This window comes from Thermosynechococcus sp. (assembly GCF_025999095.1).
Taxonomy (GTDB): Bacteria; Cyanobacteriota; Cyanobacteriia; order Thermosynechococcales; family Thermosynechococcaceae; genus Thermosynechococcus.
The window spans coordinates 1,364,561-1,422,231 of sequence record NZ_AP024678.1; the positions used below are offsets into that span (position 1 = coordinate 1,364,561).

At 54.9% G+C, this 57,671-nt stretch carries 48 protein-coding genes, 1 tRNA gene, 1 other RNA gene and 3 pseudogenes (2 of these 53 running past the window's edge); 18 read left to right on the forward strand and 35 right to left on the reverse strand.

Features of this window, described 5'->3' with window-relative positions:
- Together Q0W94_RS06695 and secG are read right to left on the reverse strand one after the other, a co-directional pair.
- Positions 1–193: the start of a GNAT family N-acetyltransferase gene (locus Q0W94_RS06695; RefSeq protein WP_297756939.1), read on the reverse strand. Its footprint begins 299 nt before the window's first position; 193 of the gene's 492 nt are visible here — the first part of the coding sequence; it begins with the start codon at positions 191–193; its stop codon lies beyond the left edge, outside the window.
- A gap of 21 nt (positions 194–214) precedes the next feature.
- Positions 215–448, reverse strand: coding sequence for a preprotein translocase subunit SecG (gene secG, locus Q0W94_RS06700; protein ID WP_297756940.1), 234 nt, complete (start codon positions 446–448; stop codon positions 215–217).
- 124 nt (positions 449–572) lie between these two features.
- Here secG and Q0W94_RS06705 point away from each other — a divergent pair, with 124 nt between their 5' ends.
- The 3 genes from Q0W94_RS06705 to radA are packed head-to-tail and all read left to right on the forward strand — an operon-like array spanning position 573 to position 2,775.
- Positions 573–893 carry a phasin family protein gene (locus Q0W94_RS06705; protein ID WP_024124115.1) on the forward strand — a complete coding sequence of 107 codons (321 nt, stop codon included), beginning with the start codon at positions 573–575 and terminating at the stop codon, positions 891–893.
- Positions 887–1,375: an FKBP-type peptidyl-prolyl cis-trans isomerase gene (locus tag Q0W94_RS06710; RefSeq protein WP_297756941.1), complete on the forward strand. Its 489-nt coding sequence runs from the start codon at positions 887–889 to the stop codon at positions 1,373–1,375. Before Q0W94_RS06705 ends, Q0W94_RS06710 begins: the two co-directional genes overlap by 7 nt.
- An 8-nt stretch (positions 1,376–1,383) precedes the next feature.
- Positions 1,384–2,775, forward strand: a complete 1,392-nt coding sequence (gene radA, locus Q0W94_RS06715) for a DNA repair protein RadA (protein ID WP_297756942.1) — start codon at positions 1,384–1,386, stop codon at positions 2,773–2,775.
- 3 nt (positions 2,776–2,778) lie between these two features.
- On the opposite strand, the gene cobU is transcribed toward radA, so the two are convergent.
- From cobU to cutA, 11 genes are all read right to left on the reverse strand, one after another.
- Positions 2,779–3,345, reverse strand: coding sequence for a bifunctional adenosylcobinamide kinase/adenosylcobinamide-phosphate guanylyltransferase (cobU, locus tag Q0W94_RS06720; protein ID WP_297756944.1), 567 nt, complete (start codon positions 3,343–3,345; stop codon positions 2,779–2,781).
- A 16-nt stretch (positions 3,346–3,361) separates the two neighbouring features.
- Entirely contained in the window at positions 3,362–4,213 is an 852-nt protein-coding gene (locus Q0W94_RS06725; RefSeq protein WP_297756946.1) for an ABC transporter permease, read from the reverse strand.
- Between the two features lie 4 nt (positions 4,214–4,217).
- A complete protein-coding gene (gene argF / locus Q0W94_RS06730; RefSeq protein ID WP_297756948.1) occupies positions 4,218–5,132 on the reverse strand; it encodes an ornithine carbamoyltransferase in 915 nt (304 codons plus the stop codon).
- A 139-nt stretch (positions 5,133–5,271) separates the two neighbouring features.
- Positions 5,272–5,907 (reverse strand): glycerol-3-phosphate 1-O-acyltransferase PlsY, encoded by a 636-nt coding sequence (gene plsY, locus Q0W94_RS06735; RefSeq protein WP_297756950.1) that lies wholly within the window; start codon positions 5,905–5,907, stop codon positions 5,272–5,274.
- A 24-nt stretch (positions 5,908–5,931) separates the two neighbouring features.
- Positions 5,932–6,882 (reverse strand): DUF3086 domain-containing protein, encoded by a 951-nt coding sequence (locus Q0W94_RS06740; protein WP_297756951.1) that lies wholly within the window; start codon positions 6,880–6,882, stop codon positions 5,932–5,934.
- Positions 6,875–7,294, reverse strand: a complete 420-nt coding sequence (locus Q0W94_RS06745; RefSeq protein WP_297756953.1) for a DUF3119 family protein — start codon at positions 7,292–7,294, stop codon at positions 6,875–6,877. The genes Q0W94_RS06740 and Q0W94_RS06745 overlap by 8 nt, the downstream gene beginning before the upstream one ends.
- A gap of 4 nt (positions 7,295–7,298) precedes the next feature.
- The gene (locus Q0W94_RS06750; RefSeq protein WP_297756954.1) at positions 7,299–8,597 is read right to left on the reverse strand and encodes a hypothetical protein; all 1,299 of its coding nucleotides are present in this window, start codon (positions 8,595–8,597) and stop codon (positions 7,299–7,301) included.
- Positions 8,598–8,666: 69 nt separating this feature from the next.
- A complete protein-coding gene (locus Q0W94_RS06755) occupies positions 8,667–9,371 on the reverse strand; it encodes a biotin--[acetyl-CoA-carboxylase] ligase (protein WP_297756955.1) in 705 nt (234 codons plus the stop codon).
- Positions 9,372–9,377: 6 nt separating this feature from the next.
- Entirely contained in the window at positions 9,378–10,046 is a 669-nt protein-coding gene (locus tag Q0W94_RS06760; RefSeq protein ID WP_297756957.1) for a hypothetical protein, read from the reverse strand.
- A gap of 115 nt (positions 10,047–10,161) precedes the next feature.
- On the reverse strand, positions 10,162–11,343 hold the full coding sequence (locus tag Q0W94_RS06765; RefSeq protein WP_297756959.1) for an ABC transporter permease: 1,182 nt from the start codon (positions 11,341–11,343) through the stop codon (positions 10,162–10,164).
- A gap of 396 nt (positions 11,344–11,739) precedes the next feature.
- Complete coding sequence (cutA, locus tag Q0W94_RS06770) at positions 11,740–12,078, reverse strand: divalent-cation tolerance protein CutA (protein ID WP_297756960.1); 339 nt, start codon at positions 12,076–12,078, stop codon at positions 11,740–11,742.
- 60 nt (positions 12,079–12,138) lie between these two features.
- Here cutA and Q0W94_RS06775 point away from each other — a divergent pair, with 60 nt between their 5' ends.
- Positions 12,139–13,233, forward strand: coding sequence for a beta-ketoacyl-ACP synthase (locus tag Q0W94_RS06775; RefSeq protein ID WP_297756961.1), 1,095 nt, complete (start codon positions 12,139–12,141; stop codon positions 13,231–13,233).
- Here the strand turns inward: Q0W94_RS06775 and dxs are convergent.
- Complete coding sequence (gene dxs, locus Q0W94_RS06780) at positions 13,230–15,146, reverse strand: 1-deoxy-D-xylulose-5-phosphate synthase (protein WP_297756963.1); 1,917 nt, start codon at positions 15,144–15,146, stop codon at positions 13,230–13,232. The genes Q0W94_RS06775 and dxs overlap by 4 nt on opposite strands.
- A gap of 190 nt (positions 15,147–15,336) precedes the next feature.
- The gene (locus tag Q0W94_RS06785) at positions 15,337–15,885 is read right to left on the reverse strand and encodes a cofactor assembly of complex C subunit B (protein ID WP_297756964.1); all 549 of its coding nucleotides are present in this window, start codon (positions 15,883–15,885) and stop codon (positions 15,337–15,339) included.
- 159 nt (positions 15,886–16,044) lie between these two features.
- On the opposite strand from Q0W94_RS06785, the gene Q0W94_RS06790 reads away from it, so the two are divergent.
- Complete coding sequence (locus tag Q0W94_RS06790) at positions 16,045–17,463, forward strand: sugar transferase (RefSeq protein WP_297756966.1); 1,419 nt, start codon at positions 16,045–16,047, stop codon at positions 17,461–17,463.
- Here the strand turns inward: Q0W94_RS06790 and Q0W94_RS06795 are convergent.
- Entirely contained in the window at positions 17,407–19,938 is a 2,532-nt protein-coding gene (locus Q0W94_RS06795) for an EAL domain-containing protein (protein WP_297756968.1), read from the reverse strand. The genes Q0W94_RS06790 and Q0W94_RS06795 overlap by 57 nt on opposite strands.
- 255 nt (positions 19,939–20,193) lie before the next feature.
- Here Q0W94_RS06795 and Q0W94_RS06800 point away from each other — a divergent pair, with 255 nt between their 5' ends.
- Positions 20,194–21,639, forward strand: a complete 1,446-nt coding sequence (locus Q0W94_RS06800; protein WP_297756970.1) for a pitrilysin family protein — start codon at positions 20,194–20,196, stop codon at positions 21,637–21,639.
- Positions 21,640–21,712: 73 nt separating this feature from the next.
- Here Q0W94_RS06800 and Q0W94_RS06805 read toward each other — a convergent pair whose 3' ends face one another.
- Genes Q0W94_RS06805 through Q0W94_RS06815 form a run of 3 tightly spaced genes read right to left on the reverse strand, consistent with a single transcriptional unit; the run spans position 21,713 to position 25,494 of the window.
- The gene (locus Q0W94_RS06805; protein ID WP_297756971.1) at positions 21,713–22,654 is read right to left on the reverse strand and encodes a GDP-L-fucose synthase; all 942 of its coding nucleotides are present in this window, start codon (positions 22,652–22,654) and stop codon (positions 21,713–21,715) included.
- 2 nt (positions 22,655–22,656) lie between these two features.
- Positions 22,657–23,736 (reverse strand): GDP-mannose 4,6-dehydratase, encoded by a 1,080-nt coding sequence (gmd, locus tag Q0W94_RS06810; RefSeq protein ID WP_297756973.1) that lies wholly within the window; start codon positions 23,734–23,736, stop codon positions 22,657–22,659.
- A 3-nt stretch (positions 23,737–23,739) separates the two neighbouring features.
- On the reverse strand, positions 23,740–25,494 hold the full coding sequence (locus Q0W94_RS06815) for a TolC family protein (protein ID WP_297756976.1): 1,755 nt from the start codon (positions 25,492–25,494) through the stop codon (positions 23,740–23,742).
- 223 nt (positions 25,495–25,717) lie between these two features.
- Here Q0W94_RS06815 and Q0W94_RS06820 point away from each other — a divergent pair.
- The 3 genes from Q0W94_RS06820 to Q0W94_RS06830 all read left to right on the forward strand — a co-directional run bounded on the left by Q0W94_RS06820 (position 25,718) and on the right by Q0W94_RS06830 (position 26,775).
- A tRNA-Ser gene (locus tag Q0W94_RS06820) sits at positions 25,718–25,809 on the forward strand.
- Between the two features lie 141 nt (positions 25,810–25,950).
- Positions 25,951–26,169 (forward strand): NAD(P)H dehydrogenase subunit NdhS, encoded by a 219-nt coding sequence (locus Q0W94_RS06825; protein ID WP_297756979.1) that lies wholly within the window; start codon positions 25,951–25,953, stop codon positions 26,167–26,169.
- A gap of 3 nt (positions 26,170–26,172) precedes the next feature.
- A complete protein-coding gene (locus tag Q0W94_RS06830) occupies positions 26,173–26,775 on the forward strand; it encodes an HAS-barrel domain-containing protein (RefSeq protein ID WP_297756983.1) in 603 nt (200 codons plus the stop codon).
- On the opposite strand, the gene Q0W94_RS06835 is transcribed toward Q0W94_RS06830, so the two are convergent.
- From Q0W94_RS06835 to gyrB, 12 genes and pseudogenes are all read right to left on the reverse strand, one after another.
- Positions 26,759–27,424, reverse strand: coding sequence for a cytochrome b/b6 domain-containing protein (locus Q0W94_RS06835; RefSeq protein ID WP_297756985.1), 666 nt, complete (start codon positions 27,422–27,424; stop codon positions 26,759–26,761). The genes Q0W94_RS06830 and Q0W94_RS06835 overlap by 17 nt on opposite strands.
- 2 nt (positions 27,425–27,426) lie before the next feature.
- Positions 27,427–28,257: a M48 family metallopeptidase gene (locus Q0W94_RS06840; protein ID WP_297756990.1), complete on the reverse strand. Its 831-nt coding sequence runs from the start codon at positions 28,255–28,257 to the stop codon at positions 27,427–27,429.
- A gap of 199 nt (positions 28,258–28,456) precedes the next feature.
- Complete coding sequence (locus Q0W94_RS06845; protein ID WP_297756993.1) at positions 28,457–32,440, reverse strand: DNA-directed RNA polymerase subunit beta''; 3,984 nt, start codon at positions 32,438–32,440, stop codon at positions 28,457–28,459.
- Positions 32,441–32,459: 19 nt separating this feature from the next.
- A complete protein-coding gene (locus tag Q0W94_RS06850; RefSeq protein ID WP_297756997.1) occupies positions 32,460–34,328 on the reverse strand; it encodes a DNA-directed RNA polymerase subunit gamma in 1,869 nt (622 codons plus the stop codon).
- A 76-nt stretch (positions 34,329–34,404) separates the two neighbouring features.
- Complete coding sequence (rpoB, locus tag Q0W94_RS06855; protein WP_297756999.1) at positions 34,405–37,731, reverse strand: DNA-directed RNA polymerase subunit beta; 3,327 nt, start codon at positions 37,729–37,731, stop codon at positions 34,405–34,407.
- 406 nt (positions 37,732–38,137) lie between these two features.
- Positions 38,138–38,833 carry a DevA family ABC transporter ATP-binding protein gene (locus tag Q0W94_RS06860; RefSeq protein ID WP_297757001.1) on the reverse strand — a complete coding sequence of 232 codons (696 nt, stop codon included), beginning with the start codon at positions 38,831–38,833 and terminating at the stop codon, positions 38,138–38,140.
- Positions 38,834–38,842: 9 nt separating this feature from the next.
- Positions 38,843–40,002, reverse strand: a pseudogene (gene devC / locus Q0W94_RS12285) (ABC transporter permease DevC).
- A gap of 9 nt (positions 40,003–40,011) precedes the next feature.
- On the reverse strand, positions 40,012–40,842 hold the full coding sequence (locus tag Q0W94_RS06880; protein WP_297757011.1) for an HlyD family efflux transporter periplasmic adaptor subunit: 831 nt from the start codon (positions 40,840–40,842) through the stop codon (positions 40,012–40,014).
- Positions 40,802–41,179 (reverse strand): biotin/lipoyl-binding protein, encoded by a 378-nt coding sequence (locus tag Q0W94_RS06885; RefSeq protein WP_297757014.1) that lies wholly within the window; start codon positions 41,177–41,179, stop codon positions 40,802–40,804. Before Q0W94_RS06885 ends, Q0W94_RS06880 begins: the two co-directional genes overlap by 41 nt.
- 86 nt (positions 41,180–41,265) lie before the next feature.
- Positions 41,266–41,853, reverse strand: a complete 588-nt coding sequence (locus tag Q0W94_RS06890; protein ID WP_297757017.1) for a pseudouridine synthase — start codon at positions 41,851–41,853, stop codon at positions 41,266–41,268.
- Between the two features lie 10 nt (positions 41,854–41,863).
- A non-coding RNA gene (ssrS, locus tag Q0W94_RS06895) (6S RNA) lies at positions 41,864–42,050 on the reverse strand.
- A 37-nt stretch (positions 42,051–42,087) separates the two neighbouring features.
- A complete protein-coding gene (gyrB, locus tag Q0W94_RS06900; RefSeq protein WP_297757020.1) occupies positions 42,088–44,010 on the reverse strand; it encodes a DNA topoisomerase (ATP-hydrolyzing) subunit B in 1,923 nt (640 codons plus the stop codon).
- A gap of 126 nt (positions 44,011–44,136) precedes the next feature.
- Here gyrB and miaA point away from each other — a divergent pair, with 126 nt between their 5' ends.
- From miaA to Q0W94_RS06930, 6 genes are all read left to right on the forward strand, one after another.
- Complete coding sequence (gene miaA, locus Q0W94_RS06905; protein WP_297757022.1) at positions 44,137–45,054, forward strand: tRNA (adenosine(37)-N6)-dimethylallyltransferase MiaA; 918 nt, start codon at positions 44,137–44,139, stop codon at positions 45,052–45,054.
- 415 nt (positions 45,055–45,469) lie between these two features.
- Positions 45,470–45,901: a resolvase gene (locus tag Q0W94_RS06910; RefSeq protein WP_297757025.1), complete on the forward strand. Its 432-nt coding sequence runs from the start codon at positions 45,470–45,472 to the stop codon at positions 45,899–45,901.
- Positions 45,902–45,939: 38 nt separating this feature from the next.
- Positions 45,940–47,970 carry a ribonuclease catalytic domain-containing protein gene (locus Q0W94_RS06915; RefSeq protein ID WP_297757028.1) on the forward strand — a complete coding sequence of 677 codons (2,031 nt, stop codon included), beginning with the start codon at positions 45,940–45,942 and terminating at the stop codon, positions 47,968–47,970.
- Between the two features lie 17 nt (positions 47,971–47,987).
- Entirely contained in the window at positions 47,988–48,377 is a 390-nt protein-coding gene (locus tag Q0W94_RS06920; protein WP_297757031.1) for a YkgJ family cysteine cluster protein, read from the forward strand.
- 45 nt (positions 48,378–48,422) lie between these two features.
- Complete coding sequence (locus tag Q0W94_RS06925) at positions 48,423–48,776, forward strand: hypothetical protein (protein WP_297757034.1); 354 nt, start codon at positions 48,423–48,425, stop codon at positions 48,774–48,776.
- 27 nt (positions 48,777–48,803) lie between these two features.
- Complete coding sequence (locus Q0W94_RS06930; protein WP_297757037.1) at positions 48,804–50,573, forward strand: ABC transporter ATP-binding protein; 1,770 nt, start codon at positions 48,804–48,806, stop codon at positions 50,571–50,573.
- 108 nt (positions 50,574–50,681) lie between these two features.
- Here Q0W94_RS06930 and Q0W94_RS06935 read toward each other — a convergent pair whose 3' ends face one another.
- The gene (locus Q0W94_RS06935) at positions 50,682–50,807 is read right to left on the reverse strand and encodes a hypothetical protein (protein WP_297757040.1); all 126 of its coding nucleotides are present in this window, start codon (positions 50,805–50,807) and stop codon (positions 50,682–50,684) included.
- A gap of 153 nt (positions 50,808–50,960) precedes the next feature.
- Between Q0W94_RS06935 and Q0W94_RS12290 the strand changes: the two are divergent.
- Positions 50,961–51,768 (forward strand): annotated as a pseudogene (locus Q0W94_RS12290) (pseudouridine synthase).
- On the opposite strand, the gene Q0W94_RS06950 reads toward Q0W94_RS12290, so the two are convergent.
- Positions 51,698–54,022 (reverse strand): heavy metal translocating P-type ATPase, encoded by a 2,325-nt coding sequence (locus Q0W94_RS06950; protein ID WP_297757048.1) that lies wholly within the window; start codon positions 54,020–54,022, stop codon positions 51,698–51,700. The pseudogene Q0W94_RS12290 and the gene Q0W94_RS06950 overlap by 71 nt on opposite strands.
- 257 nt (positions 54,023–54,279) lie before the next feature.
- On the opposite strand from Q0W94_RS06950, the gene eno reads away from it, so the two are divergent.
- Both eno and rsmA read left to right on the forward strand, forming a co-directional pair.
- Positions 54,280–55,560: a phosphopyruvate hydratase gene (gene eno / locus Q0W94_RS06955; protein WP_297757051.1), complete on the forward strand. Its 1,281-nt coding sequence runs from the start codon at positions 54,280–54,282 to the stop codon at positions 55,558–55,560.
- Between the two features lie 3 nt (positions 55,561–55,563).
- Positions 55,564–56,364: a 16S rRNA (adenine(1518)-N(6)/adenine(1519)-N(6))-dimethyltransferase RsmA gene (gene rsmA / locus Q0W94_RS06960; RefSeq protein WP_315863110.1), complete on the forward strand. Its 801-nt coding sequence runs from the start codon at positions 55,564–55,566 to the stop codon at positions 56,362–56,364.
- Between the two features lie 18 nt (positions 56,365–56,382).
- Here the strand turns inward: rsmA and bioB are convergent, their stop codons facing one another.
- Together bioB and Q0W94_RS06970 are read right to left on the reverse strand one after the other, a co-directional pair.
- The gene (bioB, locus tag Q0W94_RS06965) at positions 56,383–57,393 is read right to left on the reverse strand and encodes a biotin synthase BioB (protein WP_297757055.1); all 1,011 of its coding nucleotides are present in this window, start codon (positions 57,391–57,393) and stop codon (positions 56,383–56,385) included.
- Between the two features lie 10 nt (positions 57,394–57,403).
- Positions 57,404–57,671: pseudogene (locus Q0W94_RS06970) on the reverse strand (phenylalanine--tRNA ligase subunit beta) (its annotated part continues 41 nt past the right edge of the window); the annotation flags it as partial.

Here is a 57,671-nt window from a genome sequence, read left to right on the forward strand (position 1 = left end):
TGACTTCTGTAGGGGTATGGGCAAGGAGTACCTCGGCATAGGGGCGATCGCCAAATAAATGCTCCCGCAGCGCCTCCTCTGTACCGTTTACCGCATGACTGAGCTTTTCATAGGCGGCCAGGGCTTGGATCAGTTGGAAGATGATGGGAACATCCTCCGGGGTCGCTGGACGAATCCCAAAGGAGAAAGACACGTCGCCTCAACTAAGCCTCAACTAAATCGAGCGCAGCCAACCGGCACTGAGGGCAACGGTGAGGGCCATAAACAACACGGTCAATGTCCACGTGGCACGGTTTAATGTGGTTTCTGCACTTTTGGTGCTGGTAAAGAGCTGAGCTTGACCGCCAATACCGCCGAGGCCATCCCCCTTCGGACTGTGGAGCAAGACCAATACAATCAGGCCGACGGCTGAAAAAGCCCACAGACCCATGGCAATTTTTTCAATCATCCTTCACCTCGCTGGCGATGCGAATCTATACAGGATCTATACAATTAATTTGACTGCTTTCCCATCTTACCGCAGCCCCAAGAACCAGTGGCACAATACAAGATAGGCGTTTTGAACGTGCCCCATGAACCAGCAAAATCTGCTTCAGCAATTGCTTTTAATTGGTGTCGGCACCACCTCCCTTGTGGCCGAAAAGTTACGTCAAGTGAGCAACCAATGGGTGAAAGAGGGACGCCTCAATGCCGATCAAGCCAAGGCAATGGTGGATGAAGTCCTGACCCACCTCAAAGAAGATGCCGCCTCCCTCGATGCAGCGGTGCAACGGCAGACGCGCCAGTTTTTAGAGGGCTTGGGGGTGCCACAGCAGTCAGAAATTGATGAACTGCGGGGACGCATTGATCGCCTAGAACGGGACCTTAGGGAGTTGAAAAATCGTTCATGGTAAAACAACGGGTGCATCGAGCCTGTGGCTGGCTCCTCTGTGGTACTGTCCTAGTAGTGGTATGGTTGGTGGCCGCTCCGATGGCGATCGCCAGTGTGCCGCGGGAGGCGTCAGCGGAGACTGCAGGACTAATGGAGAATTCAAAGGTGGTGACTACCCCTTCAGGGTTGCAATACGAAGATATTGTTGTTGGCTCAGGGGCACAGCCTCAAGTGGGCGATCGCGTCACGGTGCACTACACAGGAATGCTCACTGATGGCCGTATTTTTGATAGCTCCCGCGATCGCGGTCAGCCCTTCCAATTTCAAATTGGTGTCGGTCAAGTCATTCAAGGCTGGGATGAAGGGGTGGGCTCAATGCACGTGGGTGGTCAGCGGCGGCTGATTATTCCTCCGAATCTAGGCTATGGTGCCCGGGGTGTGGGTGGGGTCATTCCCCCCAATGCCACCCTGATTTTTGATGTGGAACTTTTGGGGGTGCAATAGGGCAAGGCATGCCCAAGCCTAAAGTCCTGTACATTTGCCGCGAGTGTGGTGCTCAGCACCTACAGTACTTTGGTTGCTGTCCCAGTTGTGGCCAGTGGAATACCCTTGATGAGCAGGTGGTTACCCCGGTAGAGACCGCTGCTCAATGGACCGCATCCCGAAAATCGACAACTCTCCAGCCCCTCAGTGCCAAAGCCTTAGGAGAGGTTAGCGAACAGCCCCAGAGCCGTTCTGCCTCTGGATTTACTGAGTTGGATCGGGTTTTGGGAGGAGGGATTGTTGCTGGCTCTCTGGTCTTGGTGGCGGGAGAACCGGGGATTGGCAAGTCTACCCTTTTGTTACAGATGGCAGCCACCTTGGGGCAACAGCAGCGGGTGCTCTATGTCTGTGCTGAGGAATCAGCGCAACAGGTGAAGTTGCGATCGCAACGACTGGGTATTGCTGCTCCTCCTGCCCTTTATCTCCTAGCAGAAACAGATTTAGACGTGATCCTGCAGGAACTCATCCATCTGCAACCCCAGCTGGCAATTATTGATAGCATCCAAGCAGTGTATTTGCCCCAACTGACCGCTGCCCCCGGATCGGTGTCTCAGGTACGGGAGGGAGCCGCCGCCTTGATGCGCTTAGCTAAGCGGCAGCAGATCAGTTTATTTATTGTTGGTCATGTAACAAAGGAGGGGGCGATCGCCGGTCCGAAGGTACTAGAACATCTCGTGGATACGGTGCTCTACTTTGAAGGCGATCGCTTTGCCAGTCATCGCCTCGTGCGTGCGGTCAAAAATCGCTTTGGTGCCAGTCAAGAAATTGGTGTCTTTGAAATGGGGGCGCAGGGTTTAGCCGAGGTCACAAATCCCTCGGCTCTGTTTTTGGGCGATCGCGAGCCAACCCCCGGCAGTGCCACCATTGTTGCCTGTGAAGGGACCCGTCCGCTGGTGGTTGAGTTGCAAAGTTTAGTTAGCCCCACCAGTTATTCCTCTCCTCGCCGCACAGCCACAGGCATTGAGTACAATCGCTTTCTGCAAATTTTAGCCGTAGTGGAAAAACGCCTAGGCGTGCCCCTCTCAAAGCTAGATGCCTATGTGGCCTCCTCAGGGGGGCTGAATGTGGCGGAACCCGCTGCTGATCTGGGGGTAGCGGTGGCGGTTGTGGCTAGTTTTCGCGATCGCTGGGTGCAACCCCAAACGGTAATCCTTGGCGAAGTGGGCCTAGGGGGACAGGTGCGAGCTATCTCTCAATTGGAATTACGGCTGCGGGAGGCGCTGAAGTTGGGATTTCGCCGGGCCATTATTCCCGAAAGCCAAGCCTGTGCGATCGCCGGCCTAGAGATTTATCCGGTGCGCCGCGTTAGCGATGCAATTGTGGCGGCCCTTGCCCCGATTGCCCCTGGAGAATCCCCCTGAGGCTTATCCTTGCCCGTCCAATTTATCCCTAGGAGGTTTGAGGCAGATACCCCATTGGTGGAGGGGCAGTGCAAAGCCAGCCGTTACAAGATACACTTCCGTCATCAGGGGACTGAGTTGCTGACACAGGGCACCGAGGCGATCGCGAAAACAGCGACCACTGGCAGAGGCAGGAACGACTCCCCAGCCCACCTCTTCGGCAACCAAAATGAGTTGAGCGGCACAGGCTTGCACACTCGCCAGGAATTCGGCAACGGTTGCTTGCCATTGATCTTGGGATTGATCTAAGCAATTGGCCACCCATGTTCCCAAGGAATCCACAAGAGCGCAATGATCAGACGGCAGATCACGCACTAGGGCAGCCAGTTCAAGGGGACATTCTCGCAACTCCCACGCAGCGGGGCGGCGGGCACGGTGCTGTTCAATCCGCTCTAACCATTCCATATCCTCTGGGGAGGCGATCGCCGTCGCAATATAAATCACAGGTTGTTTGCTTTGGGCAGCAAGGGCTTCTGCCCATTCACTCTTGCCGCTGCGAGTCGGACCGGTCACCAAGGCATGATCAGGCATGATGAGGCCCTGTTGGCTAACTCAACTGTCGCGGATCAAGACGCTCCCCTAGCCCCTCCCCAAGGAGCGAAAGACCCACTACAAGTAGTGTCATGGCCAGCCCCGGAAAGAGCGTTGTCCACCACACACCCACCGACAACCCATCCAAGGCCTGTCGTAGATCTTGCCCCCATTCTGGTACCTGGGGCGGCAACCCTAAGCCCAAGAACCCCAGCCCTGCCAAGGTCAGGATGGCATCAGCGGCATTGAGGGTAAAGAGCACCGGAATACTGGGAAGCACATTCACCAAAAGATACCGGTGCAGAATTCGGGGGGTAGAGGCACCAAGGGCGCGGGCGGCTTCGATAAAAACCTCATTTTTTAGGCTCACCGTGTGGTTGCGCACTACCCGATAGTACTGGGGAATGTAGGCAACACTGAGGGCGATCGCCGCATTGAGCACCCCCTTGCCAACCACAAAGGCCACCGTCACCGCCAGTAATAGCCCCGGTAACGTGTAGAGCGTATCCATAAAAAAGAGTAGCCCGCGATCTAGCCAGCCCCCTTGGTAACCACTGAGCAGTCCGAGGGGTACCCCCACCGCCAAGCTCAAAACCGTTGCCAGCAAGACCACCTGCAAAGCCGCTTGGGCACCAAAGATTGTGCGTGCAAACACATCATAGCCAAGGCGATTGGTGCCGAACCAGTGCTGCGGCGAGGGGGGCGCATGAATCGGAAAGTCAAGAAATTCTTGGGGGTTGGCAATCCAACCAAGGGCTTGGCCAAGGGGAGCAAGAACCGCCAGTAGCAGAAAAGCCCCACAAATGACCCCTCCCACCAGTAATAACCAATCCGAGAGGCTGAATTTCTGCCAACGGTGGTCGATCATTTCCCTATACCAAAAGACTGGCAAGTAGAGCCTTCTGGGCATGGAGGCGATTTTCGGCCTGCTCCCAAACCCGCGACTGCGGTCCTTCGAGGACACGGGCAGTAATTTCCTCATCGCGGTGAGCCGGCAGGCAATGGAGAACGATCGCCCGCGGATCCGCAAGGGCTAGGAGTTGATCATTAATTTGGTAGGGCTGAAAAATGGGTTGGCGATCGCCCGCTTCTGCCTCCTGCCCCATACTGGCCCAAACATCGGTGTAAAGAGCCTGGGCACCCTTAGCCGCTGCCTGTGGGTCCGTGAGCACAGCCACTTCACTTTTACCGCCACTCAGGGCCTTGGCTTGCGCCACAATATCGGGCAAAGGCGCAAACTGTGGTGGTGAAGCCACACGAATATTCACCCCCAAGAGGGCACAGCCCAGTAGCAGTGAATGGGCCACATTATTGCCATCGCCAACGTAGCAGAGGGTCAGTCCCGCCAATGTGCCAAAGGATTCCCGCAGCGTCAGCAAATCCGCCAAAATCTGGCAGGGGTGCTCGCGATCGGTGAGGGCATTAATCACCGGTATCCGTGCATAGTCGGCAAAAAGTTGCAGTTCTGCCTGACCATAGGTGCGAATCGCCACCGCATCCAAATAGCGATCCAATACCCGTGCTGTATCGGGCAAGGGTTCACCGCGCCCCACCTGTGTGGATTGGGGATTCAGGTCAATGACTTGGCCCCCTAGTTGGTACATTGCCACCGTAAAGCTGACGCGGGTACGGGTGGAAGCCTTCTGAAACAGCAGCCCCAAGACCTTAGGACACTGGGGAGCCACCTTGCCGATTTTCATCTGGGCTGCTAAATCCAGCAGATACTCCGCCTCTGCCCGTGAGAGGTCGGCGATGCTCAGCAAATCACGGCCCCGCAGTGTTTCCATCACAAATCTCCCCACCAAAACTGGTATCCACTCATGGTAGCAATCTCAGAGGTCTTGCCAAGGTACAAATACAGCCGTTTTCTAAAATAGGGGGCATTGAGGAACTCCCAGCCTGTTCAAAAGTGACCTTCTAAGAGGGCTATCCCTGCGAGGCTCCCAACCGCGGCTCCGTCCCCGCAAGGAGCCGTTGGATATTACTCTGGTGTCGCCAAATCACAAAAGCCCCCGCAATCACGCTAAAGCTCACAAACGGCCACGACTGGGTAAAGAACCAAAACCAAAAGGGCAAGGCTATAGCAGCAGTAATTGAACTCAGGGAAACAATGCGGCTGACCGCCAAGACCACCAGAAACACCCCAAAGGTGGCCAATGCAGTGGGGGCATTCAGGGCAAGGAGCACCCCTAAACCAGTGGCAACGGATTTGCCGCCGCGCCCGCCTAACCAAATCGGCTTACTGTGGGCCAAAACGGCAATGAAGGCGATCGCCAGCAGCACAAATTCCAACCAACTGGCGGGCACTGTACTCCAAGATTGCCCCAAAAGCCAACGCCCCAAAAGAACTGCCCCTAGGCCCTTGCCCACATCGACTAAAAACGTCACCAAGCCGGGGCCTTTGCCCACCACCCGCAGCACATTGGTCGCCCCCGTTGAACCAGAGCCATGCTCACGAATATCAATCCCCCGCAGCCCTTTCGCCAGGAGGTAGCCTGTGGGAATCGAGCCAAGCAGGTAGCTAATGAGCGCCAGCAGTCCAAGGATCAGTGCAGTGGTCACAGGAACCTCCAAAGGGGACTGAAACTACTCAAAGAAATCAGAACTACGGCTAGGACGCAACTGGGGTTCAGGGGCAAAACCCAAAAGCAAGGGATATTGCAGCAGCGACAGGCTGACTTGGGGTTGGGACTCATCAATGAGAATCAGGGGGATGTAGTCCTCCTGCTCGAGGCGATCGGCGCGAAAGGCGAGGGCATCGGCGGATTCAAATAGGGCGACCCCTTGGTCGGGGCCGAAGTCTTGGCGAGTGATTCCCAAGCAGTCCTGGAGGCCACGTCGCCAGTCTCCTAGGCGCTCAGGGGAATCAGCCAAAACCAAAACCCGCAACATCTCTCCATAAAAGTCCCGTAGGATCGAGATGATGGCCGAGGCAACAAGGATATTTTGCAACCGACTCGGGAGCGATCGCAGGGCACCCCGTCCCCCAAGATCAAAGAACCAACTTTCAACCCGCTCAGCGTGAACTTGCTCAAATGTGCGTCGCAACTGCCAAGGGGGGCCGTAGTAGTTGGGACTACTCCGATATTGCTCTAGCAAACGGCGGATGCGATCCGCTTCCTCCTGAAACCCCTCATCAAGAATTAACTTAGGGGGTGTTGTGGCCGTTTCTGCTGGGGCAGGGACAGTTTCCGCGACAGCGGGCGCCGCGGGCAGCAGTTCCATTTCCTCAACGGTGGCCGCCAACTCCTGCATGCTCTTGACGAGAAACTCCTTAAACCCCTGCACCCGAATCGCGAGTTCTTGGGAGGCACCCACAAAGTTACGGCGTAGCTCCTGTTCAATGCGTTCCTTGCGCCGTTCGAGTTGTTCAATGGTTAGTTGCAGACTTTGTTGCCGCTCTTCAAGGGACTTGAGGCGATCGTGGACCAGACGATGAAACTCGGCATCGAGGGCTTGAATTTCAGCTTTGAGGGCATCGCGCTGGGCTTTGAGAGTCGCTAGTTCCTCTGAGGTAGGTGCAGAGGAATCAGTCACTGTAGGGTCCTGCGTCATTGTGAACCGTGGAAATAAAGGCTGTGCGTGGGCAGCGTTCTTGGAGGCATTGTACTAAAGTTTTGGCGTCGAACAGAATCGGCAGAAAGTGGATATTCTTGACCTCCCGAAAATAGAAGAGCACCGGAAAGGCCGGCCAAAAGACTTGCCAGTGCTGCCATTGCTGATAGGGAAAGTGCCGAATCTGTTGGCTACCCCGATAGACATCGAGCGCGGTTGCCGTAAACTCCAAGCGTAGCGTTGCCGCCTGCACAGCCAAAAATAGGGCAAAGAGGGAAAGGGGCAACCCCAACCACCAACGCAGCCACCCCAGGGGCACACTCAACAGCAGCACACCGAGGGGGACGGCAAATGAAGGTTGAAGGCGAACAGTGGCCAGGGGGGGGTCTTGCATGGGGTTACTCCTGAGGGGGCGTCGGCTCCTCTAATTGTGGCAAATCCTTTGGCGGGGGCGCAGTCGCCTCTTCAGTGACCTCAGAGGCAGGAGCCGCTGGCGTGGGTTCAGCCCCAGCAGGAGCGGGTTGAGCAGGGACGCGCGGGCTAACAAGAACAGAACGAGTTGGACTTTCTGCTTTTTTGAAGGGATTCAGACGCTGCCAGAAGGGTTTTTGCGGTGCTGGTGTCTCTTTTTCTGCTTCAACCCTAACTGTTGGTTCTGGGGTTAGCTCAGGGGCAACAGGGGTTGCTTCTGGGGTGGGTGGGACTTCCTCTACTGCCTCTGCGGGGGGTGTGGGTGGGGATTCCTCAGCAACGGGAGTAGTGGGTGCTTCAACGACAGGCATTGCTTCTGGGGTGGGTTCTGGGGTGGGTTCAGGGGGGAGGTTGCTGGGGAGATCTGGGCTGAGGCTGCTTTGGAGATTTTTCGCCGCCAGTTCTCCCCGTAGCAGGCGCGAGAGGACATCCTTGCCATTGGGTTGATAGGTGACGAGGCGGGTAATGGGATTGTGGGGAGAGGGGATGCGCTGACCATTGCCATCCAGAAGTTCGAGCCGCACCCAGTTATCCCCCGGCTGCAGTCCAGTGAGATAGTAGGCCTGCCAGCGATCGACCGTGAAGGATTGACCATTGATCGTGCAGCGCACCTGCCAGCCTTTCTCATTGTTTAATTGCCGATCCAACGGTAGGTTGCTGAGATAAAAGTCGAGGAGCACGGGTTCAGCACCATAGGTACCGCTGGGCTGATTGTAGGTGAGCAGGGGAAGACTGGCAGCTCGAGTGTCCTCATCTGCGGTGTAGAGATGAAACACGGTTTGAGCGTAGGCAAGGGGGTTTTTGATGCTTTCGCCCCAGGGGTACACGACAAAGGCCCGCAGCAGGTGGGTACCCGGCTCAAGGTTAGTAAACTCAATGGGGGTGCTCAGGTCATAGACACTGCGGCTGGGCAGATCATCGAGCACCACCTCCACATGGGGCCCCAAGCCTGTGCGCTGATCCTGAAACAGGCGTAGCCCTTCGACACTGAGCTTGACAGTGACGTTGCGACTTTGGAGTGTTTGGTTGACTTCGGGGGTGAGAATTTTCAGCCGCGGCTCATAGCGATCGAACCAATCTTTCATATCCTCAATGGCCACCGGCGCCGCCACCTCTGCTAGGGAGCCACTGGATTTTGCGGCGGCGATGTCCCCGCTTGACCACAGGAAAATGAGGCTGAGAACCAAAGCGATCGCCCGTTGCCAACAGACCTGCCAACCCTTCATGCGCACCTCAGATGGTTGTAGTACCAAGGACAATTTTCGCAGACGGGCTGCCCACTTCCGCAATCAATTCTAGGGGCTGTAGATCACATGGCCACTGCTAAATTCCCGCACTTCGCCATTAGTGAGGCGCAGCTGCAATGTCCCGCGATCGCTAATTCCCACCCCGATGCCCTGCCACCGCTGTTCTCCTTGGACAAGAGTGAGCGATCGCCCCCGCAGAAAGTCTCGCTGTGCAGCCACCCCCGCCCCCTGGGACCGTTGCCAACACCAAAGAAGTTCAGCACGAATGGTCGCCAAGAGGTCCAAGTCTGTGGGTACTGCTTCCCAAGGATCAAGAAGCTGATGAAGACTCATGGCTTGGGGCAGGCCCATGGCCTCAACATCTACACAGCGGTTCAGCCCCACCCCCACCACCAACCAAGGGGAACAGCGTTCACAGAGAATTCCCGCTAGTTTCTTGCCCTGAGCCATTACATCATTGGGCCACTTCAACTGCAGGTGGCGATCCAGCGCTGGCCGCAGCCCACTCAACGCCCGCATCACCGCTATCCCCGCTTGGACACTGGGAGCAACGATCGCTGGCGAATCGGGCAAAATAAAGGAGGCCGTCAACACTCCCTGCGGGGATTGCCAAGGGCGGTTGTACTGACCGCGCCCCCGTGTTTGGGCCTGAGTATAGATGACTTGGCCGCCATAGAGGCGATCGGCATGGTGCAAGGCCCATGTATTTGTGCTCTCACAGGTCTCTAGCCACACCAACCAAGGAAAATCCATAGCGATCTACCCGTGCACTGAACTAGATGGCTCAATGAGTGCCTGCAACAGTTCTGGTTGCGGAGCCGTCCCCACCCGTGCACAAAACCCCTGCGGGATCTGGTGTAGCCACTGGGCCAGTGCTGCATAGCCTTCGCGAAGGGTTGTGATTTTCGCAGCAACAAAATAGCGATCGCCACCCTGGGGAGCTAGAACGAGAATATGGGCCCTTTGGCAGTGATTCAAAGCAATTGCAATTTGGCTACCCCTAATCTCTGTTGGTGCGGTTTTCTCAATCATGGCGGCCAGTTCCTCTAAGGTAGCGGCGCCATCGTGATCGTCAAGGAGCCATGCTAAAGTATGAGCCAAGGCCGTAGGTTGGGCGATCGCCACCCATTCGGGACTGAGCAGAACCCCATAGGTTGCCAGGCCGTGGTGGGAACGCTTTTCAAAATTGGCCATCACCACAGCACCGGCAGGAAGATGCTCCCGTAGGCCAAGAGGCGGTTGATTGGCCCTGCCTTGGCAATGAAAGACACAGACGATCGGGTTTTTGCAGACGTAGCGCAAGTATTCCGAAAACTTGACCATCCCCAACAGCAAAATGTCAAAGTTGGGCAGCAGGGCGTGCACTGCCCCTTGGACTTTAGAAATTTGGAGAGGACAGGCAAAGGCTGTGGGAAGAGAGGGGATCATTTGGGGGGCAAAGGGGACAACGGGCCACTGGACTCAACGCCTGTTCCCAACCCCTGAGAAGAGGTTTCCCTGGGGGCGGAGCGGTTAACCAAGACAGGATAGGGCGAGGCATGATTCAAGCTCGAAAGACTTGGGCAGGATCAAGGCGCATCACTTTTTGCACTGCCAATAGGGAAGCACTGACACACATGGCCACGGTGGCACTAAAAACGGCTAAGGCAAGTTGAGGGGTAATGATGATTTGGATGGCACGAGCTTGCATGGTCCACATCCCCAGCCCCCAGCACAGGCCTAAACCGGGCAGATAACCCAGTACGGCCATCCACAGGGCTTGCTCAATAATAATTCGATACAAGTACCCGTCAGCAGCCCCCATCGCCTTGAGGGTGCCATACTCCTGTAGGCGATCGCTCACAGAGGAATAGAGAATCTGACTCACAATCACTATCCCTACAACCATGCCCACCCCTGCCCCTAGACCCAAAATGAACCCCACACTGGTACTGGCCAACCAATAGCGCCGGGTCATTTCAGTCAGGGCGGCACGACTGAGCACTTGATAGTTGGGAAATGCTGCCCGCAATCGCTCCTGCACCTTTGCCAAATCCTCTCCTGGCTTTGCTTTAACCATGACATAAGTGATGCGGGTACTGGGGGACACCAACGGCAAAAATTCGGGTACCGGTTCACTGGTATCAAACCGCGGGAAGTTCAAGTAAAGGTTCGCAGTTTCCAGCGAGGTAAAGACATAGGGGCTAGAGACAATTGATTTAACACCGCGCGTCCAGCCAATGACCGTCGCTGGGTAGTTATTCACACGACCTTTCTCCCCCAGAGCCGTGAGGGAAAGGGCATTGAGATCAATGCGATCCACGATGACACTGTAGGGTTCCTCTAGCTTCCTTAGGGCTGCACCAGCAACTGTCGTCAAAGGCAGCAAGGTTCCTGTCGGCTCAAGACCCACCACTTGCACTGGATCGATCGCCTCTGTCTCTGAACGGCGCCACACGGCCGACTGCATCAGGAGTGGCTCTGCAGCCGCAACCCCTTCAACTGCTTGGGCATCAAGGACAGCTTGATACTCAATGGGCAATGTCAGGCCAAAATAACGCAGCTCATTCGAGGCAATCCAGAAATCCGCTTGGCTTTTGCTCACCAAGAGAGTGGCGGAGCGACTAAATCCCTCAAGGAGTCCCGTTTGAATAGTGACGAGACTGACAGCAAAGGTGATGCCCAGTTGAGCAACGAGAAAACGACTAAAGTCTTCTAAAAGATTTTTCCGAGCAAGGGAGACCATTTCTTTATCTTAAGTTTTAGCTGAACTCGTGTCTAGGTGTTTTTAGCTAGTTGGAGCGCAGAGGTTGGCGATCGCCTTAACAAGCCCATCAGAAATCCTTGGCTAAAAACTCAACTGGCACCTCTTGTGCTTCGGGCAAGTCAAGAGCAACCTGAATCTGCATAGAACATCGGATTGCGGGCTAGCAAATAGAGGTTGTCATACTCCCATAGCTCCGACCCTGCAGCGTGAGACGTTGCTGCCGCCGCGTCACAATTTCTGCCTTATCAATCGGTGGCGGGAAAGACGACGCTCTATAACTTGTTAGTGGCAAAGAATGCCATAGTGGAAGCTAGAGGGTAGGTTATTGATGTGGGTAATGTAATACAAAGTTTATGCTCTTGGATTCAGATCTTCTTAACCTCTAGATGGCTTTTGAGTTTGCTCCTTGATCCAATTCAAATAGGTAGGAGAACCAGCAATGATGGGCAGGGCAATGATCTCTGGGACATCATAGCTGTGTAATGCCTGCAGGCGATCGCGCACCTGCTCAAATAAAGCGATGCGAGTTTTAATGAGCAATTGCCATTCTGGATCGCGATGCACCGCTCCTTGCCAACGGTATATTGATTGAACAGGTAGAATCTGCACACAGGCAGCCAGGTGCTCCGCCACCAGTTGATCGGCTAAGGAGAGTGCCTCAGCTTCCGTAGCTGTAGTAGCAATCACTACACAGTACTCTGCTGCCGTTTCCAAGCCTGCGGTCCTCACGTCACAGTGTCAATGACGTCAATCATATCTTGAATTAATTGGGCAGTGAATGTTCTGATTACTGGGATTGGTCTATGGACAGGGCTTGGGGACACCGCGATCGCTACCTGGCAGCGCTACTGTCAGGGCCAGACAGCCCTCATAGCCACCCCTGAAGGACTGGTGGGGGCAACGACCTTGCCCGTCGAGAAAATTATTGAAACGACTACGACTCAAGCCCTCAACGATGCAAAATTAACAGCTCCCCTAGGCAGTGCCGCGGTAGTGGTCGGCTCCAGTCGCGGTTTTCAAGCCCAGTGGGAAATATGGTTACGACAGCCTTCCCTTTCGCGAGAAACATGGCTACAAACCTTGCCAGCAACTGTTTCGCAGCAGGTCGCGCACATTGCCGGCATTCAGGGGATGGTGCTCAATCCCACCGCCGCCTGTGCCACGGGAATCTGGGCGATTGCCCAAGGGGCACTCTTGATTGCCCAGGGGTATTGCGATCTGGTGTTGGCTGGAGGCGTTGAATCCGCCATCTCCCCCTTAACCTTGGCCGGCTTTCGCCAGTTGGGGGTCTTGGCTCAGGAGCGGGCAGCTCCCTTCGATCGCCAGCGGCAGGGATTTGGCTTGGCGGCCGGTGGTGCCCTCCTTGTCTTGGAATCCCCAGAACGAGCGCGATCGCGAGGTATTGAACCCTATGCCCGAATTGCGGGGGTAGGTCTCAGTGCCGATGCTGAGAATATGGCTGCGCCCAGTCTCAACCAAACGGGTGCTCTCCTAGCGATTCAAAAGGCCTTGGCTCAGGCAGAGCTAACACCGCGCCAGATTGACTGTATCCATAGTCACGGTACGGGCACGCGGCGCAACGATGCCGCCGAAGCCGCTTGGATTCAAACCCTTTTTGGTCAAGGGGTTGCGGTCACCAGTCATAAAGGTGCCCTTGGGCATACCTTAGGGGCTGCTGGCGCGATCGCGGTTGCCCTCTCTTGCCTGTCGTTGCGGGAACAGCAGATTCCTCCCTGTGTTGGCTGTGAGGCTCCCGACTTTGACCTTGACATTGTCCAAAAGAGCCGCCCTGCTCCCTTAGGATACATTCTCTGCTGTAGCTATGGCTTTGGCGGCCAAAATGCCGTGATTGTTCTGGCGCGTCCCTAGGAGGAGGCGGTCACCACCGTCGCTTCAGTAACCCCAAATTTCTGCATGATCGTTTTGGCCATTTGTGGGGGGGTGAGCCCCAAGTCAGCTTTTGATTCATCGGGACTGGCGTGCTCGACCAAGATATCCGGTACCCCCAAACGCAGCACCGGCACCAAAATATCCGCCTCCTGCAGTGCCTCAAGCACCGCCGAGCCAAAGCCCCCCATCAGGCAGCCCTCCTCCAGAGTGACCACACGGCCAATTTGTTTTGCCAAGGGTAGAATCAACTCCGTATCCAAGGGCTTGGCAAAGCGAGCATTGATCACGGCGGCACTCATGCCGTGTTCCTTGAGGATTTCCGCCACCTGCATCGCCGGATAGACCATTGAGCCGTAGGCTACTAGGAGAACATCTTCACCGGAGCGCAAAAGCTCTCCTTTGCCAATTGCAAGGGGTTCCCAGCCCTCCTCCATGAGGGCGACACCATAGCCATTGCCGCGGGGATAGCGCAGGGCGATCGGTCCCTCGGTGTAGTTGATACCGGTTACAATCATCCGTTGCAGTTCCGCCTCATCCTTGGGGGCCATCAGCACCATATTGGGTAGGCAGCGCAAATAGGCAATGTCATACATCCCCTGGTGGGTAGGGCCATCGGCACCGACAATCCCCGCCCGATCCATGCAAAAGAAGACCGGTAACTTTTGGATGCAGACGTCATGGATAATTTGGTCATAGGCGCGCTGGAGGAATGTGGAGTAAATTGCCACCACAGGGCGCATGCCCTGGGTGGCCATCCCCGCCGCCATTGTTACCGCATGCTGCTCGGCAATCCCGACATCAATGTACTGTTTGGGCAGCCGTTTTTGCAGAATATCCAAGCCGGTTCCTGTAGCCATGGCTGCCGTAATGCCCACAATGCGCGGATCATTTTCTGCAAGTTTCGTCAAGGTTTCGCCAAAGACCTTGGAGTAACTGGGGGGCTTGGGTTTGCTAGAGGGTTTGGCCTTACCGGTGACCAGATCAAAGGGGTTTTGGGCATGGTAGCCCACTTGGTCCTTCTCGGCGATGGCGTAGCCTTTGCCCTTCACGGTGGCAACATGAACTAGCACCGGACCAGGAATGGTGTGGGCATGCTGGAATGTGGCAATTAGTTCCTCCAAATTATGGCCATCCACAGGGCCTACATAAGTAAAGCCTAATTCCTCAAAGACAGCGCCCACCTTAGGAACGGCAAGGCGCTTCATCCCCTCCTTGATGCGCTGCATCTCCGGGGTCAGGTTTTCACCAAAGAAGGGGATATGCTTAAACTGCTCTTCGAGGTTATCGGTAATAAATTGCACCTGCGGTGAGAGGCGGATTTTATTCAGATAGCGGGGAATCGCCCCCACATTGGGGGAAATAGACATTTCATTGTCGTTGAGCACCACCATCAGGTTGGTGTGGGGCAGGTGGCCGGCATGATTAATGGCCTCTAGGGCCATGCCCCCCGTCAGGGCGCCATCGCCAATAATGGCCACTACCTTGAAGTTTTCCCCCTTGAGATCGCGGGCGATCGCCATCCCCAAAGCTGCCGAAATACTCGTGGAGGCATGACCAGCCCCAAAGTGATCAAAGGGACTTTCCCGCCGGTTTAAGTAACCGGCAATCCCCCCTTTTTGGCGCAGGGTGTGGAAGTTGTTGTAGCGACCCGTCAACATTTTGTGGGGATAGGCTTGGTGCCCCACATCCCAGACCACGCGGTCTTTATCTAAATCAAGGGTTTGGTAGAGTGCCAGGGTGAGTTCAACAACGCCTAGGCCGGGCCCGAGGTGGCCGCCGGTCGCCGCTACCGTTTCCAAATGTTTGTCGCGAATTTGGGCGGCAATTTGAGTCAATTGGGCAATGGACAACCCATGCAACTGGTTGGGATGGGTGAGTTCACTTAGGTGCATAAAAACCCGACCTCGCAAGATACCTTGTGGCGATAGCTGAACGCTGACCACAGAAAAACTATCTGTTGACTGATTCTAGCAAAGCGCCCCGCTCCAGTCAGGGATTATTTTGCCCCCAGACGTGTAAAAAGCCGCCGTAGTCACGAAACGATTGATCATATTCAAGGTGATTCCCTAGACGTCACTCAATTTACGAATCTCGGCAGTGGATACCCCTGACCTCCGCCTCTGGCCTCAGTACCCTGTCCTCGAAGGTGATTAGTTCATCGCGATGTCCCTCCAGGGTCAGTTGAGAACCAATCTCATGGGGCTGCAACCAAACCCTCACGGTTTCTAGCCGCTGGGCACCGCGCCAGTAAAACCAGGGGGCAATGGGGGCAAGGCCAATGAGACTAAAGGCCAGAATGCCCCCCTTGGGAAAAAGCACAGTTAACACCAGGGCAATGGCTGTGGTACTGGCAACCGCTAGGGCAAAGAGCAATGCGGCTACAAGGGGACTGGCGGCAACCTGTCCCTGAAAGGTCACTTCAGTGCCATCGGCACTCACGGCGTCGAGGCGGTAGCCGCGCTGCTGAAAATACTGCTTAAGGCGGGGGGCAAGTTCAGTGATGGGCTGGGCAATGAGCCATTCTTGGGTTTCAATGCGTTCTTTGGTGGAGGCACGAATAAAAAAGACAAACCCAATTGCCAACAGGCTAGTGAGCAAGAGGGTAGAAGGGTAAATCAGGTTGCTAGACATGAGACCTTCAGGGGGGTTGTTTGCTGGGCTATCTATCCCTATTCTCAAGCATCTATCGGGGGCTGCAAAGAGATATTGCAGTGCGATCGCGGCCGACGGTTCTGCGGAATACTAACCCTTAGCCATTGTTGTTGTCTTAACTTTAATCATGCGTTCATCATGCGTTCGCAAGCTTCTCCCCGGGATATTCGGGCCCCCCGCTCCCCTAGGATGGTGCTGCGTTCAGAAACCGCCTTTGCCCTGTTGCTCTTGGCGAGCGACTTACTGGGGCTGGTGCTGGCCTGGAAGCTGGCACTGCAACTGAATCGCTTTTATGCCCCCCTTCCCCCTGATCTAGCCACTTGGTACTGGTGGGGGTTGCCTAGTGTCTTTTGGCTTTTTACAGGGGGTCTGTTGTTTTTGGTTGCCCTGAGTGGGCTTTATCACCCGCGGGGACATTGGAAAAATTATTTGCGCCTAGCCAAGGTGTTGAGCTTGGGCTACTTGTTGGCGCTGGCGATCGCCTACTTCTATGATCCAAAAGTGGATTTGCCGCGCTCACTGTTTTTTAGTGCTTGGGGCCTAAGTGTGGTCTTGGCGGTCGTCCTGCGGCTAGGGGTGAGTTTAGGCTTCAAAATTTGGAGCCTGCGGCAACCGATACGGGCCTTTCTCGTGGCGCCCCCAGAGCGACAGGAGTACCTCAGCACGCTGCTGGCACAACGCGCTAACTACAAAATTGTCGGCACTGCGATCGCCAGCACGGCCAACGAACCGGCAACCCTCGCTGCGATTCTCAACTGCCAAGCCCAAGAGGTGGTTGTCGAGGGATTGCCCCCAGCTCACCTGGCCTCTACCCTCTATTGGCAACTGCGACAACATGGCATTGCCCTGCGCCTAATCCCCTCTAGTGTGGAAATGCTCTACCGCCGCGGCACGCCAGAAATTGTGGCGGCTTTGCCGACCCTACGGGTGGATATGACCTACCTGCAGGGCTGGGAGTATCGGCTGAAACGCTATTTGGATGTGATTTTGGCCCTCATTGGCCTTGTGGTGCTGGCGCCCCTATTTATCGTCGTGGCGATCGCCATCAAACTCACCTCCCCAGGGCCTGTCTTCTTCCGCCAAGAACGAGTGGGACTCCATGGACAGGTCTTTCAAATGTGGAAATTTCGCACCATGCGTGCCGACGCACCGCAACTGCAAGCCCAGTTGGAGGCACAAAATGAGGCCGCTGATGGCATTCTGTTCAAAGTTAAAAACGATCCGCGTCGCACGCGCCTCGGCAGTTTTCTGCGCAAAACCAGTATTGATGAACTGCCCCAACTGTTTAACGTCCTCTGGGGAGACATGAGTTTAGTCGGACCCCGTCCCCTACCCCTACGGGATGTTGCCCGTTTCCATTCCTGGCATCATATTCGCCATCAAGTGATGCCCGGTATAACGGGCCTATGGCAAATCTCTGGTCGCTCCCAAATTGCTGATTTTGACGAAGCAGCACGCCTCGATCTTTACTACATTGACAACTGGTCTTTGAATCTGGATTTAGAAATTCTTGTGGAAACTGTGCGTATTGTCCTCGTTGGTAGCGGTGCCTACTAGGGATGGCAAAAATTGTGTCGCCAATAATTTTTCTACCTGCTGCGCCGAGAGGGGACGGGCAAAGAAATAGCCCTGCCCATAGTCACACCCTAGGGTCTTAAGCAGGCCATACTGTTCGCGTGTTTCAATGCCCTCCGCCACCACCTTTAGGCGCAAGGAGTGAGCCAGTATGAGAATCACCTGCACAATCGTGGCCGAGGCTTCCTCACAGTTGAAGTTGGCAATAAATGAACGATCAATTTTTAGCGTGTCAATGGGAAAACGGTGTAGATAGCTCAGGGAAGAATAGCCCGTGCCAAAATCATCCATATAAATGCCAATGCCCATAGCCCGAATTTCCTCAAGAGCGGCGATCGCGACGTCCTTGTTATCAATGAGAACCCCCTCAGTGACCTCAAGGCGCAATCGTGGCGCCGGAAACCCTGTTTCCGCTAAAATAGACTTTAAATTGGGCAGCAAATCTGGCTGTTGAAAATGACGTCCACTGAGGTTGACACTAATAGTCAGCTCACGGCTCCAGGGAAAGACCGCTGCCCAGCGCTGCATTTGGCGACAAGCTTCGGTCATAACCCACCAACTCACGGGTAGGATCAACCCTGTTTCTTCGATTACCGTCATGAATTGGCCGGGGGCAATGATGCCCCGTTCAGGATGTTGCCAGCGCAGTAGTGTTTCAAAACCAACAATCTTGAGCGTTGATAGATTAACAATTGGCTGATAGTAAACCAAAAACTCCTGACGTTCTGCTGCTCGGCGCAGGTCTGTTTCCATTTGCATGAGAGCGACCGTCTGGGCGCGTATCCCCATACTGAATACTTCATAGCGAGCCTTACCCAGAGATTTGGCCCGGTACATGGCTGTATCGGCATCCCGCAGCAGATCCTCAGCCCTCTGACTGTCGCCACTTGGAAAGGCAATGCCAATACTGGCACTGGTAAAGATTTCATGGCCCTCTACAAGGAAAGGGCGGCTCAAGGCCAGCAAAATCCGTTCTGCTGCCGTCATCCCTTGGGCTGGAGCGGTTAGGTCCGACAGCAGAATCGCAAACTCGTCGCCGCCAAGGCGCGCCACTGTATCCTCAGCGCGGGTACAACTGGTAAGTCGTTGGGCAATTGCAATCAGCAGCTGATCGCCTGCGCAGTGCCCCAAGCTATCGTTGATCACCTTAAAGCGATCCACATCCAAAAACAACACGGCAAAGAGGGAGTGGGGACGCCGCCCACGACGGGCGATGGCTTGATTCAGGCGGTCCATAAAAAGCACTCGGTTGGGTAAACCCGTCATGGCATCGTGGAGTGCATCATGGAGCAGTTGCTCCTGAATCCGGTGGTATCCCGTGACATCGGTCATGGAGCCGGCCATGCGGTAGGGCTGGCCTTGCGCATTGCGCAGGGCTTTCCCCCGCGATCGCATCCAGCGGTAGTTGCCATCCCGGTGCCGGAGGCGAAACTCACACTCGAAAAGGGGACGCAGACCCAGCAGGTGCTCCTTCAGATGCTGTTGCAACTGTTTTCGGTCCTCGGGGTGGACCCGACGCCACCATTCCTCAATCATGGGTTTGAGGGTACCGGCCGCTTCACCCACCAGCGCCTCCCAGCGGGGAGAATAGTACATCAAGCGATTGCTAATATCCCAATCCCAAAGGCCATCATTGGCCGCTTCGGCCGCAAGGGCGTAGCGCTCCTCACTAATACGCAGCGCCAATTCTGAGCGCTTGCGCTGGGTAATGTCGGTGAGGTAGCAGCGAATTAACTCGCTGGCAGGCAACAGATGAATGGTTGCTTCATAGGCGCGATCGCCAATGTTAATTTCTTCAACGGAGAATCGTCGCTTTTCTAACGACCAGTTTTTGAGCCACGCCAGCAGGGGATGTTCTTCATCCATCAACTGGGGCAACTCTTGAATGGCTGCCGGATTGAGATAGGTGAGTTGGCCGTCGAGGGTAAGCTCAATAATCGGGTAGGGGCTGAGTTCTGGAAAAGATGACAGCCGCAGCAGTTGCAGGTCTGTTGACTCAGGTCCTTGATTGCCAATCAGGGCCTCCTTAAAGAAACCCACCTCCTGGCCCGGAATGCTGAAGGCTGCAAGAGCATGGGTATAGCGCTTGAATCCTGAGTCGGAAATATGGGCGATCGCGTGGTAGCGGGCGCGCACAGCACCGCCAAAGACAATTACATCGCCATGCTGAAGAATGTGGGACTGGCAGGGCTTGCCATTGACAGTCAGACCGTTGACGCTGCGCCTTCCTTGGAGGTCGCCATCAATGAGGCGAAAGAAAAAATTACCACTGCTGGGATCTAGCACCCGTAACAAAACCGCGTGCTGCCGGGAAATCATTGGCGACTTGAGCACAATCGTATTGCTTGGATGGCGCCCAATGGTATAGGTGCTGGCTTTGAGGTGAAGGATACGCCGACCCTCCTGATCTTCAATCACGAGGAGATGGCGCCACTTCTTCGCCGGATCAGAGCTCACATCAATAGCCTCGACAAATTGTCATGGGGGAACGGTTTTCACCGCAAACTTTCTAGTTGAACCAGTATTCCCAATTAAACCAGTATTTGATGGAAAAACTGATTTGCTATTCTTAATTTGCTATTCTACGCTCTAGGACTTTATCCCGCTTACAAAAAAAAATTAAAGTACTGCATTTTATTGATAACATAAATTAAACCGGAACACTTCTTAAGATAGAGTCATCCTAACTTAATTTTCTTTGTCGCTTTGATCATGGCTGTCTTTCTCCCACAGCACTATCCATTGTGGCGATCGCTCTACCTTGGTATTTTATCTACTCTCCTGCTATGGTTGATCCCACCCTCCCCGGCAAGGGCCATGACCCCCAAGCACTACACCGAATTGACCTTTCCGCCGTTAGCAGAGATACAAGTACCGGCCTATGAGCGCCGTCAGTTGAGCAATGGCATGGTGGTCTATCTCCTGGAGGATCACGAGTGGCCGCTAGTGCGGGGAACTTTGATCTTTCGGGCAGGTAGTCGCTGGGATCCCCCCGCGCAAGTGGGTTTAGCAGAAATCAGTGGGGAGCTGATTCGCACAGGCGGCACCCAAGCCCACCGGGCTGCTGCAATTGACGAATGGCTGGAGGATCGGGCGGCAGCCATTGAATCCGGCGTCGGCAAAAGTTTAGGACGGATTAATTTCAACAGCCTCAAGGAGCACAGCGAGGCAGTACTGAACCTACTGGCGGAAATGCTCCAAGCCCCAGCAGTAGAACCAGAGCGCTTTGAATTGGCGATTCGGCGCCGCCAGGGAATCATTCAACGCCGTGATGATCAACCCAATGCCCAAGCAGAACGGGAATTTTACAAGCTGATTTATGGCGCTGAGAGTCCCTACGCTCGCACTCAAGAGCTAGAAACACTTGCCAACATTACCCCTGCCGATGTGCAGCAATTTTACCGGACCTATCTGGCTCCCTCCCGCTGCATGTTGGGGTTGGTGGGCGATTTTGATGCCTCGGAAATGGGCGATCGCCTGCAGGCCATTTTTGGCCCATGGCAGGATCCGCCGCACTTACCACCACTTCCTCCCTTGCCACCAGTGACGGCCGATACCTCCCCAGCAACGGTGGTGATTCATCGCCCCCATCTCTCCCAAAGCTACATCTATACCGGCCAATTGGGGGGAACCCTCAAAGATCCAGATGTGTTTACCCTCTATGTCCTCAATGGCGTTCTCAATGGCTTTGGCGGGCGTCTTTTCAACGAGGTGCGATCGCGCCAAGGGTTGGCCTATAGTGTCTATGCCGCTTGGAGTCCGGAATCTGACTATCCGGGGGTGTTTTATGGTGTCGGCCAAACCCAAACAGCGACCACAGCCAAGTTTCTCAGCGCCCTCCGCCAGGAAATTGAGCGATTGCAACAGGAACCTGTGGGCTCAGCAGAACTGAATTATGCCAAGGACAGCATTCTCAACTCCTTTGTTTTTAATTTTCGCGATCGCCTGCAAATTCTGAATCGCCTCCTGCGCTACGAATACTATGACTTGCCGAAGGATTTTATTTTCCGCTATCAGCAAGCGGTCAAAGCAGCAACCGCCGCGGATCTGCAGCGGGTGGCACAAACCCACTTAAAGCCAGACCAGTGGCGCACCTTGATTGTGGGCGATCGCGTCCCCTGCCCAACGGCTGATTGCCAATACCGCTCCCACCCATAATTGTCATCCCCTTTGGGGAATTGGGCGTGTCACCGACAACCTCTGGATTAAGACCTGGATTAAGACAAATTGGTCATAGGGATGCAGCGTGCTGGCGATACCAAGCAATGGTGCGTTCTAAGCCCTCTTTCAGGGAAATGCGGGCGAAAAACCCAAAGGCCTTTTTAGCTTTGCTCGTGTCAAGGCAGCGGCGGGGCTGACCATTGGGTTTATCGGTTTGCCATTCAATTTCACCGTGAAAGTCCATCAGGTCGGAGATGAGAGCCACCAGCTCCCTAATGGTGATCTCCTCCCCGGTGCCGAGGTTAACAGGATCGGGATCACTATAGGCCTGGGTAGCCATGACAATGCCGCGGGCAGCATCTTCCACATAAAGGAATTCCCGGCTAGGAGTGCCATCGCCCCATACGGCAATCCGAGCATCCCCCTGTTGCTGGGCAGTATGCACTTTGCGAATCAAGGCGGGAATCACGTGGGAACTCTCAGGATCAAAGTTATCTCCGGGGCCATAGAGGTTTACTGGCAGGAGATAAATGCCATTAAAGCCATACTGCTGCCGATAGGCTTGTAATTGCACGAGGAGGGCTTTCTTAGCAATGCCGTAGGGAGCGTTCGTTTCTTCGGGGTAACCGTTCCAGAGATCACTTTCTTTGAAGGGAACCGGGGTGAATTTAGGATAGGCGCAAATCGTCCCCACACAGACGAATTTTTCCACGCCAGCCCGATAGGCACAGTCAATCAGTTGTGCCCCCATGATCAAATTGTCATAAAACAGCTCGGCGGGCTTGGCTTGATTGAGACCAATGCCCCCCACATGGGCAGCCAGGTGAATGACAATATCTTGGCCTTGAACCACCGCTTGACAGGCAGACAGTTGCCGCAGATCGTAGTCGCGCGATCGCACCACCGTAATGCGCTCAGGTGTTGCCCCGGCTGCTTGTAATTGCGCTACCACGTGGCGTCCCAAAAATCCCGCCCCCCCGGTGACCAGAATTCTTTTTTGACTTAGATCCATGGCTAGTCTGCCTTACTAATAAACTGCCGCTGGGCAATGAGATCCAGGACGGTGTCGGAGGTGGTTTTGGGAGTGGTTCCTTGAATCCCCACGGCATGGAGATCGGCTTCCACCATCAGGGCCACCAGCTCAGGAAATGTAACCGAGGGCTGCCAACCCAATACTGTTTTTGCCTTAGTGGGATCTCCCAAGAGTAGATCCACCTCCGTGGGACGTAGATAGCGGGGGTCAAATTCCACGTAATCCTCCCAGTTCAGACCCACATACCCAAAGGCCAGCTCAAGAAATTCCCGCACAGAGTGGGTTTCCCCCGTGGCCACCACATAGTCATCGGGTTGCTCCTGTTGCAGCATCAGCCACATGGCACGCACATAGTCTTTGGCGTAGCCCCAGTCCCGTTTGGCGTCTAAGTTGCCCAAATAGAGCTTGTTTTGCTGGCCAGCCACAATGCGGGCAACGGCACGGGTAATTTTGCGGGTCACGAATGTTTCACCCCGCCGTGGACTTTCGTGGTTAAAGAGAATGCCATTACAGGCAAAAAGGTGATAGGCCTCGCGATAATTGACCGTTTGCCAATGGGCATAGACCTTGGCACAGGCATAGGGACTGCGGGGATAAAAGGGTGTGGTTTCCCGTTGCGGTACCTCCTGCACGAGGCCAAACATCTCCGAGGAACCCGCCTGGTAAAATTTCACCTGTTTGCCGCTGCGCTCTTGGTACTCGCGAATGGCCTCTAGGAGCCGCAGGGTTCCCATGGCAACAGTTTCAACGGTATATTGGGGGGCATCAAAGCTTACCCGCACGTGGGATTGTGCCCCCAGATTATAAATTTCATCAGGTTGGCTAAGTTCGATAATGCGTCGTAGGGTGCCGCCATCGGTGAGATCGCCATAGTGTAGGCGCAGAGTAGCTCCCTCTTGGTGGGGGTCAACGTAAATGTGGTCAATGCGATCAGTATTAAATGTGGAGGTGCGGCGAATAATGCCATGCACTTCATAGCCTTTCTCTAGGAGCAGCTCACTGAGGTAGGAGCCATCTTGGCCAGTGATACCCGTGATCAATGCCCGCTTGCGATCGCCCATCCGCTATTGCCTTCCTCCTAAACCCGTGCGTTCTGGATAACCCACCGCCCGCCTTAATGCTGCTAAAGAGCGATTGTAGTTCAAAATCGCTGCCAGGAGATTGCCTTGGGCTTGGGTCAAATTAGTTTCGGCATTAGTCACTTCCTGTTGAGTCCCCACCCCCGCTTGGAAGCGCAACCGCGCTAGGCGCAGTCCTTCAGTGGCTTGGGTAACGGCAGTTTGGGCAGTGGCAATGTTTTTCTCATTGGCCTTGAGATTGATGTAGGCTGTTTCCACCTCAAGGCGAATGCTGTCCTTTTGGCTGGCATACTGTTCCTCGGCACTGGCTGCAAGGGCTTCTTGACGAGCGGCACTCGCTCGGGCATTGCCACCATCAAAGAGGGCTAGTTGCATTTGCAGCCCTACCCCATAGCCAAAGCGAGGGCCTAGATCATCTGTGACTTTGTCTAGCATATTGCCACTGGCAAAGAGACTGAGTTGAGGCCGTGTAGCAGCTAGGGCCACTTGACGATTGCTCAGGGCAATGCGCCGCCGCAGCAGTTGCTGCTCTAACTCCACACGGTTCTGATAGGCAAGGAGAATACTGTCCTCAAGGGAAAGTGACCATTTCGCAGCGGGTTCAACGCGCTCAGCAATCGCCACGTCCACCATCTGATTCACATTCAATCGCTGTGCCAACTGTCGCCGGGTCGTGATTTCCAAATTGCGCGCTTGATTCAAGTTTTGCTGAGCATTGGCAAGATTCACCTCGGCAGTTAGTACGTCCAAGAGCGTGCCAATCCCTGCTTGCTCAAAGGCGGTCGCATCCCGCAGGGTCACGTGGGCATTGGCTACGGCTGCTTCAGCGATTTGTACCTGCACCTTGGCCTGTTGCGCCAAATAGTAATCGTTTGTTACATCAAGGATCAGTTGTTGGAGTTGGCGTTGTACCTCCAGTTCACTGAAGCGCACTTGGTTGCGAGCCGCTTGAATGGCCGCCGATCGCCCGCCCCCAGCAAACAGAGTATAGTTCATCACCAGCGCTGCGTTGGCAGTAGCACCGGCAGTGGCACCAAAAAGGTTAGTGAAAAAATTTCTGTAATTTAGTTGATTCACGGGTGCCAAGGTAATTGGGGTAACGTTGGCGGGGGTTGCAGCTTGGCTGGCACTGTTTTGCAGTTGCTGGAGTTGCTGTTGCAGCTCAAGGTTTTGCTGATCTGAAAATGCCCTTAGTTGGGGGCCTTGAAATCGCTGTTGCAGCCGTTGCACCTCAGTATTCAAAAGAGTGCTGGCAGCCAGTTGCTGAGCCAGAAGCTGTTGCTGAGCCTGTTGCTGTTGCTGTTGTTGTAAAGAGAGCTGCTGCTGAAAGTTGAGGGGGAGGTAGGCGGGCTGGCCGCCGGGGGTAGTATTTTGGCCAATGCTAGCTTGAAATGTCAGGGTGGGATAAAGCTGGGCTTGCACCTGTCGCAGTTGGGCCCGTGCCTGTTGTAGTTGTAGCTCACTAATTTGGAGGCCAATGTTGTTGCGAATGGCCACCTCAATCGCTTGCTCTAGGGTGAGGGCCTGATTGAGATCAATCTTGAGCGTCTCAGGAAGCGCCAGTCTATGGAGATTGGAATGGAGAGGCGTGAGGGTATCTAGCGCTGGCGGCGAAGATGCCTGTGCCAGTGGCGTCGTTGGAGGTGCAGCTTGAGCGAGGCTAGGCAGCGTTACAGGGGCGAGGGCCAGGAGTCCCGACACGAGTATTTTTTGGGGCTTCAGGGCAAGATCATTTAACATGCGAGCTTAGACGTGCAGCCTGCTCAACTTAGCCACGGTAGAACTGCCCCTAAGCACTGGTGAAGATTGCCAGCATCCAGTCATTTGCTTCACTCCCACAACACACACCCATTCGCCAAAACTCTAACATAGATTCCCGCTGGCGATCGCGCCCTAGAGGCCACAGCCCCATGAGGATTGAAAATAGGGAGAAAATCGATCTAAAATAGAGAACCTTCACAAAGGAGAGGTGGCTGAGTGGTCGAAAGCGGCAGATTGCTAATCTGTTGATAGGCAGGTAACTCCTATCCGAGGGTTCGAATCCCTCCCTCTCCGTTAAAGAATCCGCTAAAGAAAAAAGAAAATGTGATCCAACCAATAGCTGACACTTATCCTTTGTGACCCCTCAGCAAGGCCTGAAGGGGTCAAAGGCAGGAGATAATACATTCACATCAACAGCTTTAGGATAAAACAACGATGACCACTGACTTAATAATAACGATTCTCCCCGGCATGACCGTGAAGGTAATCAACCCCAACGATACCTACTACCAATTCCAGGGGATTGTGCAGCGGGTTACCGATGGCAAAGTCGCAGTGCTCTTTGAAGGCGGCAACTGGGATAAATTAGTGACCTTTGAGATGGGCGAGCTGGAGCCGGTGCTCAGTACCCCCAAAGGGAAAGCGAAAAAGTAAACGATGGTGTGGCGATCGCCTCCCCTCCAGCCCTTTGCTGAGATTGTCCAGACAGCAACGGATCACTGCATTGCCCAGTGCCATGAGCCCGCCACCCTAGATTTTCCGGCTGTGCCTGCCCTGGGCAGTTGGGTGCGCATCCCAGAAGGCGAGCGCGTCATTTATGGCGTTGTTGCCTACGTGGTCACAGCCCCCATTGACACAATTCACCGGGCTACCGCCTTGGGGCTATCCCTAGAGCAACTACGGCAAGAGCAGCCCCATATTTTTGCCATGTTGAAAACCGAGGTCACGATCGCCATTGCCGGCTTTCAGGAAAGGGAACACTTTTATCGCCATTTGCCCCCCCACCCACCCCAAATGCACCAGCAGGTCTATGGGTGTCCCCCACAGGAGGTGATTGCCTTCAGTAACACATTGACCTTTTTGCGAACCCTGTTGACCCTGCGCTATGGTCCCGGTGATGCCCTAGTAGCCGCAACCCTCCGTTCCTTGTATCAACTCCGACAGCGCGATCGCCAGTGGCTAGTGCAGGCAGCCCAATACCTGAACCAACTCCTCAAAGATGACTACGATCGCCTGCGGGGCATTATTGAGCAGTTATGATAGCCGGCAAGACAAAAGCCGCCCCAGTTGCCAGTAAAACAATGATTTCTAGGCCGACTAACAGAGGACTGGCAGGTTTAAGCCTACCGCCCCGCCACCAGTTCCCGACCGGCCGATCCTCGGGGCGGATTGCAAAACTGAGCATGGAAACTAAAAGTAGCCGCCCCCCGGCCTTTGCCCCGAGAATGAGGTGAGCCAGCAAACTCAGGAGCACCACACTCCAAGCCGCTAAATGAGCTAAGTACCAGCCTCGATTGAGCTCGCCTGCGGGCAACCACTCCTCTTGCATCATCCGCCCCGTGATCAGGGCAAACGTGACGGCCACCAGCATTAGGGTATTTGCTAACCGATGCCATGCCCGCCAGTTTCCTTTAGGGAGTTGCGGCAACGTTTTCTCCTGTACCAGGCGGCGATCGCCCCAATGGAAGCAGTAGAGGGCAAAGAAGGGGAATAGCAATAGCAAGACCAGGGCAATTGTACCGTGGAGGCCTTGAATATCGGGAATCTTTGGTAGGGGCAGTGCTCCCCAGCGGCCATCGTAGGTGTTATAGACCCAAAACCCTGACAGCAGAGCAAGGAGCACCAAAATCGCAATTACCCCATGGGCAAGGCGCAGTGAAAGGGGTTGATAGGGAATAGGTTTGGCCATCGTTATTGACAACTAGGGTGTAATTGCTTGACGAGGCGATCGTACTGCTGCGTTTCCGCCCAATCAAGAATTTCCCGTGCCCGCAGCACCGGTAGTGGGTGGGTCAGCTGCGCGGTCTGTAATTCTTTGAAAAGCCCATACCAGCCCCGATCGGCCGCCTCATAGTCCCGCGCTTGGGCAATAAAGGCGTCGAGATTCAGGCGATCGCTCCACTGTGGTGAACCTCCAGAAAGTTTCATCAGAACTGAAGCAACAATACGGGGGTCGCGGGTCACCAATAGGGCAGCGCGATCGCAGGTGAGTTCAGCACAGCGAAGCCAATGTAGCAATTGCATTTGCAGTCCCTGGGCCAAAAGCAAACCCCAAGGAGACAATTGACTGGTGGCCAACAGCAACAGGTTGGCGATGGTCAGATAAACCCCATGCTCACATTTGAGGTGACCCAACTCATGGGCTAAGACCGCTTGTAATTCCTTGGGTGTCAGCAGTTCCACCAGCGCCGAGTGCAGGACCACAAAAGGCTGTTTGCCCTGCATGGCAAAGGTGTAGGCATTGGCAACGGGGTGTTGTTTGAGATACAACTGGGGAGGCTCTAAGCCTAAAATACGACAGGCTTCGAGATGGAGGGCGTAAATCTCTGGCAATTGCCGCTCACTTAGACGCAGACTACTGCCAATGTTCTCAAGGTAAAAGGCCTGCTCCGCCACCGAACCTAAGAGCGATCGCACGAGAATATCTAACCCCGGCAGTTGTTGGAGTGCTTGGGTAGCCTCGCGATCGCGGGGATGACGAAATTGATCAGCCCTGAGGCTGGCAGATGCTGGAACAGGCATGAAATAGTAATTTTTACTTTGACCCCTCCACTGCCAATTTTAGAGTATAGCGCAGGCTTCCTGCACCGCTGTAAAAACGTGGTGCTGGGCGTGATCTCCGACTTGAGACCCCCCAAAGCTACAGCAAGTGCGTCTGCCGCCCACTACTGAATCGGGGGCCAACTCCTACCGTAGCCTTCTTTAATCAAGGGAATTTTCGTTAGAAGGCGTCCTCCTCCTCATCATCATCCCCATAGTCATCGTCCTCGTCTGCCAGTTCATCCTCCTCATCCTCAACATCACTGCTGGCGAATTCAAAATCGCGAGCCCCTCCCGTAATCTTTTCAATCACGTGGGGTGCGGTTTCATCATCAATGAGGACATCTTCACCGAGATCAGCAGTCACATTGACCGTCATCTTTGGTGATTCGGGTTCGGGGCTGATAACGTGGGTTTGACCCAGGCGATCTTCACCCTCTTCCCACTCTTCGTCGCCGTTGCTACTTTCCTCGTAGCTATTGAAGCCGGTGCCCGCGGGGATGAGACGGCCAATGATCACGTTTTCCTTGAGTCCCCGCAGCCAATCGGACTTGCCTTCAATGGCCGCTTCAGTGAGTACCCGTGTCGTCTCTTGGAAACTAGCGGCTGAAATGAAGCTGTCGGTATTCAGGGAGGCCTTGGTAATCCCTAAGAGGACAGGGGTATATTGGGCGGGTGCACCACCGGTAAGCGCCATGGGTTCGTTGGCTTGTTCCGCCTGGCGCAGAGTCATGAGTTCACCGGAGAGCAGGATGGTATCGCCCGCATCGTCAATCCGAACCTTGGAGGTCATCTGGCGGACAACCACCTCAATGTGTTTATCGGCAATCTCAATACCTTGGCTGAGATACACCGACTGCACCTCGTTGACCAAGAAGGATTGCACCTTCTCAAGGCTAATTTGGGCAGCTTTGAGCAACCCTTGGGGTTTGTAGTACTCAAAGTAAATTGAGAGGATGTCGTGGGGATCCACAGGACCATCGGTGAGGGGGTCAGCAAGATTGACCTTTTGACCATCCACCACCAAGGGGTTTTGACCCGGCAAGACAGGGTATTCCTGAATCGTGCCATCCTCTTCAATGACTTTGATCTCTACGCTGTCGTCACTGTTGTAGGTGACTTGACAGGTGCCGGGGCGCACCGCCAGCACGCATTTTTCCTTGGGATGGCGAGCTTCAAGGAGTTCTTCAATCCGAGGTAACCCCTGAATGATGTCACCCGTTTTCGCCCGCTCAAACACCAACAGCGCGAGGTTGTCCCCCCGTTGCACAAGGTCGCCCTCCTCAATTTGCAGCACTGCCCCTGGCGAGACCAGGTAGGGACGGGCTAAGCGCAGGATCACGTGGTCATCGGCCACTGCCATGACAGCGGCGGTTTCGGGAGCAGTGACCCCCTTGGCCAGTTCATCGCCGGGACGCACCAGATCGCCAACTTTGACGGTGGGCTTGGCACCATTGGTCTCTACCCGCAGGCGATCGCTCTCCGTAACGACCAGAATGCGGCGAACAGATTCGCCACTGCGCAGGATCCCCTGCACCTCACCCGCTTGCTTGGCTTTAATGTCCGTGCGGGCAACGACAGCACCGGGGCCAATGTGATCACCATCTTTGACAAGAAGGGAGGTAAAGGTACTCCCTTGGGTTTGATCCGCAGCAATGTCACGGCGAATAACCAAGGACTCCAGAATCACCAGTTGGAGGCGCTGGGCTTCTGGATCCACGTCATCCGTGACAATTTCAATGTCAGCAGCCAGTTGTGGGGCTTCGCTGCCAATTTCAAGGACTAACTGCGTCCGCAGCAGATCAACGCCATCAACGGATTTGACCCGCTCATCGTGTTTGTAGGGCAACCGCTGTACGGCCCGCAGGCGAATCGACTGCCCTGAACTATCACTGGAGTCTTGACTGGGTACCGATGGCTCATCAGGAACGCTAAATTCTTGAACAGGGCGCAGCAGAATCGCTGGTCCTTCGGGGGTGTCCTCCAGATAATCCACTTGCGAGAGGGTTTCGACCACAAGGCCGGGGAGGACCTCCTCACCGGGACGGGCCAACGTGCCATGCTTTAGCCGTGCGGCTTCCGGATCATCCACAAGGTGAAGTTCACCGGGCTTGATAATAATTTCCCGCAGGATGTCGTTTTTCTGGATGACTTCGACAACACCGCTGTTTTGACAGAAGACATCCTTGACAACCTCCGTCCCCGCTTCGACGTATTGGTTGTCCTCCACCATCAGCAGGGAAATATCCTTGTTCACCTCATGGGTTTCTTCGGGAATCCACAGGAGTGTCCCCCCTTTAAGGACTTCATAGCCCTGCTTGGCTTTACCTTTTTTGGCCACTTCGATGTCGGCGTATTTGAGGATACCGCCCGTTGTGGTGTGGTAGCGATCGTCAATCAGCTCAGCTACTACTTGACCATTGGCCACTTTGGTGCCGGGAGCTGCCTTCAGGGAAAAGCGCTGGCCAGTGGCGGTTTCAATAATGTAGTGCTCGCGTCCCTGCTGCGTTTCCTTGAGCACCTTCGCTTTATCCAGCATCACCGAAGCGGTAATAATTTCCACCTCGCGACCGCCTTTGCTGTCCTGTTGTTCAGGGAGACGCACCACACCTCCATGCTCGGTTTTCACAGTGGTTTCCGCAAGCACGGCCCCCGCTGCAATGCGATCGCCATTCTTAACAACCGGCTCAGCACCAGGGGGCAGATTATACACTTCCCCAGACAGTACCCAAATCAACCCACCTTTGGGGGCAATGCGCGTTGTAGTGCCTTGGCGATCGCGCTTCTCCTCCGCTTCGAGGTTGACGAACTTCACTTGACCCGCCAAGTCCGAGGCCACATCCTTAGTTACTTTTTCCGTGGACTTACGGACACTGCGGGAGGCCTGTGCCACTTCCGCCAATAATTGACCCGCTTCGACGGTTTCGCCATCCGCCACCAGCACAATTGACCCTTGGGAGAGGTCGAATTCTTGACTTTGCTGAGCGCCTTTGATCACGAGCTTGCCAGCGGTTTCGACAATAAAGGCATCGTCACCGTGGCGAGTGCGGTAGGGACGTACCCGCAATTTCTTGCCGTACTGCACCGTGCCGGCAAAGGGAGCGCGCTCTTGGCGGGCCACTTCGCCGGTAAACACCCCGCCGGTGTGGAACGTGCGCATCGTCAATTGCGTCCCGGGTTCGCCAATGGATTGAGCAGCAATAATGCCCACCGCTTCTCCCATATCCACCAGTCGGGCATGGGCCAGGCTCCAGCCGTAGCAAAGACGACACACAGAGCCAGTGGCCTCGCAGGTGAGGGGCGATCGCACCACCACTTCTTCAATACCAGCCTCAACAATTTTCTTAGCGATATCAGCGGAGATGGCTTGATTTTTGGCCACCAGCACTTCGCCCGTTTGCGGATGGCGGACATCATTGAGCACCACCCGACCCAAAAGACGATCCTGTAGCGGCAATACCTTATCCCCTACCGTCATACTGCGCAGCGTAATGCCTCGCTCCGTTTCACAATCCTCTTCGCGGATAATCACATCTTGGGAGACATCCACCAAGCGCCGGGTCAAGTAACCGGAGTCCGCCGTCCGCAGGGCCGTATCCACCAGTCCTTTGCGCGCACCGTAGGAGGAGATAATGTACTCCGTCACCGTCAGGCCTTCGCGGAAGTTGGTTTTAATCGGCAGGTCAATGATTTCTCCTTGGGGATTAGCCATCAAACCCCGCATGCCCACTAACTGGCGCACCTGCGAGAGGTTCCCCCGCGCCCCGGAGAAAGCCATCATGTACACGGAATTGAGGACATCGGTATTGCGGAAGTGCCGCACCACCTCATTTTTCAGTTCTTCGTTTGTGCTGTTCCAGGTGTCAATCACCTTTTGAAAGCGTTCCACCTCCGTGATTTCCCCCCGCGAGTAGCGCTCCTGAGCGGTTTTAATTTCCTTTTCTGCCGCTTCGAGGAGTTCCTGTTTTTTGGGGGGCACAAGCAGGTCATCGACACTGATGGAGACACCGGCACGGGTGGCATAGTGAAAGCCCAGGTCTTTGATTTTGTCGGCCATTTCCGCTGTGCGGGCAGTGCCAAAGTTGCTAAAGGACCAAGCAATCAGGTCCCGCAAGCCTTTTTTGTCAATGATGCGGTTAAAGAAAACAGGCTTTTTCTCAGTCATGGTGTTGGGGTCTCCCAAATTAACTGGCTAGGGCTTCTTGAATCGTTTGGTTGTAGATAATGCGACCGGGTGTGGTGCGGATGTATTGGGAAATCCGTTGACCGTTGGCATCCTCCTTGATCCGACGCAGGGAATACTCCAGCAAACGGGAACCATCTGCATAGGTCGTAATCTGGGGTTCACTGGTGTCGCCATCCTCGACCTCACCGTCGTAGCGGACCCAGACAAAGGCATGGAGAGGCAAGTGCCCCTGTTCGTAGGCCATGACCACGTCTTGGAAGTTGGCATAGTAGCGATCGCTATAATCTGGCAGCTTGGGATTTTCTGCCGTCAAGTAATAGCAGCCCAAAACCATATCTTGGCTGGGGGTAATAATTGGCTTGCCCGTAGCCGGCGACAGGATATTATTCGAGGCTAGCATCAGCATCCGCGCCTCCGCCTGGGCCTCAATCGAAAGGGGCACGTGCACCGCCATTTGGTCACCGTCAAAGTCGGCGTTGAAGGCAGGACACACCAAGGGGTGCAGTTGAATCGCCCGCCCTTCCACCAGAATCGGCTCAAAGGCCTGAATCCCCAAACGGTGGAGCGTCGGCGCACGGTTGAGCAGCACCGGGTGACCCTCAATGACCTCCTCCAGCACATCCCAAATTTGCGGATCATTGCGCTGGATCATGCGCTTGGCCGCCTTAATGTTGTTGACAATTTGTTGGCGAATCAAGCGGTGAATCACAAAGGGCTGAAAAAGTTCAATCGCCATTTCCCGCGGCAGGCCACACTGGTGCATTTGCAGTTTTGGCCCGACCACAATCACTGACCGACCGGAGTAGTCCACCCGTTTCCCAAGCAGGTTTTGACGGAAGCGTCCCTGTTTCCCCTCAATAATGTCGGACAGGGACTTCAGAGGACGGTTATTGGCACCCACCACCGTGCGACCACGACGACCATTATCAATCAGGGCATCCACCGCCTCCTGAAGCATTCGCTTCTCATTGCGGACAATAATCTCAGGCGCCAGAATCTCTTGTAGGCGGGCGAGGCGGTTGTTGCGGTTAATGACACGGCGGTATAAGTCATTGAGGTCAGAGGTGGCAAAGCGCCCGCCATCTAACTGCACCATTGGCCGCAGATCCGGTGGAATTACGGGAATCACGGTCAAGACCATCCATTCCGGCTTGGCGCCAGTGGCAATAAAGTTATCAATGACCCGCAGGCGCTTGATGAGCTTGGCGCGTTTTTGCCCCTTAGAGTTGAGGATTTCCTGCCGCAGTTGGTCGGCCTCCGCTTGCAAATCCAAATCCCGCAGCAGGCGTTGAATGGCTTCAGCCCCAATGCCCACCTCAACACCTTCTAGCTCCGAGTCCTCCCTATAGATTTCCTCTTCGATTTCCTGCCACTGATCTTCACTCAGGAGCTGCTTGTAGCTGAGGCCAGGGTGATTGCCTGGATCCAGGACTACATAGGAGTTGAAATAGACAATTTGCTCCACATCCCGCAGGGGCATATCCAGCAGGATTGCCATGTAGCTGGGAATCCCCTTCAGATACCAGACATGGGTAACTGGGGCAGCCAACTTAATGTAGCCCATGCGATGGCGGCGCACCCGTGATTCGGTAACTTCAACGCCGCAGCGCTCGCAGACAATGCCGCGATGGCGCACCCGCTTGTACTTACCGCAGTGGCACTCCCAATCCTTAGCAGGGCCAAAAATCCGCTCGCAGAAGAGGCCATCCATCTCCGGTTTGAGGGTGCGATAGTTAATAGTTTCTGGCTTGGTTACCTCGCCCACCACTTGACCGTTGGGGAGAGTGCGCTGTCCCCACTGAATGATGCGCTCGGGTGAGGCTAGAGACACTTTTACATAATCAAAGCGTTGCTCGAGTCTGGGCATAAGCTCACAAATCCTTTGGCAGTAAATGGATCAGGGGGGCGATCGCCCCCAAACAAGCTGACTCAGTTCTGAGTGTTTAGAATGTCGTTGCCCCTTCTTTGTCGTCCGTGTCGTCTAGGGCACTGTAGTCAATAGTGGGTCGTGCCGGCGTACGGCGAGGGCTGACATCCACCATCAAATCCACCTCGGGGTCAGGTTTCATTTCGCCATCGTCCTCAAAGCTGGGAATACTGGCCTTGCGCACAGAAATATCTAAGCACAGGGATTGCAGCTCCCGCATCAGCACCTTAAAGGACTCGGGCGTGCCCGGTCGTGGAATGGATTGCCCCTTCACAATGGCATTGAGGGCTTCATTGCGTCCTTGCATGTCATCGGACTTGACCGTCAGTAACTCTTGGAGAATATAGGCGGCACCATAGGCCTCCAGTGCCCACACCTCCATTTCGCCAAAGCGCTGACCACCTTGCTGGGCTTTACCACCGAGGGGCTGTTGGGTAACCAAGGAGTAGGGACCGGTGGAGCGGGCGTGGATCTTATCGTCCACCAAGTGGACCAGCTTCAGCATATAGGCCATCCCCACTGTCACTGGTCGGTCAAAGGGTTCACCCGTGCGGCCATCATAGACGACCATTTTGCCGGGATTCTCAGGGTTAAAGACCCAATCTTGACCCGTGACGTCTCTGGCCTCTTGCAGTTTGGCATGGACTGTTTCGCGGGATTTTTCCTTGCCGTGCATTTCATCAAAGGGGGTAATTTTGAAGCGACGACCAAGGCATTCTCCAGCCCAGCCCAAGAGACACTCATAGACTTGCCCCACATTCATCCGTGAGGGCACCCCCAAGGGATTGAGGACAATATCCACAGGGCGACCATCGGGCAGGAAAGGCATATCCTCCACCGGCAGAATGCGGGAAATAATCCCCTTATTGCCGTGGCGACCAGCCATTTTATCCCCCACTTGAATTTTGCGCTTCTGGGCCACATAAACCCGCACCACCATATTGGCGCCGGGGGGTAGCTCATCCCCTTGCTCACGGGTAAAGACGCGCACATCGACAACGCGACCTTTTTCACCATTGGGCACCCGCAGGGAGTTATCCCGCACATCCCGCGCTTTTTCACCAAAGATGGCACGCAGCAGTTTTTCTTCGGGGGGCTGATCCGATTCCCCTTTGGGGGTGACTTTACCGACCAGAATATCGCCTGCCTCTACAAAGGCACCGATGCGGATAATGCCGTTTTCATCCAATTGCCGCAGGGCTTCTTCAGAGACGTTGGGCACTTCGCGGGTAATTTCCTCAGGACCGAGTTTGGTTTGCCGCGCCTCAATCTCGTATTTCTCAATGTGGATAGAGGTATAAACATCCTCTTGCACCAGCCGTTCGCTAATTAGGATGGCGTCTTCGTAGTTATAGCCTTCCCAAGGCATGTAGGCCACAAGGATGTTCTGGCCAAGGGCAAGTTCACCCCCTTCGGTGGCAGAACCATCGGCAATGACTTGTCCCGCTTGCACGCGATCGCCCACAAAGACAATCGGCCGTTGATTCAAGCACGTATCTTGGTTGGAGCGCTGGTATTTTTGCAACGTGTAGGTAATCTCAGGGCCATTATCCGTTTTGACGCGAATTTGATTGGCATCCACATAGCTGACCACGCCATTGGTCTGGCTGAGAATCACCATGCCAGAGTCCCGGGCTGCTTGGGCCTCTAGGCCGGTACCCACCAAAGGACGCTGCGGGCGCAACAGGGGAACGGCCTGCCGCTGCATATTAGAGCCCATAAGGGCACGGTTGGCGTCATCGTGCTCTAGGAAGGGAATCAGGGATGTAGCCACAGAGATAATCTGCACTGGCGAAACCGCCACGTAGTCCACCTGATCAGGGGTTGTGGTTGTGAAATCTTGACGATAGCGCACAGGTACCACATCACCAAGGATGTAACCGTTTTCATCGGTGGGCACATCCCCCGGCGCCACCCGCTTATCATCCTCTTCGTCAGCCGTCATGTAAATAGGAGGCTGATCCTTGAGGACGCGACCATCTTTCACGGGATAGAAAGGCGTCTCAATAAAGCCATATTCATTGACACGGGCATGGGTAGCCAGGGAGCCAATCAACCCAGCGTTGGGGCCTTCAGGGGTTTCAATGGGGCAGATGCGGCCATAGTGGCTAGGGTGAATATCCCGCACAGCAAAGCCTGCCCGCTCCCGAGTGAGACCACCGGGCCCTAGGGCACTTAAGCGCCGTTTATGGGTCAGTTCCGCGAGGGGGTTGGTTTGATCCATGAACTGGGAAAGCTGGCTAGAGCCAAAGAATTCCTTAATGGCGGCCACCAAGGGCTTCGGATTCACCAGTGAAGTGGGCGTCAAAGAATCCGTGTCAGACACCGTCATCCGCTCGCGAATAATCCGCTCTAGGCGATTGAGGCCAACGCGCACTTGGTTTTGCAGCAGCTCACCGACAGAACGGACACGGCGGTTGCCCAAGTGGTCAATGTCATCAATCGTTCCCAGGTCAAACTCTAGGTTGATGAGATAATCAATGGCCGCAAGAATATCCTCGGGGGTGAGAATGCGCACCGAGTCAGGAATATTTAACTGCAACTTGCGGTTGAGCTTGTAGCGACCCACCCGGCCAAGGTCGTAGCGCTTGGGATCAAAGAAGCGCGACTCTAGCAACTGTTGTCCCCCCGAAACCGTGGGCGGCTCCCCTGGACGCAGTTTTTTGTACAGTTCAATGAGGGCGTCTTCCTCAGAGAATTTGCCTTCTTTTTCAACGGTTTTTTGGTAGTACTCGGGGTGACGCAACCGCTCTAGGATTTCGCTATCGGTTAATCCCAAGGCCTTGAGGAGAACATGCGCCGAGAGCTTACGGGTTTTGTCAATGCGTACCCACAGCAGATTGTTTTTATCAGTTTCAAATTTCAGCCAAGCGCCCCGGTTGGGAATCAGGCTGGCATTGTAGGTGCGGCGACCATTTTTGTCGGTTTCTGATTTGTAGTAAACACCAGGACTGCGGACAATCTGGTTGACAATGACGCGCTCTGCACCATTGATAATAAACGTCCCGCGATCGGTCATCAGGGGTAGATCCCCAATGAACACATCCTGGTCAATGATATTGCCGTTTTCTTTGTTAATGAGGCGAGTTGGGACATACATTTGCATTGAGTAGGTGGCATCCCGCCGCTTGGCCTCATCTACGGTATACTTTGGCTCCTTGAGTCGGTAGTCTTTGGCCAAAAAGTGCAACTCAATTTTGCCGGTATAATCAGTAATAGGGGAGAAACTCTCTAGCTCTTCAATGAGTCCTTCTTCAAGAAACCATCGGAAGCTGGCCCGCTGAATCTCGACAAGGTCTGGCAAGGTAAAGGCGGGTGGCGTGTAAATCTGATTACTAGCCATGTATATCCTCTAGAGGGTATCGCTAAAACGCGGATCTTGCATCATAAATAAAGAGGCGTCGCCCTGTCAAGCACACCAAAAGCTCCGCCAACGGCAAAAGGTGCTGCCGCAGACGTCTAGCAAAATGAAGCTGTTGAAAACGAGAAAAGTTGACAGGTGCCACTGCCGCGCTTGCAAGCTGCTACCTCTGACGATAACACAGAGTTGCTACGTTTCAGCACTAGGACACGGAGAGGAATTGGAGCTGCTACCCCATGAGTCCAGTTTCCAAGGTTGGCGAGCAATGAATGGTTCGACAGCTTGCTGTTTTCCTTTGGGTCTATAAAGGGCAATGAGGGCTCTCTGTTGGGAACCTAAGGGAGAATCGGCGAGTTTCACCGCTGCAGCCTGCCCTGGGATGGCGTTCTTAGGCAGAAATCCCAAGGGTGGTTTCTGAGAGGCGGCCATCTTCCATGTGAATAATGCGATCGGCAACATCGAGAATACGGTTATCGTGGGTTACGATTAAAATGGTGCATCCCTGTTCACGGGCAAGGGTGCGCATAATTTCCACGACATCGCGACCGGATTTTTTATCGAGGGCAGCCGTAGGTTCATCGGCAAGCACAATTTTTGGATGTCCCACTAGAGCGCGGGCGATCGCCACCCGCTGCTTTTGCCCTCCCGACAGTTCATGGGGATAGTAGTCAAGGCGCTCTCCAAGGCCAACGGCACAGAGCATTGCTTCCACTCGTTCTCGGACTTCCTGTTGACTCAGGTGAGGTTGCAAATCGAGCGCCATCTGCACATTTTGGCGAGCCGTCAAGGCATGGAGAAGATTGTGGCCTTGGAAGATATAGCCCGTTTGTCGCCGGATTTGAATTTGCTGCTCTTTGGTGGCATGCCGTAGTTCCTGACCAAGCACCCGCAGACTGCCTTCCTGAGCCGAGCGTAGGGCACCAATCAGCGTTAGAAGTGTTGTTTTACCCGAGCCCGAAGGCCCCGTCATAATCACAATTTCGCCCGCCTCAACCCGAGCATGCAGATCAAAGAGAATTTGCTTGCGCAGTTGCCCCTGACCGAAATAGTGATTGAGGCCTTGAATGTGGATCACTGGCTCCATAGCACCATCCTAGAAAATATCGGCAGGATCAGCTGCTTGAATCCGCCGCATCGCGATCGCCCCCGAAAGGGTACACATCAGCACCGTCAGTGTAAAGACCAAACTGGCCCGCTCCACCGTCATTCCAATCTGGCAGGGAGGTGGCATTGGCAATAACGATATACAGTAAAAACGAAACGATAAAGCCGGGCACATAGCCCATACAGGAGAGAATTAAGGACTCCTGCATCACCACGCCATAGAAGAAGACATCGCGATAGCCCATTGCCTTGAGGGTGGCGTACTCGGCGAGGTGATCCGTGACATCGGTGTAGAGAATTTGATAGACAATCACTGAGCCAACGATAAATCCCATCAGGGCACCGAGGGAGAAAATAAACCCGATGGAGGTACTCTTTTCCCAGTAGCTGCGCTCGAATTCAGCAAACTCCTCGCGGGTCAGCACTAGCACATCATTCCCAAGGGCGGCGTTCATCCGCCGTGCCAGTGCCTTTGTATTCACCCCCGGCCGCACCCGCACGAGCCCCACATCAATCAGCCCCGGATTGCGTTCCGGGAACAGCCGCAAAAAGTTCAAATCGCTCGTGAGCAAGTTACCATCGGCGCCAAAGTTGGCTCCCATGCGAAACAAGCCTGCCACGGTGATTTTGCGGCCCGAGACTTCGGTTGTCACCTGCTCGCCGCTTGGCGGTATAGCTCTGGAATCGGGCCAAACTCAGCGCGGGATTGGGCATCAAAAAGAACGTGATCCGCTAGCTTAACGGCATCCTGCCAGTGGGGGGTATCGGAGACGGCAATGGAGACAGCCATCGGGTCCACCCCGATCACCATCAGTTGGCGTGTACTTTTTTTAATGGGATTGCGCCACAGACCAAAACTGAGGTAAAGGGGAGAAACAGACTCGACCCCTTCAAAGCCCGGCTGCTTGGTAGAGTCGCCGCCGTGGGAAGCTGCGCATAGCAATCAGCGCCGTGGATTGCGGACTAATGAGCACAATATCGGTGTTTAGGCTCTCGTGGAAGCGCACTGCTGCCTTGAAAGAGGGCATCGCGAAAGCCAAACTGCATCAGCATGAGTACGACCGCAAAGGCAATGCCCGCGATCGCCACTAAAAGACGAATTCGCTCGCGAATCAGTTGTAACCAAGCCAAGGGAATTGCAAAAACCATCCTGGCACCTCAGCGCGGATCAATCGCCACTTCCACTTGCATATTGGTCAGCCCTGCCACCGGTTCACTGTTATCAAGGCGAATTTTAACTTCCACAACCCGGGCATCTGTTTTTGCCGCTGGATCGGTATCGGTCACGTCATTCTTGGCAACCATCAGACCCACTTGAGCCACACGGCCGGAAATGGGAGCCTTGAGGGCGCTACTGCGGATTTCAGCCCGCTGCCCGACACGGACCCGGGGCACATCGGTTTCATAGACTTCAGCAACGACATACATTTGATCGGTGTTGCCCAGTTCCAGAATCCCTCGTTCGTTAATGTTTTCGCCAGCACGGGTGTGGATGCGCAGCACGCGGCCCTGGCGCGGCGCCCGAATAATTGTTCGTTGGAGGCGGGCTTCTGCCACTTGCAGATTCTGTTGCGCTGAGAGGAGTTGCACTTGGGTTTGGGCGCGGGCGAGATTCGCCTGAGCGGCGGCAATCTCAGCCGTTGCTGTGGCCAGTTCTGTACGCCGTTCCTCCTGCAAGCGAACGAGGTTAGCTTCAGCGTTGCGCAGTTCTTCCTGGAGGCTGCGGACGCGGACGGTGCGATCGTCGAGATCCTGTTGCGACACTGCCCCATCGGCAAAGAGTTGGGCAAAGCGCTGATATTCCCGATTGGCGGTTGCGAGTTCCGCTTGGATACGTTGAATGGTGGCCTGCTGGGCGGCAATGGCGGCAATGGCGGGTTCGTTGGCGCGATCGCGCCGTCGCTCGGCTTCGGCGTTAATTTGGGCAAGGGCTAAGCGGGTTTCGGCCTCATAGCGTAGGCGGGCTTCCTGCAATTGACTGGCGGCCAAGTCTGCGTTCGGCTTTGCGCTCCGGGTAGGTATCTAAATAGGCAAGGGGTTGACCGGCAACCACGCGATCGCCTTCGCGTACCAACAACTGTCCCAATCGCTCCGTCATCGAGGGGGCACTCACCGCCACCACTTCCCCTTCCGGCTCGAGTCGACCAAGGGCGGTAATGCGATCGCTGATTGGGTTGGCTAGGGCAGCTTGAATTGCTTGTTCCTCACGGGCTCGCTGCAGCTGCTGCCAATAGTTCCAACTCAGGAGTAGGCTCCCTAATCCGATGGCGATCGCCCCCCCGATCAGCCATGGACGACCAATTTTGCTGAGAAACGGCTGTCCCATGGGACGACCTCGTCAATCAATGCAGTGCAATCAGCGCTAATTAAGCATTACTTAATAGTATAGACATGGAAGGTTATTAAGAAATGCTAAGGTCGCCGACCACAGGATTGCCAAAGGGCTTGCCGTTCTGAGGGCAAAATTTCCCGCCATTGTCCGGGGGCAAGGTCGCCCAATTGCAAGTTGGCGATCGCTACCCGTACTAAACGCAGTGTGGGAAATCCTACCGCAGCCGTCATGCGGCGGACTTGGCGATTGCGCCCCTCCCGGAGGGTCAGACTGAGCCACTGCGTGGGAATATGGCGGCGATAGCGAATGGGGGGATTCCTTGGCGGCAAGGGGGGGTCCTGATCGAGTACCTCGACACGAGCGGGTCGCGTGCGATAGCCTTGGATCACTACCCCCGCTGTTAATTGGGTCAGGGCTGCTGTATCGGGTTCACCTTCCACCTGTACCCAGTAGGTGCGCGGATGACCATAGCGAGGATCCGTCAAGCGGTGTTGTAACCAGCCATCATTGGTGAGCAGAACTAGCCCTTCACTGTCGTAGTCTAGGCGGCCAGCGGGATAAACATCAGGAATAGGAACGTAATCTTTGAGGGTTGATCGCCCCTGTTGATCTTGAAACTGGCACAGAACCCGATAGGGTTTGTACAAGAGAATATAGCGATAATTCATGGCTATGAAAAGTTTAGCCGCGACGCCGTTTTACCTCAGTTTATGACCTAGTAAAGACTAGGGGGGAATGCTAACTGCAGACTTAGAAGTTTCTGGCTCAAGGACCAGTTTACTGCCGCCCGCAGTGTTGATTCCCAAATGTTTTGCAATTGTAGATCACAAAACAATATCGGCAGTCACCAACGTCGCCGCTAAACTAGAACTACTATAGCACATCTACTCTGGGGGCTAGCTTTAGATATCGAGGTTCTCTAGCGCCAACTGTGGGCCATAGGTCTCGATAAATTCGCGGCGAGGTGCCACGCGATCGCCCATGAGGATTGTAAAAATGCGATCCGCCTCAGCGGCATCGTCAATCTCCACCCGTTTGAGAATGCGGGTTTCTGGGTTCATCGTCGTTTCCCACAATTGCTCTGGCATCATTTCCCCTAGACCCTTAAAGCGTTGGATGGTGTAGTTGGCATTTTCTGGGAAGGAGGCAATCTGCTGTTGCAGCTCGCGATCGCTATAGCAGTAGAAGTGCTGGCGGCCCCGTTCCACTTTATACAGCGGTGGGCAAGCAATATAGACAAACCCTTGGTTCACTAACTCCTGCTGGTAGCGGTAGAAAAAGGTCAACAACAACGTGCGGATATGGGAGCCATCTACGTCAGCATCTGTCATGAGAATAATCTTGTGGTAGCGCAACTTGGCAGGGTCAAATTCCTCACCCTTCACCCCCAGACCAAGGGCAGTAATTAAAGACTGCACCTCGTTATTCTTGTAAATTTTGGCATCATCGGTTTTTTCAATGTTGAGAATCTTGCCCCGCAGCGGCAAAATTGCTTGGAATCGGCGATCGCGCCCCTGTTTAGCACTGCCACCGGCAGAATCCCCTTCGACAATGAAAATTTCCGAGACCGCCGGATCCCGTGAACTGCAATCCGCTAATTTCCCTGGCAGCGTTGAAGACTCCAACACCGACTTGCGCCGTACCATTTCCCGTGCCCGCCGCGCTGCCTCTGCCGCATTAAAGGCTTGGATGGCTTTTTCCAAAATCGTGTCGGTGATGTTGGGATGAAAGTCTAGGTACTCCGTGAGGGCTTCGCCCACAATGGCATCGACAATGCCGCGGACTTCTGTATTGCCCAGCTTTGTTTTTGTTTGCCCTTCAAATTCAGGGTTGGGCACCTTTACCGAAATAATGGCTGTGAGGCCCTCGCGAATGTTTTCCCCGGCAAGGTTGGGATCGTTTTCTTTGAGTTTGTTGCGCTTGCGACCAAGGACATTGAGGGTCCGCGTCAGCACCGCCTTGAGCCCTTCCATGTGGGTACCGCCATCAATGGTGCGGATATTATTGGCAAAGCCGAGGAGATTTTCACTATAGGCATCGGCACACCACTGGAGGGCGGCCTCCACCTGTACGTCATTTTTCTCCCCCTGAATATAGATCACCTCCGGGTGCAGCGGTTCCTTTTCCTGCACCATGTAGCGGACATATTCACGGATGCCGCCTTCATAGCAGTAGGTTTCACCCAGGGGAGGAGTGACACGCAAATCCTTAAATTCAATGCGAATGCCGGCATTGAGGTAGGCGAGTTCCCGCAGCCGTGTCATCAGCACCTTGGCATCAAATTCAATCGTTTCAGTGAAAATCTGGCGATCGGGAAAAAAGGTCACGGCGGTGCCGCGCCGTTCCTCTGGATCCGGGGTCTTTTTGAGGGGAGTCACGGGAACCCCCCGTTCGTAGCGCTGCTGATGGACAAAACCATTGCGCCAGACTGTCACCTCTAACCATTCCGAGAGGGCATTCACCACAGAGACCCCCACCCCGTGCAACCCCCCTGAGACTTTGTAGCCACCATCGCCAAACTTGCCCCCGGCATGGAGAACGGTCATCACGGTTTCAACGCCGGAAACCCCTGTATCGGGGTGAATATCCGTGGGAATGCCGCGCCCATTGTCGGTGACCGTGACGGAGCCATCGGCATTGATCTGGACTAAAATGGTGGAGCAGTAACCGGCAAGGGCCTCATCAACGGAGTTGTCCACGACTTCATAGACCAAGTGGTGAAGTCCCTTGGGGCCAGTGCTGCCGATGTACATCCCCGGTCGTGTCCGCACGGGTTCAAGGCCTTTGAGCACCCGCAACTGGGCAGAGGAATACTCGGCGGTCATGGCAACTCCCTAACTGCTATAGAATCGAGGCAAATGCGTCTTCACTTGCCTAAATGTCAAATCTGACCTAAATTTTAGCACATAAGGGTTATAGGCGATTCTAGGAAATTTTCAGGCTGTATTTGAGTGGGGGATGCAGGGCTAATTGTTATTGGGGGGCCAACGGCTACAGGCAAAACGGCGCTGGCGATCGCCCTTGCCCAGCAATTGCATAGCGTCATTTTGAGTGCCGATTCCCGCCAAGTCTATCGCGGCTTTGACATTGGCACAGCCAAGCCCACCCCAGCCCAGCAACAGCAGGTGCGCCACCACCTCATTGATATTTGTGACCCCCGCGATAGGTTGACCCTAGGGATTTACCAAGCCCAGGCTCAAGCCCTGATTGCCCACTACCACGCCCAAGGGATCACGCCCCTCTTGGTGGGCGGCACGGGGCTGTACATCCGCAGTATTACCCAAGGGCTAACGATGCCCCAAGTTCCACCGCAACCGCATCTACGGGCCCAATTGATGGCTCTGGGTCAGCAGGAATGCTATCGGTGGCTGCAGCAGGTGGATCCTGTGGCGGCGCAACGGATCCATGCCCACGATCCAGTGCGTACCCTGCGAGCCTTAGAGGTCTATTACACCACTGGGGTGCCCCTGAGTCAGCAGCAACGGCGACAGCCCCCTTCCTATCCCATTTGGTTCTTTGCTTTGCCGGGGGGCGATCGCCAACAACAGCGCCGCCGTATCGAAGCCCGCACTGAGCAGATGCTAGCCATGGGCTGGCTCGATGAAATTCGGCAACTGCAAGCGCACTACGGTGATGAACTGCCCCTATTGGACACCCTAGGCTACCGCGAAATGCGCCAATATCTGCGGCGAGAAATTTCCCTAGAAGAGGCCATTGCCCTCACAGTGCAGCACACCCAGCAATTTGCCAAACGACAGCGGACATGGTTCCGAGCCGAACCTGGCATCCATTGGCTGCAAGGGACAACCCTAGAGGAACAGCTCGCAGAGATTCAAGCCGTCTTAAGAGTATCCCCAGGAACCCTATGAAGCTCACCCCAGCTGCTGACGCGAGGTGGTGTCTATACCATCTGAGGATTGTGAATCCACAGATCGCACAAACCAGCCCCGCTTCTAAGCGAATATCGGGAACGTTTGGCCAAATACTCTATCACTGTCCTTTACGGTCCTTTCGGCAAGTGAGCTATGGTTGAATCGCTGTCAAAGATGGCCCTATCAAATCTTGTAAACACATCTTGTAAACACACTCAAGACGATTACCGGTCGAGAAATCCGCAAATGGAGCCAAGCAGCACCAAAGAGCTCGTCGTTGTCACTATCAAGACTGTGAGCCCCCCACCCCAACGGCGGCAACTTGCGGTACATTCAACAGACGACGGATGGTCGCAGTGGGTAGGCTCACAGGGCGATCGCTCCCAATTCAATAACCTTTCCACGCTAGCAAATGACAGAAATGGGTCGCACCAAGTATTTTTTGGGGTTTGATCCGGGGCAAGACAAGTGTGGTCTAGCCCTTGCCCTTGGTCAAGAAGTAGTGCGCCATGGGGTGGTGGCCAGCGATCGCGCGATCGCCTGTGTGCGGCAGTGGCACCAAGCCTATCCCTTTGAACAGGTGATTATAGGCAATCAAACCACCTCCCGCCGGTGGCAGCAGCAACTGCAAGCCGCTTTGGCTGTGGAAATTATTCCAGTGGATGAGCGCAATAGTACCCTAGAGGCCCGCGATCGCTATTGGCAACTCTTTCCGCCCCGCAGTTGGCAACGGCTCATTCCCAAGGGGTTGCGCGTGCCCCCCCGCCCCATTGACGACATTGTGGCTATCGTTTTACTGGAACGCTACTGTGGCTATCCGCTGCTGCTCAGTCAGAGGCAATAAACTTTATAATTGTCGGGTTATAGTACAGCACGGCAGCCGTGGAGAAAGGCACCCTCATTGAATTTCGGGTCAATAACCAGCGTCGCTTGGCGGTCATCGATCGCCCCGAAGGGAAAAAGCATTGGATTGCCATTGATCAGCACCTGCAAGCCCACACCATTCATCCGCGCCAACTCACATTTACGGTGCCCGAGGAGCGGTTTCGCCCCCAGGAGATTCCCGCATTTTGGCAGCAGGTGCAGCCCCTCTTGGATGCCGACAGTTTAGAAGTGGCTTGGGAAATTATCCGCGAGGAAAACCGCGCCATTACACCGGCGGATCTAGCGGAGCTGCTTTTTTCGGAGCGATCGGCGGTGGCCTGCTATGCCGCCTACTATCTTCTTAGCGAGGATCGCTTCTATTTCAAGCTCAAGGGAGAAACCTACGAGCCTCGGCCAGCGGCTCAAGTGGCAGAACTCAAACATCAAAGCCAGCGGGAAGCCCAACGCCTGGCGGAAGAAGTCAGCTTTCGCGAACATTTAGCTCAAGCCCTTAGGGGCGAAGCTGTGGAGTGGTCGGCCAGCGATCGCAAGCGCCTGGAGCAGTTAGAGCGCTATGCTATAGCCATTGAACCCAGTGCCCAACACCAAGCTGCCATTGACCTCCTCAGTGAATTAAAGCGCCCTACTCAACCCCTAGGGGCATTCCAACTGCTGGTGGATCTCGGCCTTTGGTCCGAGCACGAAAATCTCTTTCTGCGCCGTAGTCAAATTGATGTTGAATTTTCTGCCAAGGTACTTGCTGTGGCCCATGAACGCCTGACCTCACCCCCTACGGACATTGACGCTCCTTTGCGCCGCGATCTTACCCATCTTAAGGTCTACACGATTGACGATGAAAGCACCCAAGAGATTGATGATGGCCTGAGCCTGGAAGTCGTCGGCGATCGCCAAAAGCTCTGGATTCACATTGCCGATCCCAGCCGCTGGGTGATGGTGGATGATGTCTTGGATCAGGAGGCTCGCCGCCGCGCCACAACGGTCTATCTACCGACGGGGATGATTCCCATGTTTCCCACCGAGTTAGCCACAGGTCCGATGAGTTTGGTGGCGGGACAAACCTGTTGCGCCCTGAGTTTTGGCGTTCTTTTGGCGGAAAATGGCGAAGTGCTTGAGTATGAAATCTGCCCCAGTTGGATTCGTCCCACCTATCGCCTCAGCTATGACGATGTAGACATGATTTTGGAGCAAGGGGTAACCGGCGAAGCGGATCTGCTGGCGATCGCCCAATGGGGACAGCGGCGCAGTGAGTGGCGACAACAACGGGGCGCCATTCGCATCAATATCCCTGAACCCAACATTAAAGTGGCTGGTGACCAGGTGGACATCTCGCCCCTCCATGATTCACCCGCCCGCCAGCTAGTGGCAGAAATGATGATTCTTGCCGGTGAAGTGGCTGCCCATTTTGGCGCCCGTGAGGGTATTCCACTGCCCTTTCGCACGCAAGCGCCGCCAGACCTGCCTTCAGAGGAGGAATTGCTGCAACTACCCGCTGGAATAGTGCGCGACTGTGCCATTCGCCGCTGTATGCCCCGCAGTGAAATGAGTACCCAACCCAATCCCCATGCTAGCCTTGGCCTTGCTGCCTACTGCCAAGTGACGTCCCCCATTCGCCGCTACACGGATCTGCTGGCACACCGTCAGATTAAAGCCCACCTGCGGGGGGAAACCCCACCCCTAACCCCCGAGCAACTGAATGAAATTCTCTTGGGACTGGTGTCTTCCGTTCAGGAATCTTCCCTTGTGGAGCGGCAAACCAACCGCTATTGGTGCTTAGAGTATCTGCGGCGGCATCGCGAGGCGGTGTGGCGGGGCATTTTACTGCGTTGGTTGCGTCCTGAGGAGGGGCTGGGACTGGTTCTCTTGGAGGATTTGGCGGTGGAACTGGCAATGCGCTTGCAACGGCAGGCCAATTTGGGAGAGTCTGTGCTGGTGCGCGTCACGCGTGTGGATCCCCGCAGTGATCAAATTTGGCTGGAGGAGGTGCCCGCTGCGACACCAATGCCCACAGCAACCGCCGCATTATCCTAAAAGCATGAACTAAAAGCATGAAAAAGTGGCAGTGTATGCAAGGGTGTGGAGCCTGCTGTTACCTTGATTTGAGCGATCGCCCAGAGGTGCCCACCATTCTCAATGACGCGGAATTTGCCCTCTACCAATCCCTCATTGGTGCCGATGGCTGGTGTATTCACTTTGAACCCCTGAGCCGCCGCTGTCGTATCTATGAGAATCGCCCCCGCTTTTGCCGCGTCACCCCAGAGGTTTTTGAGGACCTGTACGGCATCCTGCCGGAGGAACTGGATGAGTTTGCCATGCAATGTTGCTGTGAACACATTAGCGATCGCTACGGTGAGCGGAGTTTTGAACTGCTGCGCTATGAATATCTAGTCGGGCGTAGCGTAGATCCTCCCCAAGCCCATTCCCCACCTTTGGACTGAGAAAATGCCCTCTATAATGACAGCAAGTGTGTTCAGCCAGAGCCCATGAGCGAGCAGTGGATGCGGGTTAACTTGGTAGAAGGCTCGGTAAATTTTTGCTTTTCGCGCCCAGCCGCAGAGGCTCTACGGCAAGAGATGCAAGCCTTAATGGAACGGATGCGGGCGATCGCCCGCGCCAAGGCCAGCGGTACGCCTTTGTCCGCGCAAGCAGCCATGGAATACCGGCACGTCGGCGAAGTCTTCCTTGAAGTGTTTTGTAATCCGAATATCTGGCCGAACCCCTACGCGGCTAAAGTGCTTTTGACGATACGCGATGAGCGCATTTGCCTAAGGAGTGAAGCAGAGCTAAATCATCTAATGGAAGACCTCAACCAATTTCTGGAAAGCGCTACCCCCTAGGGGGGCAATATCTGTTAGGTTGAGGATATGGTTACTCTTCCTAAAGCTAGCCGCTCTGGCCGTTTTCGTCGCCTGCTGGCCTATCTGCGTCCTCACCAAACCAAAATCTGGGGGGGCATTGCAGCGCTTTTCATTGTCAACCTCCTAGGGACCTATTTGCCCCTGCTGATCGGCACTGCCGTTGATGAGTTGCAGCACAAGTTTGACTTTCAACGGGTGGTGTTCTATGCCCTGCTGCTGCTTGGCCTCGCTTCCTTGATGTGGCTAATTCGCATGGCCTCGCGCCTGTGGATCTTTGGTGCCGGACGATTGGTGGAATTTGACCTCAAGCAACGGCTTTTTGAGCATCTGTTGCGTTTAGAACCCAGTTACTTTGCGGAAAATACCCCTGGCGATCTCATTAGCCGGGCCACCAGTGATGTGGATAACATTCGGCGGCTAGTGGGCTTTGCGCTTTTGAGTGCCGTCAACACAGTCTTTGCCTACGGTATGACACTGCCGGTGATGCTGGCCATTCATCCGGGGTTGAGTTTAGGGGCGATCGCCGTCTATCCAGCAGTTCTCTTGATTGTCCAAACGTTTAGCGATCGCCTGCGGGCAGAGCAGCTAGAGGTGCAACAAAGCCTCTCGGAACTCAGCGATCTCATTCAAGAGGACATGAGTGGCATTGCCCTCATTAAAATCTATGGCCAAGAAGCCAATGAACAACGCCAATTTCACCAGTTAAATCAAGACCTACTGCGCAATAACCTAGTACTGGCCAAAACCCGCAACATTCTCTTTCCGCTTTTGGGGGGGATGGTCAGCTTTAGTCTATTGATTCTACTGTGGTTTGGCAGCCGCATGATTGCAGCCAACACCATTCAGGTGGGGGATTTTATTGCCCTGTTGTTGTACATTGAGCGGCTAATTTTCCCGACGGCGCTATTGGGCTTTACGATTACCACCTACCAACGGGGGGAGGTGAGTATTGACCGTATTGAAGCAATTTTGAGTGTTGAACCGCGCATTCAGGATGCCCCCGATGCCCTTGCCCTCCCCCGCGATCGCGTCCGTGGTCACCTGCTTTGTCAAAACTTAACCTTTACCTACCCCACTCGCCATACTCCCGCCCTGAATCATCTCAGCTTTGAAATTCAAGCGGGGGAAATGGTGGCGATCGTTGGCCCCATTGGCTGTGGCAAATCCACCTTGGCCAGTGCCCTGCCTCGTTTGCTGGAGATTGCTCCCAATCAAATTTTCCTTGATGGCATTGACATTACACGGTTGCGTCTTGCCGATCTGCGGGGGGCGATCGCCTACGTGCCCCAAGAAAGCTTTCTTTTTAGCACCACCATCAAAAACAACATTCGCTATGGCGAACCTGACGCCACAGAACTCAAGGTCATTGCCGCTGCCAGCCAAGCCCAAATTCACAACGAAATTCTCAACTTTCCCCAGCAGTACGAAACCCTTGTGGGGGAGCGGGGCATTACCCTCTCGGGGGGACAGCGACAACGAACCGCTTTGGCCCGTGCCCTGCTGGTAGAAGCGCCCATCCTTGTTTTAGATGACGCCCTTGCCAGTGTGGATAACCAAACCGCTCAGCAAATTTTACAGGCACTGCGGCAGCAACAGCGCACACGCACAGTGCTCTTTATTTCCCATCAACTCTCGGCAGCAGCAACCTGCGATCGCATTCTTGTCATGGACAAAGGGCGGATTGTTCAACAGGGAACCCACAATGAACTAGTGGCCACCAAGGGACTGTATCAATTCCTTTGGGAGCAGTATCAGTTGGAACGCTCCCTTGCCTAGGGGCGTCATCAACTGGATATCCCTCCAAAGCAAATCGGCGCCCCCGCTGGTTTTAGCAATATATATCTAGGAAGGGTTCAAGGGAACTACTGCCCTGGGGCTTGCGGACTAGGGAGATTCTCCTGCCGGTGCTTGGTTATCGGTCGTACCACCGCCACCCCCACAGGCAACCAGTGTGGTCGAAAAACCCACTAAAATTAAGCCCAAGGCGGCAAGCTTATAAAGGGATTTCATAGAACTCCTCCAGAGTACGGAAAATGAGATAAGGCTTAAACAGTTCCTTTTCTATCAAGTTTGCTGTCGGCATTGGCAACCGCGGGGCCACCCTCTGCCATAGAAATTCCCCCCAAAAGTGCCAGCGAAGCCTAGGGAGCAACTCTACCCCCTATGACCACTGAACGATTACAAAAAGTCCTTGCCCATTGGGGAGTGGCCTCGCGGCGCCATGCGGAAGCCCTCATCCGCAGCGGTCAGGTCTTTGTCAATGGTCAGCGGGCACAATTGGGGGACAAAGTGGATCCAAAGCGTGATTGCATTGAATACCAAGGACAGCGCCTGAACCCGCCCCACCCACCCCAACGGCTCTATCTCCTCCTCCATAAACCCAAGGGGGTGCTCTGCACCTGTCACGATCCCCAAGGGCGAACCACGGTTCTCGAGCTATTGCCCCCAATGTATCAGCGCGCGGGGGGGCTGCATCCTGTGGGTCGCCTAGATGCTGACTCCAGTGGTGCCCTGCTGCTCACGAATGATGGGGCCTTCACCTACTATCTCAGCCATCCCCGCCATCACATCCCCAAAACCTACCGCGTTTGGGTGCAGGGACAGCCGCCCGAAAAGCGTACTGCAAAGATGGCGACAGGGCATTCCCCTAGACGGTGTGATGACCTTACCCGCCGCAGTTAAGCTGCTGCGCTGTGCAGGCGATCGCTCCCTTTTGGAAATCATCCTCCACGAAGGCCGCAACCGCCAGATTCGCCGTGTAGCCGAGCAGCTGGGCTATCCTGTTGTGGCCTTGCAACGGATCGCGATTGGCCCAGTTCGCCTAGGCAATCTTCGACCCAGAGCGGTTCGTCCCCTTAGCCGCCATGAATTGGCCGCCCTCCAGCCAACTACCCAGCCAACTACGAAGACCCAGCCTGAGAGCCAGTCACTGTCGGTGGCCTATGCTGCACCGGGTGATCCGGGTGGGTAGCTTCCCATTCAGCGAGAAATTCCTTTGTATCTTTGACCGCAGGTAAAGGCAACGAGCCACCGGGACCTGCCAAGGGGCGCAACCCATTCAACTCCGCTAAGATGGCTGTGCCATTGTTAATGACCACTGCCAAAATTGGGTCAAGGGCAAAGAATACCCCCGACAGTAGCGCACCAATATTGGGAATAGCAACGATCGCCGTATTCTGCCAGACGATCTCCATTGCCTGCTTGGCAATGCGAATGGCAAGGGTCAGCCCCCGCAAATCATCCTCCATGAGGACCACATCTGCAGTTTCACGGGCAATATCGGTTGCCCCAGCAAAGGAAATAGAGACATCTGCATAGGCGAGAGCTGCGGAGTCATTGATACCATCGCCACAGAAGGCCACCACTTTACCGCTGTCATGGAGGGCACGCACCACCTCCACTTTCTTTTCTGGGAAGGCTTCGGCGTAGATATTGTTGGGAGCAATCCCTAAGTCTTTGGCCACCGCATGGGCAACGCGGCCAATGTCACCGGTCAGCATATGGGGAACAATGCCTGCCTCCTTGAGTTCACGGATAACTGCGGGACTTTCATTGCGGATCGGGTCGCTGTAGAGAATCACGCCAATCAAACGTCCATCCCCAGCCACATAGACAATCGAAGCCCGCCCAGAATCGAGGTCAGGGAAGCGGGCATTCAGATCAATCAGGCAAATGTTTTCCTGCTCCATCATGCGGCGGCTGCCCACCCGCAGATCGACACCCCGCACTTTTGTGGCCACACCAAGGCCAACGCGGTATTCCCAGTCTTCACAGTCAAAGAGGGGCTGATGGGTTTCGCGGGCATGGCGGACAATCGCCTCGGCTACGGGGTGGGTGAGTCCCTGCTCAGCACTGGCGGCCATACTAAGGATGTCATCGGCGCTGAAGCGAGGATCCATGACTTTAATATCCGTCACACCAGCATGACCTTGGGTCAGGGTGCCGGTTTTATCAAAAACAATTGTGTCGATTTGAGCCAGTTTTTCAATTGCCCGGCCACTGCGAATGAGCACGCCATGTTGGGCAGCATAGGTGAGGGCCGACAAAATCGTGGTGGGCACAGAGACGCGAATCCCCGTACCAAGATCAAGGGTCAGCAGGGCGATCGCCCGATTCAAATCCCCCGAGAGCACCCCCACGCCTGTGCCAATAGCCAACGTGGGAACCACCATTTGGTTGGCGACAGTAGCCGCATAGTTTTCAATGCGAGTGTCATGCACCGGTGCCGACTGCATCAAGTTGACAATCACGCCCGCACGGGTATTGTTGCCCACCCGCTCCGCCAAGATCACCAATTGACCCTCCACCAGTAGCGTTGAAGCAAAAACCTCCATCCCCTCAGTGCGCGTTACGGGTACTGACTCGCCCGTCAGTTTGCACTGATCAATCAGGCCGGTGCCCCGCAAAATGATGCCATCAACGGGAATTTGATCCCCCGGATAGACGACAACGCGATCGCCCTCCACGAGGTCTTTGACTTCCACTTCCACCTCAACGCCGTCCCTCTCCACAAAGGCGGTTTTGCCCAGACAGTCAAGCAAATCAAGGTTTGCCCGTTCCGAGCCCCGTGCCGTGAGGTCGCGGATCACTTCCCCCCCCTCAATCAGACCCAGCATAAAGGAGGGGGCAAAATAGTGCCCTTGCAGGGTATGAAGAAAAATTGCCAACCCATCGAGGAAGTCAATCGTTAACTGTTTCTCCTCTTGAATCGCTTCCCACGCTCGCTGAAACACTGGCATTGCCCCGGCAATCACCACACTAGCAATCACATAGCCAGGAATCGGTACCCCCATCAGGGAGGCCACACTCAAACCCAAGCCAAGAGCTGGTAAGCCCAAGCGTTCCCAATAGTTAATTTGGTGCGCTGCCGCCGCAGGAGTGGCTTTCTCAGTGCTAAAGGCGGGAGAGTCTGGCTTGGCCGCCACTTGAATCGATTCAAAAATTTGCCCCTGAATCGTTGCTAGAGCTTCTCCAAACAGCTTGGGACTATATTCCACCACAAGGGAGCAAGCCGGGGGGTTAATGCGTGCCGTTGTCACCGCGGGTAAACTGCCAACAATGTAAAGCAGTCTTTCCCCATATTCAACATCAAAGCCCAACCGCGGAATACGAATCCGAAAGCGACCCCTAATCCAGTGCACAACCTGATAGTGAACGGTTTCTGTGGTGATAGGGTGGGCGGGTATTTCAGACTGTGGGGAACGACTTTGAGCAAGGGTGGTCATGATGGATTCCTACAAATGGTCGGGCCAATGAAGCTGACTAAAGGTCTAGGTAATAGGTCTAGGTAGTCATTCCTTCCGACTTTTTGGATAATCTACAGCAAAGTTGACGCATATTAAACCTGTCTCAGACCAGAAGGACAATGCAATACAGGACACTTTCACAATACAGGACACTTTGTCGCCTAGGTTATCCTTAAAGTATTTCAGTTTGATGGGGCATCTATCGTACAATCTAGCTGCATATTGAGGATAAGCAAATGATGGATACGGCGATCGCAACAATTCGTGCCCGCGAAATTCTCGACTCGCGGGGTCGCCCCACGGTAGAAGCAGAAGTTGAACTGGATTGTGGCGTTGTCGGACTGGCTCAGGTTCCTAGTGGCGCCTCAACAGGGAGTTTTGAGGCCCATGAACTGCGGGACGGCGATCCCAAGCGCTACGGTGGCAAAGGCGTCCTCACCGCCGTTGAAAACATTGAAACCACGATTCTCAGTGCCCTTGTGGATCTCAACGCCCTTGATCAAACGGTGATTGACCAGTGCCTCTTGGAACTGGACGGCAGTGAGAATAAATCCAACCTCGGGGCCAATGCCATTCTGGCGGTTTCCCTTGCCACGGCTAAAGCAGCTGCCGAATACCTCGGTCAACCCCTCTACCGCTATTTGGGGGGGCCTCTGGCCAATGTCCTACCCGTGCCCATGATGAATGTTATCAACGGCGGGGCCCACGCGGCCAACAACATTGACTTTCAGGAATTCATGATCATGCCCATTGGTGCCCCTAGTTTTCGGGAGGGGCTGCGCTGGGGGGCAGAGGTTTTTGCCGCTTTAAGTAAGGTGCTGGCTGATCAGGGTTTACTGACCGGGGTGGGGGATGAAGGGGGCTTTGCGCCTAACCTAGACTCGAACCAAGCGGCTTTGGATATTTTGCTGCAGGCGATTGAAACAGCAGGTTACAGCCCCGGCACTGACATTGCCCTGGCCCTTGATGTCGCCGCCAGTGAGTTTTATGAAGACGGCAAATATGTGTTTGATCATGCCAGCCGTACCGCCTCTGAGTTAATCCGCTACTACGACCAACTGGTGAGTAACTATCCCATCATTTCCATTGAGGATGGCCTGCACGAGGAGGACTGGGACAACTGGGTACTCTTGACGCAAACCCTGGGCAGTCGCATTCAACTGGTGGGGGATGATCTGTTTGTCACCAATCCTAAGCGTTTGCAACGGGGGATTGATCATGGGGTGGCCAATGCCATTTTGATTAAGCTCAATCAGATTGGTTCATTGACTGAAACCTTGCAAACCATTGATCTGGCAACCCGCAAGGGCTACCGCTCAGTGATTAGCCACCGCTCTGGGGAAACAGAAGATACCACGATTGCGGATTTGGCCGTAGCGACCCGTGCGGGTCAAATTAAAACGGGTTCCCTGTGCCGCAGTGAACGGGTGGCCAAGTATAACCGCCTGCTGCGCATTGAAGCAGAACTGGGGGATCAGGCAGTCTATGCGCCCAGGGTGGGCTTGGGGCCGTGCTAGGTGATTCGGGCGCGCAAACGGTTTGGCCAGCATTGGCTGCGCAGCGAATCGGTTTTAGCTCAGATAATTGCAGCAGCTGAACTGCACGCGGGCGATCGCGTCCTAGAAATTGGTCCGGGGCGGGGTGCCCTGACTCGACCGCTGCTAGTTAGCGGCGCTGAGGTGATTGCCGTTGAACTGGATCGGGATCTCTGTGGCCAATTGCAGCGGCAGTTTGACAGTGAGCGGTTCCAGTTGATTGAGGGGGATATCCTGCGGCTGGACTTAACCCCCTTGGGGTGCAACAAAGTGGTGGCCAATATCCCCTACAACATCACGGGGCCATTGCTGGGGCATCTGCTGGGCAGTATTGCCCAACCGCGTCGCCCGGCCTTTGAGCGGTTGATTCTATTGGTGCAAAAGGAAATTGGCGATCGCCTGATGGCCTCACCCGGCAGCAAGGCCTACGGTGCCCTCTCGGTGCGGGTGCAATTTCTGGCCACCTGTGAGAAGGTGTGTGCAGTGCCCCCCCGTGCCTTTCAGCCACCGCCTAAGGTGGAGTCGGTGGTCATTTGTCTGCGCCCCCACAGGACACTGCCCAGGGTGCGATCGCCCCAATGGTTAGAAACTCTACTGAAACAGGGGTTTGCTACCCGTCGCAAGATGCTGGCCAATGCCCTCAAGTCCCTTGTGGCGCCGGTGCAGGTACGCCAAGCCCTCCTGCAGTTGGGACGAGATGCCAATAGCCGTGCCGAAGCCCTGAGCCTAGAGGATTGGCTCGCCCTGAGTGACATCCTAGAACCGTCCCATCGGCCCAATCGGTAGCAGCCTGCTGAGCAAGGTTTAAGGGGCGATCGCCCGCCCGTCGGGGTCTTCAAGAACAAAGCCGGCATCGGCAATCATTTGCCAATCTTGGTGGGGAGCTTGCCCGGGAGTGGTCAGATAGTCGCCAATAAAAATGGAGTTGGCGGCGTAGAGGCCAAGGGGTTGGAGCGATCGCAGATGCACTTCGCGGCCACCGGCAATGCGGATCTCTTGGCGCGGCAAGAGCAGACGAAACAGCACGAGAATGCGTAAACAGTGGCGGGGATTGAGGTTGTGCTGTTCGCCCAGGGGCGTCCCCGGAATTGGAATCAAAAAGTTCACGGGTACACTAGTCACCTGACGCTGCCGCAGGGAGAGGGCAAGATCAATCACATCGTCATCGGATTCCCCCATGCCTAAGATGCCCCCAGCGCAGGTGGTTATTCCAGCGGCTTGGATATTTGCCAAGGTCTGGTCGCGATCCCTAAAGGTGTGGGTGGTACAAATGGCAGCGTGGAAGTTTTCCGACGTATTCAGGTTGTGGTTGACGCGATCTACACCCGCGGCCGCCAGCCGTGCCGTTTGCTCAGCGGTGAGTAGGCCCAAGCAGGCACAGATTTTCAGGGGATAGCGTTCCTTGACCGCCCGAATCGCAGCCAGCACCTGCTCAAAGACCTTTTCACTGGGCGATCGCCCGGAAATCACCATGCAAAATGTACCGGCCTTGAGTTGGGCAGCGCGCTCAGCGGCGGCAAGAATTTTCTCCTGCGAGAGCAGGGGATACTTTTCAATCTCAGCGGTGGAGATTTTCGATTGCGAGCAATAGTGGCAATCCTCAGAGCATAGACCACTTTGGGCATTCAGGAGATAGTGCAGCCGTACCCGATTGCCCCAGTAGTGGTAGCGCACCCGATAGGCTGCCGCCAGTTGATTCAGGAGTTCCGTATCGGGGGCTTGGAGCACCGCTCGCGCTTGATCGCGGCTGAGGCACTCGTCGGCAAGGGCTAAATTGGCAAGGTGCTGCCAGTCAGTGGTCAACACAGTACTCATGGGGTTGCTCTTAACTACGAAGGGTAACAGCGTATTTTTCCACCAGGCTGTCGCGGATGCGCTGATGGAGTTCATTCACCTCGGCCTCGGTGAGGGTGCGATCGCCGGCGCGGTAGGTGAGGCGAAAGGCCAAACTGCGCTGCCCTTCGGGCACCCCGCTGCCACTGTACTCATCAAAGAGTTCGACACTCTCCAGGAGAGAGTCGCGCCCCCCCGCGGCTTTCCAAATGGTGCGACTGAGTTCCGCCACCGTGAGAGCCGCCGGGGCAAAGAAGGCG

What these genes read in the sequence shown, in the direction of transcription:
- secG (WP_297756940.1), bottom strand. Translation starts at nt 448, where the DNA reads ATGATTGAAAAAATTGCCATGGGTCTGTGGGCTTTTTCAGCCGTCGGC.
- Q0W94_RS06705 (WP_024124115.1), top strand. Translation starts at nt 573, where the DNA reads ATGAACCAGCAAAATCTGCTTCAGCAATTGCTTTTAATTGGTGTCGGC.
- Q0W94_RS06710 (WP_297756941.1), top strand. Translation starts at nt 887, where the DNA reads ATGGTAAAACAACGGGTGCATCGAGCCTGTGGCTGGCTCCTCTGTGGT.
- radA (WP_297756942.1), top strand. Translation starts at nt 1,384, where the DNA reads ATGCCCAAGCCTAAAGTCCTGTACATTTGCCGCGAGTGTGGTGCTCAG.
- cobU (WP_297756944.1), bottom strand. Translation starts at nt 3,345, where the DNA reads ATGCCTGATCATGCCTTGGTGACCGGTCCGACTCGCAGCGGCAAGAGT.
- Q0W94_RS06725 (WP_297756946.1), bottom strand. Translation starts at nt 4,213, where the DNA reads ATGATCGACCACCGTTGGCAGAAATTCAGCCTCTCGGATTGGTTATTA.
- argF (WP_297756948.1), bottom strand. Translation starts at nt 5,132, where the DNA reads ATGGAAACACTGCGGGGCCGTGATTTGCTGAGCATCGCCGACCTCTCA.
- Q0W94_RS06745 (WP_297756953.1), bottom strand. Translation starts at nt 7,294, where the DNA reads ATGCAAGACCCCCCCCTGGCCACTGTTCGCCTTCAACCTTCATTTGCC.
- Q0W94_RS06750 (WP_297756954.1), bottom strand. Translation starts at nt 8,597, where the DNA reads ATGAAGGGTTGGCAGGTCTGTTGGCAACGGGCGATCGCTTTGGTTCTC.
- Q0W94_RS06755 (WP_297756955.1), bottom strand. Translation starts at nt 9,371, where the DNA reads ATGGATTTTCCTTGGTTGGTGTGGCTAGAGACCTGTGAGAGCACAAAT.
- Q0W94_RS06760 (WP_297756957.1), bottom strand. Translation starts at nt 10,046, where the DNA reads ATGATCCCCTCTCTTCCCACAGCCTTTGCCTGTCCTCTCCAAATTTCT.
- Q0W94_RS06765 (WP_297756959.1), bottom strand. Translation starts at nt 11,343, where the DNA reads ATGGTCTCCCTTGCTCGGAAAAATCTTTTAGAAGACTTTAGTCGTTTT.
- dxs (WP_297756963.1), bottom strand. Translation starts at nt 15,146, where the DNA reads ATGCACCTAAGTGAACTCACCCATCCCAACCAGTTGCATGGGTTGTCC.
- Q0W94_RS06785 (WP_297756964.1), bottom strand. Translation starts at nt 15,885, where the DNA reads ATGTCTAGCAACCTGATTTACCCTTCTACCCTCTTGCTCACTAGCCTG.
- Q0W94_RS06790 (WP_297756966.1), top strand. Translation starts at nt 16,045, where the DNA reads ATGCGTTCGCAAGCTTCTCCCCGGGATATTCGGGCCCCCCGCTCCCCT.
- Q0W94_RS06800 (WP_297756970.1), top strand. Translation starts at nt 20,194, where the DNA reads ATGGCTGTCTTTCTCCCACAGCACTATCCATTGTGGCGATCGCTCTAC.
- Q0W94_RS06805 (WP_297756971.1), bottom strand. Translation starts at nt 22,654, where the DNA reads ATGGATCTAAGTCAAAAAAGAATTCTGGTCACCGGGGGGGCGGGATTT.
- gmd (WP_297756973.1), bottom strand. Translation starts at nt 23,736, where the DNA reads ATGGGCGATCGCAAGCGGGCATTGATCACGGGTATCACTGGCCAAGAT.
- Q0W94_RS06815 (WP_297756976.1), bottom strand. Translation starts at nt 25,494, where the DNA reads ATGTTAAATGATCTTGCCCTGAAGCCCCAAAAAATACTCGTGTCGGGA.
- Q0W94_RS06825 (WP_297756979.1), top strand. Translation starts at nt 25,951, where the DNA reads ATGACCACTGACTTAATAATAACGATTCTCCCCGGCATGACCGTGAAG.
- Q0W94_RS06830 (WP_297756983.1), top strand. Translation starts at nt 26,173, where the DNA reads ATGGTGTGGCGATCGCCTCCCCTCCAGCCCTTTGCTGAGATTGTCCAG.
- Q0W94_RS06835 (WP_297756985.1), bottom strand. Translation starts at nt 27,424, where the DNA reads ATGGCCAAACCTATTCCCTATCAACCCCTTTCACTGCGCCTTGCCCAT.
- Q0W94_RS06840 (WP_297756990.1), bottom strand. Translation starts at nt 28,257, where the DNA reads ATGCCTGTTCCAGCATCTGCCAGCCTCAGGGCTGATCAATTTCGTCAT.
- Q0W94_RS06845 (WP_297756993.1), bottom strand. Translation starts at nt 32,440, where the DNA reads ATGACTGAGAAAAAGCCTGTTTTCTTTAACCGCATCATTGACAAAAAA.
- Q0W94_RS06850 (WP_297756997.1), bottom strand. Translation starts at nt 34,328, where the DNA reads ATGCCCAGACTCGAGCAACGCTTTGATTATGTAAAAGTGTCTCTAGCC.
- rpoB (WP_297756999.1), bottom strand. Translation starts at nt 37,731, where the DNA reads ATGGCTAGTAATCAGATTTACACGCCACCCGCCTTTACCTTGCCAGAC.
- Q0W94_RS06860 (WP_297757001.1), bottom strand. Translation starts at nt 38,833, where the DNA reads ATGGAGCCAGTGATCCACATTCAAGGCCTCAATCACTATTTCGGTCAG.
- Q0W94_RS06885 (WP_297757014.1), bottom strand. Translation starts at nt 41,179, where the DNA reads ATGGGACAGCCGTTTCTCAGCAAAATTGGTCGTCCATGGCTGATCGGG.
- Q0W94_RS06890 (WP_297757017.1), bottom strand. Translation starts at nt 41,853, where the DNA reads ATGAATTATCGCTATATTCTCTTGTACAAACCCTATCGGGTTCTGTGC.
- gyrB (WP_297757020.1), bottom strand. Translation starts at nt 44,010, where the DNA reads ATGACCGCCGAGTATTCCTCTGCCCAGTTGCGGGTGCTCAAAGGCCTT.
- Q0W94_RS06910 (WP_297757025.1), top strand. Translation starts at nt 45,470, where the DNA reads ATGACAGAAATGGGTCGCACCAAGTATTTTTTGGGGTTTGATCCGGGG.
- Q0W94_RS06920 (WP_297757031.1), top strand. Translation starts at nt 47,988, where the DNA reads ATGAAAAAGTGGCAGTGTATGCAAGGGTGTGGAGCCTGCTGTTACCTT.
- Q0W94_RS06925 (WP_297757034.1), top strand. Translation starts at nt 48,423, where the DNA reads ATGAGCGAGCAGTGGATGCGGGTTAACTTGGTAGAAGGCTCGGTAAAT.
- Q0W94_RS06930 (WP_297757037.1), top strand. Translation starts at nt 48,804, where the DNA reads ATGGTTACTCTTCCTAAAGCTAGCCGCTCTGGCCGTTTTCGTCGCCTG.
- Q0W94_RS06935 (WP_297757040.1), bottom strand. Translation starts at nt 50,807, where the DNA reads ATGAAATCCCTTTATAAGCTTGCCGCCTTGGGCTTAATTTTAGTGGGT.
- Q0W94_RS06950 (WP_297757048.1), bottom strand. Translation starts at nt 54,022, where the DNA reads ATGACCACCCTTGCTCAAAGTCGTTCCCCACAGTCTGAAATACCCGCC.
- eno (WP_297757051.1), top strand. Translation starts at nt 54,280, where the DNA reads ATGATGGATACGGCGATCGCAACAATTCGTGCCCGCGAAATTCTCGAC.
- bioB (WP_297757055.1), bottom strand. Translation starts at nt 57,393, where the DNA reads ATGAGTACTGTGTTGACCACTGACTGGCAGCACCTTGCCAATTTAGCC.